The sequence below is a fragment of the Brenneria alni genome (genome assembly GCF_003666245.1).
In the GTDB taxonomy this organism is placed as follows: domain Bacteria; phylum Pseudomonadota; class Gammaproteobacteria; order Enterobacterales; family Enterobacteriaceae; genus Brenneria; species Brenneria alni.
This window is the reverse complement of record NZ_MJLZ01000005.1, coordinates 1-57671: the sequence shown is the minus strand read 5'-3', so window position 1 is coordinate 57671 and position 57671 is coordinate 1. Positions and strand designations below refer to the sequence as shown.

At 52.4% G+C, this 57671-nt stretch carries 49 protein-coding genes, 1 tRNA gene and 1 other RNA gene (1 of these 51 running past the window's edge); 39 read left to right on the top strand and 12 right to left on the bottom strand.

Annotated features, from left to right (window positions below; genetic code table 11):
* Positions 1 to 1178: the 5' portion of an alpha-glucoside-specific PTS transporter subunit IIBC gene (locus BIY29_RS04085; RefSeq protein WP_121573876.1), read on the bottom strand. The gene continues 406 nt to the left of window position 1, outside the view; the window shows 1178 of its 1584 coding nt (coding positions 1–1178); its start codon is at positions 1176 to 1178; its stop codon lies beyond the left edge, outside the window.
* Between the two features lie 306 nt (positions 1179 to 1484).
* Between BIY29_RS04085 and BIY29_RS04080 the strand changes: the two genes are divergently transcribed.
* Positions 1485 to 2198, top strand: a complete 714-nt coding sequence (locus tag BIY29_RS04080) for a GntR family transcriptional regulator (protein ID WP_121573875.1) — start codon at positions 1485 to 1487, stop codon at positions 2196 to 2198.
* Positions 2199 to 2312: 114 nt separating this feature from the next.
* Here the strand turns inward: BIY29_RS04080 and BIY29_RS04075 are convergent, their stop codons facing one another.
* Complete coding sequence (locus tag BIY29_RS04075; protein ID WP_121573874.1) at positions 2313 to 4124, bottom strand: glycoside hydrolase family 13 protein; 1812 nt, start codon at positions 4122 to 4124, stop codon at positions 2313 to 2315.
* A gap of 386 nt (positions 4125 to 4510) precedes the next feature.
* Positions 4511 to 5332 (bottom strand): posphoenolpyruvate synthetase regulatory kinase/phosphorylase PpsR, encoded by an 822-nt coding sequence (ppsR, locus tag BIY29_RS04070; RefSeq protein ID WP_121573873.1) that lies wholly within the window; start codon positions 5330 to 5332, stop codon positions 4511 to 4513.
* 287 nt (positions 5333 to 5619) lie between these two features.
* Here ppsR and ppsA point away from each other — a divergent pair, with 287 nt between their 5' ends.
* Positions 5620 to 7998, top strand: coding sequence for a phosphoenolpyruvate synthase (ppsA, locus tag BIY29_RS04065; RefSeq protein WP_121573872.1), 2379 nt, complete (start codon positions 5620 to 5622; stop codon positions 7996 to 7998).
* Positions 7999 to 8067: 69 nt separating this feature from the next.
* Here the strand turns inward: ppsA and apbE are convergent, their stop codons facing one another.
* The 3 genes from apbE to ydiK all read right to left on the bottom strand — a co-directional run bounded on the left by apbE (position 8068) and on the right by ydiK (position 10623).
* On the bottom strand, positions 8068 to 9108 hold the full coding sequence (apbE, locus tag BIY29_RS04060) for an FAD:protein FMN transferase ApbE (protein WP_121573871.1): 1041 nt from the start codon (positions 9106 to 9108) through the stop codon (positions 8068 to 8070).
* 59 nt (positions 9109 to 9167) lie between these two features.
* Positions 9168 to 9280, bottom strand: an RNA gene (rprA, locus tag BIY29_RS04055) — antisense sRNA RprA.
* Positions 9281 to 9513: 233 nt separating this feature from the next.
* Positions 9514 to 10623 (bottom strand): AI-2E family transporter YdiK, encoded by a 1110-nt coding sequence (gene ydiK, locus BIY29_RS04050; RefSeq protein ID WP_121573870.1) that lies wholly within the window; start codon positions 10621 to 10623, stop codon positions 9514 to 9516.
* Positions 10624 to 10955: 332 nt separating this feature from the next.
* Here ydiK and ydiJ point away from each other — a divergent pair, with 332 nt between their 5' ends.
* Together ydiJ and menI are read left to right on the top strand one after the other, a co-directional pair.
* Positions 10956 to 14009: a D-2-hydroxyglutarate dehydrogenase YdiJ gene (gene ydiJ, locus BIY29_RS04045; RefSeq protein WP_121573869.1), complete on the top strand. Its 3054-nt coding sequence runs from the start codon at positions 10956 to 10958 to the stop codon at positions 14007 to 14009.
* Entirely contained in the window at positions 14009 to 14425 is a 417-nt protein-coding gene (menI, locus tag BIY29_RS04040) for a 1,4-dihydroxy-2-naphthoyl-CoA hydrolase (protein WP_121573868.1), read from the top strand. Before ydiJ ends, menI begins: the two co-directional genes overlap by 1 nt.
* 136 nt (positions 14426 to 14561) lie before the next feature.
* Here menI and BIY29_RS04035 read toward each other — a convergent pair whose 3' ends face one another.
* On the bottom strand, positions 14562 to 14963 hold the full coding sequence (locus BIY29_RS04035) for a hypothetical protein (protein WP_121573867.1): 402 nt from the start codon (positions 14961 to 14963) through the stop codon (positions 14562 to 14564).
* Positions 14964 to 15394: 431 nt separating this feature from the next.
* Between BIY29_RS04035 and sufA the strand changes: the two genes are divergently transcribed.
* From sufA to BIY29_RS04000, 7 genes are all read left to right on the top strand, one after another.
* Positions 15395 to 15766: a Fe-S cluster assembly scaffold SufA gene (gene sufA, locus BIY29_RS04030; RefSeq protein ID WP_121573866.1), complete on the top strand. Its 372-nt coding sequence runs from the start codon at positions 15395 to 15397 to the stop codon at positions 15764 to 15766.
* A 13-nt stretch (positions 15767 to 15779) separates the two neighbouring features.
* Positions 15780 to 17276, top strand: a complete 1497-nt coding sequence (gene sufB, locus BIY29_RS04025) for a Fe-S cluster assembly protein SufB (protein ID WP_121573865.1) — start codon at positions 15780 to 15782, stop codon at positions 17274 to 17276.
* A gap of 90 nt (positions 17277 to 17366) precedes the next feature.
* A complete protein-coding gene (gene sufC / locus BIY29_RS04020) occupies positions 17367 to 18113 on the top strand; it encodes a Fe-S cluster assembly ATPase SufC (RefSeq protein WP_121573864.1) in 747 nt (248 codons plus the stop codon).
* The gene (sufD, locus tag BIY29_RS04015; RefSeq protein WP_121573863.1) at positions 18088 to 19416 is read left to right on the top strand and encodes a Fe-S cluster assembly protein SufD; all 1329 of its coding nucleotides are present in this window, start codon (positions 18088 to 18090) and stop codon (positions 19414 to 19416) included. Before sufC ends, sufD begins: the two co-directional genes overlap by 26 nt.
* Positions 19413 to 20633, top strand: a complete 1221-nt coding sequence (gene sufS, locus BIY29_RS04010; protein WP_121573862.1) for a cysteine desulfurase SufS — start codon at positions 19413 to 19415, stop codon at positions 20631 to 20633. The genes sufD and sufS overlap by 4 nt, the downstream gene beginning before the upstream one ends.
* Positions 20634 to 20670: 37 nt before the next feature.
* Entirely contained in the window at positions 20671 to 21087 is a 417-nt protein-coding gene (gene sufE, locus BIY29_RS04005) for a cysteine desulfuration protein SufE (protein ID WP_121573861.1), read from the top strand.
* A 262-nt stretch (positions 21088 to 21349) separates the two neighbouring features.
* Positions 21350 to 22408, top strand: a complete 1059-nt coding sequence (locus BIY29_RS04000) for a L,D-transpeptidase family protein (protein ID WP_121573860.1) — start codon at positions 21350 to 21352, stop codon at positions 22406 to 22408.
* 127 nt (positions 22409 to 22535) lie between these two features.
* On the opposite strand, the gene BIY29_RS03995 is transcribed toward BIY29_RS04000, so the two are convergent.
* Together BIY29_RS03995 and pykF are read right to left on the bottom strand one after the other, a co-directional pair.
* Entirely contained in the window at positions 22536 to 22772 is a 237-nt protein-coding gene (locus BIY29_RS03995) for a major outer membrane lipoprotein (RefSeq protein WP_005970385.1), read from the bottom strand.
* Between the two features lie 317 nt (positions 22773 to 23089).
* Positions 23090 to 24502 (bottom strand): pyruvate kinase PykF, encoded by a 1413-nt coding sequence (gene pykF, locus BIY29_RS03990; protein ID WP_121573859.1) that lies wholly within the window; start codon positions 24500 to 24502, stop codon positions 23090 to 23092.
* Between the two features lie 629 nt (positions 24503 to 25131).
* On the opposite strand from pykF, the gene licT reads away from it, so the two are divergent.
* From licT to BIY29_RS03965, 4 genes are all read left to right on the top strand, one after another.
* Positions 25132 to 25977 carry a BglG family transcription antiterminator LicT gene (gene licT / locus BIY29_RS03980; RefSeq protein WP_121573857.1) on the top strand — a complete coding sequence of 282 codons (846 nt, stop codon included), beginning with the start codon at positions 25132 to 25134 and terminating at the stop codon, positions 25975 to 25977.
* Positions 25978 to 26263: 286 nt separating this feature from the next.
* Positions 26264 to 28150 (top strand): PTS beta-glucoside transporter subunit IIABC, encoded by a 1887-nt coding sequence (gene bglF, locus BIY29_RS03975; protein WP_121573856.1) that lies wholly within the window; start codon positions 26264 to 26266, stop codon positions 28148 to 28150.
* A 43-nt stretch (positions 28151 to 28193) separates the two neighbouring features.
* Positions 28194 to 29597 (top strand): glycoside hydrolase family 1 protein, encoded by a 1404-nt coding sequence (locus BIY29_RS03970; protein ID WP_121573855.1) that lies wholly within the window; start codon positions 28194 to 28196, stop codon positions 29595 to 29597.
* 157 nt (positions 29598 to 29754) lie between these two features.
* A complete protein-coding gene (locus BIY29_RS03965) occupies positions 29755 to 31383 on the top strand; it encodes a carbohydrate porin (protein ID WP_121573854.1) in 1629 nt (542 codons plus the stop codon).
* A gap of 136 nt (positions 31384 to 31519) precedes the next feature.
* Here the strand turns inward: BIY29_RS03965 and BIY29_RS03960 are convergent.
* A tRNA-Val gene (locus BIY29_RS03960) sits at positions 31520 to 31596 on the bottom strand.
* Positions 31597 to 31643: 47 nt separating this feature from the next.
* Between BIY29_RS03960 and BIY29_RS03955 the strand changes: the two genes are divergently transcribed.
* The 15 genes from BIY29_RS03955 (at position 31644) to BIY29_RS03880 (ending at position 46781) form a co-directional block, all read left to right on the top strand.
* Positions 31644 to 31889: a hypothetical protein gene (locus tag BIY29_RS03955; RefSeq protein ID WP_147437135.1), complete on the top strand. Its 246-nt coding sequence runs from the start codon at positions 31644 to 31646 to the stop codon at positions 31887 to 31889.
* Positions 31890 to 32141: 252 nt separating this feature from the next.
* Positions 32142 to 33362 (top strand): Zn-dependent hydrolase, encoded by a 1221-nt coding sequence (locus tag BIY29_RS03950; RefSeq protein ID WP_121573852.1) that lies wholly within the window; start codon positions 32142 to 32144, stop codon positions 33360 to 33362.
* 188 nt (positions 33363 to 33550) lie between these two features.
* Entirely contained in the window at positions 33551 to 33694 is a 144-nt protein-coding gene (locus BIY29_RS20160) for a hypothetical protein (RefSeq protein WP_170158880.1), read from the top strand.
* 532 nt (positions 33695 to 34226) lie between these two features.
* Positions 34227 to 35201, top strand: coding sequence for a TRAP transporter substrate-binding protein (locus tag BIY29_RS03935; RefSeq protein WP_121573849.1), 975 nt, complete (start codon positions 34227 to 34229; stop codon positions 35199 to 35201).
* Complete coding sequence (locus tag BIY29_RS03930; protein ID WP_240629953.1) at positions 35173 to 35676, top strand: TRAP transporter small permease; 504 nt, start codon at positions 35173 to 35175, stop codon at positions 35674 to 35676. Before BIY29_RS03935 ends, BIY29_RS03930 begins: the two co-directional genes overlap by 29 nt.
* On the top strand, positions 35669 to 36952 hold the full coding sequence (locus BIY29_RS03925) for a TRAP transporter large permease (RefSeq protein ID WP_121573847.1): 1284 nt from the start codon (positions 35669 to 35671) through the stop codon (positions 36950 to 36952). The genes BIY29_RS03930 and BIY29_RS03925 overlap by 8 nt, the downstream gene beginning before the upstream one ends.
* 3 nt (positions 36953 to 36955) lie before the next feature.
* Positions 36956 to 37702, top strand: a complete 747-nt coding sequence (locus BIY29_RS03920; RefSeq protein ID WP_121573846.1) for an aldolase/citrate lyase family protein — start codon at positions 36956 to 36958, stop codon at positions 37700 to 37702.
* Entirely contained in the window at positions 37702 to 39411 is a 1710-nt protein-coding gene (locus tag BIY29_RS03915; RefSeq protein ID WP_121573845.1) for a thiamine pyrophosphate-binding protein, read from the top strand. The genes BIY29_RS03920 and BIY29_RS03915 overlap by 1 nt, the downstream gene beginning before the upstream one ends.
* The gene (locus BIY29_RS03910; RefSeq protein ID WP_121573844.1) at positions 39408 to 40895 is read left to right on the top strand and encodes an aldehyde dehydrogenase; all 1488 of its coding nucleotides are present in this window, start codon (positions 39408 to 39410) and stop codon (positions 40893 to 40895) included. The genes BIY29_RS03915 and BIY29_RS03910 overlap by 4 nt, the downstream gene beginning before the upstream one ends.
* 26 nt (positions 40896 to 40921) lie before the next feature.
* A complete protein-coding gene (locus tag BIY29_RS03905) occupies positions 40922 to 41554 on the top strand; it encodes an RraA family protein (protein WP_121573843.1) in 633 nt (210 codons plus the stop codon).
* A gap of 32 nt (positions 41555 to 41586) precedes the next feature.
* Complete coding sequence (locus tag BIY29_RS03900) at positions 41587 to 43110, top strand: ABC transporter substrate-binding protein (RefSeq protein ID WP_121573932.1); 1524 nt, start codon at positions 41587 to 41589, stop codon at positions 43108 to 43110.
* Between the two features lie 60 nt (positions 43111 to 43170).
* A complete protein-coding gene (locus BIY29_RS03895; protein ID WP_121573931.1) occupies positions 43171 to 44088 on the top strand; it encodes an ABC transporter permease in 918 nt (305 codons plus the stop codon).
* 1 nt (position 44089) lies between these two features.
* Positions 44090 to 44980 (top strand): ABC transporter permease, encoded by an 891-nt coding sequence (locus BIY29_RS03890; RefSeq protein ID WP_121573842.1) that lies wholly within the window; start codon positions 44090 to 44092, stop codon positions 44978 to 44980.
* The gene (locus BIY29_RS03885) at positions 44977 to 45960 is read left to right on the top strand and encodes an ABC transporter ATP-binding protein (protein ID WP_121573841.1); all 984 of its coding nucleotides are present in this window, start codon (positions 44977 to 44979) and stop codon (positions 45958 to 45960) included. Before BIY29_RS03890 ends, BIY29_RS03885 begins: the two co-directional genes overlap by 4 nt.
* On the top strand, positions 45957 to 46781 hold the full coding sequence (locus BIY29_RS03880) for an ATP-binding cassette domain-containing protein (RefSeq protein ID WP_121573840.1): 825 nt from the start codon (positions 45957 to 45959) through the stop codon (positions 46779 to 46781). Before BIY29_RS03885 ends, BIY29_RS03880 begins: the two co-directional genes overlap by 4 nt.
* On the opposite strand, the gene BIY29_RS03875 is transcribed toward BIY29_RS03880, so the two are convergent.
* A complete protein-coding gene (locus BIY29_RS03875) occupies positions 46775 to 47698 on the bottom strand; it encodes a LysR family transcriptional regulator (protein WP_121573839.1) in 924 nt (307 codons plus the stop codon). The genes BIY29_RS03880 and BIY29_RS03875 overlap by 7 nt on opposite strands.
* Before the next feature lie 370 nt (positions 47699 to 48068).
* Positions 48069 to 48491 (bottom strand): MarR family winged helix-turn-helix transcriptional regulator, encoded by a 423-nt coding sequence (locus tag BIY29_RS03870; RefSeq protein WP_121573930.1) that lies wholly within the window; start codon positions 48489 to 48491, stop codon positions 48069 to 48071.
* Between the two features lie 159 nt (positions 48492 to 48650).
* Between BIY29_RS03870 and BIY29_RS03865 the strand changes: the two genes are divergently transcribed.
* The 9 genes from BIY29_RS03865 to BIY29_RS03825 all read left to right on the top strand — a co-directional run bounded on the left by BIY29_RS03865 (position 48651) and on the right by BIY29_RS03825 (position 57389).
* Positions 48651 to 49844 carry a substrate-binding domain-containing protein gene (locus BIY29_RS03865; protein ID WP_121573838.1) on the top strand — a complete coding sequence of 398 codons (1194 nt, stop codon included), beginning with the start codon at positions 48651 to 48653 and terminating at the stop codon, positions 49842 to 49844.
* 110 nt (positions 49845 to 49954) lie between these two features.
* A complete protein-coding gene (locus BIY29_RS03860; protein WP_121573837.1) occupies positions 49955 to 51184 on the top strand; it encodes an urea ABC transporter substrate-binding protein in 1230 nt (409 codons plus the stop codon).
* A gap of 3 nt (positions 51185 to 51187) precedes the next feature.
* On the top strand, positions 51188 to 52249 hold the full coding sequence (locus tag BIY29_RS03855; protein WP_121573836.1) for an alcohol dehydrogenase: 1062 nt from the start codon (positions 51188 to 51190) through the stop codon (positions 52247 to 52249).
* Between the two features lie 13 nt (positions 52250 to 52262).
* Positions 52263 to 53129 carry a branched-chain amino acid ABC transporter permease gene (locus tag BIY29_RS03850; protein WP_121573835.1) on the top strand — a complete coding sequence of 289 codons (867 nt, stop codon included), beginning with the start codon at positions 52263 to 52265 and terminating at the stop codon, positions 53127 to 53129.
* Positions 53126 to 54142 carry an ABC transporter permease subunit gene (locus tag BIY29_RS03845; RefSeq protein WP_121573834.1) on the top strand — a complete coding sequence of 339 codons (1017 nt, stop codon included), beginning with the start codon at positions 53126 to 53128 and terminating at the stop codon, positions 54140 to 54142. The genes BIY29_RS03850 and BIY29_RS03845 overlap by 4 nt, the downstream gene beginning before the upstream one ends.
* Entirely contained in the window at positions 54135 to 54860 is a 726-nt protein-coding gene (locus BIY29_RS03840; protein ID WP_121573833.1) for an ATP-binding cassette domain-containing protein, read from the top strand. The genes BIY29_RS03845 and BIY29_RS03840 overlap by 8 nt, the downstream gene beginning before the upstream one ends.
* The gene (locus BIY29_RS03835) at positions 54838 to 55578 is read left to right on the top strand and encodes an ABC transporter ATP-binding protein (protein ID WP_121573832.1); all 741 of its coding nucleotides are present in this window, start codon (positions 54838 to 54840) and stop codon (positions 55576 to 55578) included. Before BIY29_RS03840 ends, BIY29_RS03835 begins: the two co-directional genes overlap by 23 nt.
* Positions 55579 to 55590: 12 nt before the next feature.
* Positions 55591 to 55887, top strand: coding sequence for a putative quinol monooxygenase (locus BIY29_RS03830; protein ID WP_121573831.1), 297 nt, complete (start codon positions 55591 to 55593; stop codon positions 55885 to 55887).
* Positions 55884 to 57389, top strand: a complete 1506-nt coding sequence (locus tag BIY29_RS03825) for an aldehyde dehydrogenase family protein (protein ID WP_121573830.1) — start codon at positions 55884 to 55886, stop codon at positions 57387 to 57389. Before BIY29_RS03830 ends, BIY29_RS03825 begins: the two co-directional genes overlap by 4 nt.
* Positions 57390 to 57671: the final 282 nt, after the last annotated feature.

The following is a 57671-nucleotide window of genomic DNA, read 5'->3' as shown; positions in this document are numbered from 1 at the left end:
GTTATGCCGACAGCAATCTGGATCACCATATTCATGGCATGATTATGAAACATCGGCAGCCAGTTTTGGGTAGCAACTTCGATTAATCCGCCGCCCATGTTGCCTACTACGCCCAGCATGTACATCACTGTCGCCATAGTCGCGGCCAGCAGGGCATGAATGGCAAACAGGAACGGCGCGATGAACAGGAAGGTGAACTCCAGCGGTTCGGTTATTCCCACCAGTACTGCGGTTAGTACCGCCGGGATCAACAGACCGGCGACTTTGGCTTTATTTTCCGCGCTTGCTGTCGCGTAGATCGCCGCCGCAATACCGACTGAACCGAACATTTTGGAATTACCGAACAGCGCGAAACCGCCCTGAGGAAACAACTCTTTTAACGGCAATGTTGATTGGCTGAAAGCCTGAATATTTTCTATCCAGTTAACCTGAATCCCACCTTCCACCGCGACCGGACCATAGATAAAAGGGCCATAAATAAAATGGTGTAAGCCTGTTGGGATCAGAATCCTTTCTAAAAAGGTATAGATCCATACACCGACGGCGCCCGACGCTAACATCAGATCCTGCAATGAGGAAATACCCATTTGAATTTTCGGCCAGATGAGCAGCGTTAACCAGGCAGCAGGCAGCATAATGAAAAAGCTGACAATAACCACATAAGCCGTTCCCTGAAATATGCCGAGATAAACCGGTAACGGTTTATCGTAAAAACGATTATGAATAGCGGTTATCAGGCCGGAAATGGCAATGGCGCCAATAATACTGGTGTCAAGCGTTTTTATTCCGGCAATCATGGTTAATCCGCTTACGCCGCCAATATCGGCAGTGAAATCGACGTTAAAATATCCTCCCCACTGCGTCGCCATAGCTTGAATAAGGTAATTAAACGTGAGGTAGGAAACTACCGAGGCCAGGCAGGCTCTGGCCGGAGCCTGATTGGCAAGGCCAATCGGCAGTCCCAGGGCAAATACCAACGGCATATTGCGAAATATGGTCCAGCCACCTTCTTCAATAACGTGGATGATCTGAAAAAATAAACTATCCGGGTTTGCAAGTTCGCCAACAAACATTGGATTGGTTAGCATAATTGCAAGGCCGACGATAATACCGGCGAACGGGAATAGCAGTACGGGAGTAAACATCGCTCCACCAAATCGCTGGATTTGACTTAGCATAGTTGTAGTCCTTCATTTTAAATTTTGTAGGGGTAAGTTATTTTTTCTGTACGTTTAAATACTTCTTAGTGACTTGAGAATATGAAGATTGAACGAGTCAGGTAGCATTTTAACCAGAGATTTGTGAACTTAATCATGATTTGGTGATAGCCTGAGAGGTACGCTTTTTGGTCTTCTTATAGATCTCTTGGCGCGACCAGTGGGGGTGGCTGCGTAGATTGTCTTTTAAGATATTAATAATTAAATAAATTTCATTGAAAAGGATGCCAAAATGAAACACCCTGATAGTGAGTTAGAGGTCTGAAAGTGATCTATAAATTTATCGCGGAACAGATCCGCTCACGTATAAATTCATCCGAGTTTCGCGTGAGCGAAGCGTTGCCGTCAGAAAAAAAACTGGCCGTTGAATTTTCTGTTTCGCGTATGACGATCCGCAAGGCCATCGAGCAACTGGCGGCGGAAGGTTTGCTACAGCGTCGTCACGGTAGTGGAACCTATGTATTGCAGAAAAATGTTCAACATGAGATCCATGCACTGAACAGTTTTGCTGAGAATATGCATCGTATCGGGCGTATGGGCAACAATGAGGTGATTGATTTTCGTATTATTCCCTCACCACCGGCTATTTCCCGGCAACTGCGCCTGCGGACTGACGAAAAAATCTACTTTGCCCGCCGTATACGCTTTGTGGATGGGAAACCCGTACAGCTAGAAGACAGCTATTTGCCGATTGCCCCTTTTCCCGATCTCTCTATCAAACACTTGCAGGGGTCTAAATTCGCCTACATTGAAGATGAAAAGCACATTGGGATTGCGGGCTGTTATGAGGCTTTTTCTCCGATTCTGGCGGATAGCGCCGTTGCCAGATTATTAAAGGTCAATGAAGGTTCACCGCTGTTACAGATGACGTCACTGGCGCAAACTGTTGACGGTGATTATATCGATTTCTCGATAATGATTTACAACGCTCATGACTATCAGGTGAGCTTTTATATACAACGCAATAAACTCACTTTATAAGTTAAACAGAAAGAGAGCCTCATCGGAATAGTCAACCATAAATGCAAACCGGACAGCCTATAAAGACTGTCCGGTGAGTTTTTTTCGGGCTTATTACGCCGGTCTGATGCCGGATTAATTTAGTTGATAAATACCCGACTGCCACGGTTGCAGTTCCAGCCTGGCGGCATTGGGCTGTACAGGCGCTTTCGCACCGCTTTCCAACAGGGTTTTCTTAATCGAGAAAGCGCCAGGCAGCGAATAGCGGATAGGCTGTTCTTTGAAATTCACCACGATCAGATATTTCTCGCCTTTAAGAGTACGGGTATAGGCATAAACATCGTTATTTTCAGGATCGAGATCTTGAAAAGCGCCGTAGGTGAATGCCGGTGTCGCATGTCTGATTGCAATCAACTGACGGTAGAAATTGTACACGGAATCTGGATCTTTGGTCTGATCCGCCGCGTTTATTTCCTTGTAGTTCGGGTTGATTAGAAACCACGGCTTACCTGTGGTGAAGCCGGCATTGTCGGTGTTGCTCCACTGGAATGGCGTGCGGCTGTTATCACGGCTGGTTTGTTTAACATTTTCCAGAAACTCATCCGGCTTCACTTTTCCCGTTTTAACAAAGTCCTGCCAGAAACCTTTCACTTCAATATCATCGAACTCATCGATCTTTTGGAAAGGATAGTTGGTCATTGCCAACTCCTCCCCCTGATAAATAAAAGGGGTGGCACGTTGGGTTAATGTCACGGTGGCCAGCGCTTTGGCTGAAAGGTCTCGCCACTGCGGGCTATCGTTTCCAAAATGCGAGACACTGCGCGGGTTGTCGTGGTTGTTGAGGAAAAAGGTGTTCCAACCGTACTGGCCAGCCATGTCGACAAGTCTATTGTTTATCTGACGGAATTGGGACAGCGCCCATTCATTCTGACGCCATCTTTCCTCAACAGAACGATCGAGACGAATAAGGTCAAAAGAGAACGCCATATCCAGCTCTTTACGACGCTGGTCAATAAATGGCGCGGCTTCTTCAAGCGGTACGCCAAATATTTCCCCTGCTGTCACTACATCATATTTAGAGAATACTTTCTGATTCATTTCCTGAATATAGCGGTGAAGATTCGGCCCCTGCGTGTAGAGGTAAGTAAAGTTTTTAAGCTGCTCGTCAGTGAGATCAGGGAAAGCCGGGTTTTTCGAGAGCGTAGCGACGGTATCCACCCGCAGACCGGATACGCCTTTATTAATCCAGAAGCGCAACATGTCGTAGACATCTTCACGCATTTTGGGATTATCCCAGTTCAGATCAGGCTGATGCACGCCGAAATAATGCAGGTAATACTGGTCTGTGGCGCTATCTTTCTGCCAGGCCGATCCACCAAATAAAGAGGGGTAGTTATTGGGTGGGTTATCCCCTTTTCCGTCACGCCAGATGTAGTAATCACGATAAGGATTATCTTTCGATTTTCTGCTTTCAACAAACCATTGATTCTGATCGCTGCTGTGATTCACTACCACATCAATCATCAGCCGCATGTCGCGTTTTTTCATTTCGGAAATAAGGCGATCGAAATCATCCATATTTCCATATTCTTTCATTATTTTCCGGTAATCACGGATATCGTAACCATTATCCGTATTCGGTGAATCGTAATGCGGATTAATCCAGATAGCATTAACACCGAGATTTTTTAAATAATCCAACTTCTCGGTAATTCCTTGCAGGTCGCCGATGCCATCTCCGTCGCTGTCTTTAAATGACCGTGGGTAAACCTGATAAAATACGGCTTCTTTCCACCATGCAGGATGAGCTGAAACGCCATCATTAATTGCCACAATAGATAAATTATCTGCTGCTTTTTCTTGCGGTAATGCACTACATAACCCTGAAAAAGTTAAACCTGCCAGTAATACCGCACTAAGTTCTAAACGTCCTTTGACTATAAACATATGATGATCCAGACCACTCATAAATAGTTTTTTTTGATGCTTGACTTATAAGCATCGCTCCATTTCTCGTAGGGTAATTGGTATGAATTTTTTATAAAATTAATATTTCACAAGCTAAATAAGTCATATATCTTGACCTTTAATTACGCACTTTACCGGGTAATTAATGATGGTCAACTTATAGTTCATCGGGTAACTTTATTGTTCTTGATTTATTTCGCTTTGAGAATGTTAATGTGGGGAAAAAAACAGATTGAATAATATTAAAATAAAAAATTAGCAGAGTTATTATATTAAATAAAGTTTTAACCAAAGGTGAAAAAGCGCGGCTGAAAGAGCAGCCAGACTTTTTCATGGCGATGCTATATGTTCAGTTGCACCCGGTATCAGTACATACGCCGGCTCATGCCGAGGATATCGATGATTTTGGCGGAAATTTCTTCAACCGAATAATTGGTGGTATTGATGTATTTAATCTGATGCTTGCGAAACAGCGCTTCAACTTCGCTCAGTTCCATGCGGCATTGGCGCAGGGAAGCATAGCGGCTGTTCCCTCTGCGTTCTTCGCGGATTGCCGCCAACCGCTCCGCGTCAATGGTCAGCCCGAACAGTTTATGCTGGAAAGGTTTTAGCGCGTCAGGTAACCGCAGGTTATCCATATCATCGGCAATGAAAGGGTAATTGGCGGCGCGAATGCCGAACTGCATCGCCAGATAGAGACTGGTAGGCGTTTTACCACAGCGTGATACCCCCAGCAGGATAACCTGGGCCTGATCGAGATTACGCAATGAAATACCATCGTCATGCGCCAGCGTATAGTCGATAGCGGCTATACGTGCGTCATATTTCCCCAGATTGTTGGCTGTCAACCCGTGGGTACGGTTGGCGATCGGGGTGGGCGGAATATTGAGTTCTTTCTGTAAAGGCGCAACCAGCGCCTGCACGATATCCTGACAGAATCCCTCGCTGCTGGTGATGATATTGCGCACAGTAGGGGTGACGATAGAGTAAAAAACCAGGGGGCGCACGCCGCTTTGGTGATACAGGGTATTGATCTGCTCACAAACGGCTTTGGCCCGCGCTTCACTTTCGACGAAGGGCAGAGTATAGCTGACGGTGCTTACCGGAAATTGTGACAGCACGGCATGGCCGAGTACTTCAGCCGTAATAGCCGTACCATCTGAGACATAAAATACGCTTCTTTCCATATGAACCCCTTATTATTTGTGCATCACAATTTCGGCAAACATAGCGTTTTATTAAAACTTTAATCAAAACGCCATTTCATTATCCATTTGATAAAAATAATGAACTTCCAGAATATTGGATTTTTACCGCGTTAATCAATCATGAGCGGTGAAATCAGTTTTTTTTCATAGGTTGATCGATTCACCTGTCAGTACTGAATAAAACGCTATGCTACGCTGATTAGGTTGAGACGGGTTCTCGACTGAGTGTTTCCATACCCTAATTGTATGCAGAAAGGATTTTTTCGATGTCCAATAACGGCTCTGATTTGCGTAATGTCCTCTGGTATAACCAGCTCGGTATGCACGACGTTGAGCGGGTAGGGGGCAAAAATGCCTCTCTGGGGGAGATGATCACCAATCTTTCAGAACTGGGCGTTGCCGTTCCCAATGGTTTTGCGACCACGGCACAAGCATTTAATGATTTTCTTAATCAAAGCGGTATCAACCAGCGTATTTATGAATTGCTGGATCATACCGACATTGATGATGTGAACCAATTGGCGAAAGCAGGTACACAGATCCGCCAGTGGATTATTGATACGCCGTTCCAGCCTGAGCTTGAGCAGGCGATCCATGATGCGTATCAACAACTTGCCGAGGGGGAAAAAGACGCCTCGTTTGCCGTGCGTTCTTCCGCCACCGCCGAAGATATGCCGGATGCGTCGTTTGCCGGACAGCAGGAAACCTTCCTGAATGTTCAGGGCATTGATGCGGTGATGATAGCCGTAAAGCACGTGTTTGCTTCCCTGTTTAACGATCGCGCCATTTCGTATCGCGTCCATCAGGGATATGACCACCGCGGCGTCGCACTGTCGGCGGGGGTGCAGCGTATGGTGCGCTCCGATCTGGCGGCTGCCGGCGTGATGTTTACCATTGATACGGAATCCGGTTTTGATCAGGTGGTCTTTATTACTTCTGCGTATGGTCTGGGTGAGATGGTGGTGCAGGGGGCGGTTAACCCTGATGAGTTTTATGTACACAAACCCACCTTGCGCAACAACAAACCGGCGATTGTGCGTCGCAATATGGGCTCGAAAAAAATTCGTATGGTGTACGCCGCCAGTCAGGAGCATGGCAAGCAGGTGCGGATTGAGGATGTCCCGGAGCAGCAGCGTGACCGCTTCAGTCTGACCGATGATGAAGTTCAGGCATTGGCGCGTCAGGCGCTGCTGATTGAGCAGCACTATGGCCGGCCAATGGATATCGAATGGGCGAAGGATGGTCACAGCGGCAAGCTGTATATTGTGCAGGCCAGACCGGAAACCGTTCGCTCCAACGGCCAGGTGATGGAGCGTTATCATTTGCCCTCCAGCGGCGAGGTACTGGTTGAAGGCCGTGCTATCGGCCATCGTATCGGAGCGGGCGAGGTAAAGGTGATTCAGGATATCAGCGAAATGCATCTGATTAATGCGGGTGATGTGCTGGTTACCGATATGACCGATCCTGACTGGGAACCGATCATGAAAAAAGCCGCCGCCATCGTGACTAACCGTGGCGGGCGTACCTGCCATGCGGCGATCATTGCCCGCGAATTGGGGATACCGGCAGTGGTGGGGTGCGGTGATGCCACCGAGCGCCTGCATAAAGGACAGAAAGTGACCGTTTCCTGTGCAGAAGGCGATACCGGCTACGTCTACCAGGATCTGCTGGATTTCACCGTGAAAAGCTCGCAAATTGATGAAATGCCCGACTTGCCGTTGAAAATCATGATGAATGTCGGTAACCCCGATCGCGCATTTGATTTCGCCTGCCTGCCGAATGAAGGGGTGGGACTGGCCCGGCTGGAGTTCATCATCAACCGTATGATCGGCGTACATCCACGCGCCCTGCTGGAGTTTGATCAGCAAACTCCGGCGTTGCAGCGTGAAATCAAAGCATTAATGAAGGGCTATGACGATCCGGTCGAGTTCTATGTCGCCCGCTTGACGGAAGGTATTGCCACGCTGGGGGCGGCATTTTCGCCGAGACGGGTGATCGTCCGTTTATCTGACTTTAAGTCGAATGAGTATGCCAACCTGCTGGGTGGCGAACGCTATGAACCGGAAGAGGAAAACCCGATGTTGGGCTTCCGCGGGGCGGGTCGCTATGTTTCCCCTGATTTCAAAGCCTGTTTTGCCCTGGAATGCGCGGCGGTGAAGCGTGTTCGCAATGATATGGGGCTGAAGAACGTGGAGATTATGATCCCGTTCGTGCGCACGGTTGCGCAGGCGGAAGCGGTGATCGACGAGCTGGCTCGTCAGGGACTGCGGCGCGGTGAGGACGGACTGAAAATCATCATGATGTGCGAGATCCCCTCCAACGCCTTGTTGGCTGAGGAATTTCTGGCGCACTTTGACGGCTTCTCCATCGGTTCAAACGATATGACGCAACTGACATTGGGGCTGGATCGGGATTCCGGCGTGGTTTCCGAGCTGTTTGATGAACGCAATGATGCGGTCAAGGCATTGCTGTCAATGGCGATCAAGGCGGCCAAGAAACAGGGTAAATACGTGGGTATTTGCGGCCAGGGGCCGTCGGATCATGAAGATTTCGCCATCTGGCTGATGGAACAAGGGATTGATAGCCTGTCCCTCAACCCGGATACGGTAGTGCAGACCTGGCTGAATCTGGCGGAACATCAATAACAGACTTGTCGTTACCTGACGCCCGATAGCAAAAAAATGTTATCGGGCGTTGTCGATTATTGGCAATATTCACTGGGTAATCAGGAAAGAGGCGAATTGAGGCGTCATCTCCGCATGAAAGTCTTTATCGGTTTTGGTTATCAGATAAACCGCCAGCCCTAGTTGCTCTGCCAGTTTCAAGGCTTTTTCACTTCCCAGCACCATCAACCCAGTGTCCCAGCCGTCAGCCTCCAGCGCGGTTGGCGCGATAACGGTAACTGAGACCAACTGGTGAGTGATGGGCTTCCCGGTTGAGGGGTCGATGATATGGGAATAACGTTTGCCGTGCTGCTCAAAGTAATTGCGGTAGCTGCCGGATGTGCTGATGGCGTATCCCTGTAAATCCACCGCCGCTTGCATACCGTTTTCCTGATCGGTAGGTTTCTGAATCGCCACGCGCCACGGTATCCCTTCGGCATTGACGCCCCGGCTGGATATTGCTCCCCCAACGGAAACCAGATAGTTGGTGATGCCTTTCCGAGCCATCAGTTGAGCAAGCAGGTCGGCGCCATAGCCTTCCCCCAGTGTCGACAGATCGACATACAGATCGGGTAAGTCTTTCTGAACCCATTCACCACGTTGGTCACTGAGCAGCCGAAGATGGCGGAGTCCGACTTTCTGCCGTGCCTGATCGATCTGCTGCCGGCTGGGGATCTGCGTCGGCTGTTTCTGCGGGCCGAATCCCCACAGATTGACCAGCGGCCCCACGGTAATATCCATAGCGCCGTCGGTTGCCCTGCCGATGCGCTGCGCCGCCAGAATAATGTCGGCCATGCCGTTGCTGATGGGCTGCGGATCGCTGCCGCGATATTGATTAAACCGCGACAGCGTTGAATCTTTACGGTAGGTCGAAATCTCGTTATTGGCCTGCTCCAGTAAGCTATCGATTTCCTGCTTAAGCTGTTCTTTGCTCTGCGTCAGTTCCCCACTGATTTTTACGCTGTAAAAAGTCCCCATCGTTTTCCCCTCAATGGTCAGCAGTGGGCGAGAATCGGCATGGGGCGTGTTATCACAGGCGGTAAGCAGGCAAAACAAGCCACTGAGTAGTAATCCCCTGGCGAGATTTGTCATGAAAAAACTCCTGGAAATGGAAGATAAACAGGAGATTAACAAAAACAGGACTGACCGCCATAAAAAAAAGCCCATCTCAGGGGATGGGCAAAGACTACACACAGCAATTCGTTACTAGCTCTGACGAGGAGGAAGCCTCATTGACGTACAGTAGGTTAAAAATCAGCTCCAAAATCTATGCTAGAGATTATGGCGGGTTGCGTCATTAAGAATCATCCTAATAGTTAATTTTTTTTAAGATTCGAGTATAAAAGCATAGACCTGTTTCAGTAAAACTGAACTGAAAATCAATTTTAAGTAAAATTATTAGGAGTAATCCCGAAAAATGAAATTAAAATCATTAGCATGATTTATTAATAGTCGCAAAAAATATCTTCCACGGCTATTAATATGACATAACCTCAATCACTCTTTGTCGGTTTCCAGCTTGGTCGGGACGCTGACAATGTTCTCCGGCTCAGGGATTTCCCTCATCCAGGCAAAAAGCAGGCGATAGGACACGGCAAGCACGACCGGCCCGATAAACAACCCAATCATGCCGAAAGCCAACAGCCCTCCAATAACGCCACACAGAATTAACAGCAGTGGAAGATCGGCTCCTAAGCGAATCAATATAGGACGGATAAAGTTATCAATGGTGCCGACTATGCAACTCAAGACCAACAGCACTGTCCCCCAGGTGGTATCTCCGCTCCAGTAAAGCCAGATAATGGCGGGGATCAGCACCGGAAGCGGGCCCAACTGCACCAGGCAGAACAGGAACATCAGTACGGTGAGCAGCGTGGTATACGGAATGCCGGCAATGAACAGACCAATGCCGCCTAATAGTGACTGAACAATGGCGGTCACCACCACACCCAGCGCCACGGCGCGGATGGACTGCGCCGCCAGGATGACTGCGGTATCACCACGTTCCTGTCCGAGACGGATAGCGAAGTGACGCACCGCTTTGGCGACCGCTTCCCCTTTGTAGTAAAGCAGTGCGCTGAATAACAGCATCAGGGCACAGTGCATCAGAAAGCGGCCAACGTGCGCCGCCTGCGCCACCAGCCAGGTTGCGGTTTTGCCCGCATAAGGCTGAACTTTGGCGAAAAGGCCGCTGCCGCCGCTTTGCAGCAGGGTTTGCCAGCTATTGAACAGCTTATCGCCGACCAATGGAATGGAGGTAAGCCATTCCAGTTTAGGCGGTGAGAAATTTTCCTGGCTGGCTCCCCAGTTCACTAATGCTGAACTGTTATCAATCGCGCTGCTGACCAATATGGCAATCGGCATCACGAACAGCAGAATCAGTATCAACGTCATGGCAATAACCGCCAGAGAACGCCGTCCCCACAGCAAATGCTGAAGTTTAATCAACAGCGGCCAGGTCGCAATAACCACCATGCAGGCCCAGGCGAATCCCAGAATAAACGGTTGCACCACCCAAAAGCAGGCAATGATCATGATGATGATAAACAGCAGGCTAAATAATATTCTGGCCGGGTCGAAACGTTGAGGCTGAGATTTTTTTATCAATGAAGAGTCCCTCTGTTGTAGACGTAATGTCTGAAAGTCACGCTACTTTGGCAAGGCGATGAAAGCAGCGGTGATTTATCATGAGATATTTCCGTGGTTTTTGACAGTCTGTTGAACATTTTGTTGGTCAAACAGTGTAAACCCAATACTCTGTGTGTTTTTTACCGATACGGCGGCGCACATCATCATGAAATATGATAAAACGTCAGAAGTCTGGCCGTTGGAGCAATGAACAATTGGAATACAGGGACAGTTAGCGCAAAATCGTTTCATTCACAGACACCTAACATCATATTGGCAAACTTTTCTTGTACGGACAGGGTCAAAAAATAATGATCCCACAGATCACTCAGTCACCCGGACTTGTTCAGCCGGTGCTTAACTTTTTGGAAGCATTAAAACAAAACGGCTTCACTGGCGATACAGCGACAAACTACGCCGATCGTCTGACGATGGCGACAGATAACAGCATTTATCAACTGTTGCCGGATGCCGTTGTCTTCCCCCGTTCCACCGCCGATGTTGCAATTTTGGCGCGTCTGGCCGGTGAGGAGCGTTTTCTCAGTCTGACATTCACTCCCCGTGGCGGTGGTACTGGGACTAACGGCCAGGCCCTGAATCGGGGCATTGTGGTTGACATGTCACGCTACATGAACCGCATCCTGGAGATTAACCCGGAGCAGGGTTGGGTCAGGGTGGAAGCAGGGGTGATTAAAGATCAGCTAAATCAGTATCTTAAACCGTTCGGTTATTTTTTCGCGCCTGAATTATCCACCAGTAATCGTGCGACGTTGGGCGGCATGATCAACACCGATGCGTCAGGGCAGGGATCGCTGGTGTACGGTAAAACTTCCGATCATGTGCTGGGTTTACGTGCGCTGTTGCTTGGTGGAGAAATGCTGGATACGCAGGCCATGCCAGTCGTGTTGGCGGAGCAACTGGCGCAGGAGTCGTCTGCGGTCGGGGAGATTTACCATATCGTGCTACACCGTTGCCGTGAGCAGCGTCAGCTTATTCTCGACAAGTTCCCCAAACTGAACCGTTTTCTGACCGGGTACGATTTGCGCCACGTTTTCAGCGATGACTTGCAAACCTTTGACCTGACGCGCATTTTGACCGGTTCTGAAGGAACGCTGGCATTTATTACCGAAGCAAAACTCGATATTACTCCGTTGCCGAAAGTCAGGCGGCTGGTCAATGTCAAATACGATTCTTTCAATTCCGCCTTGCGTAATGCGCCGTTCATGGTGGAAGCGCAGGCGCTGTCGGTTGAAACCGTGGATTCCAGCGTGTTAAATCTGGCCCGCGAAGATATTGTCTGGCACTCGGTCAGTGAGCTGATTACCGACGTGCCGAATCAGAACATGTTAGGGCTGAACATTGTTGAATTTGCCGGTGATGATGAAACGCTGATCAGCGGACAGGTGAACCGGCTATGCGAACGGTTGGATGCGTTGCTGACCGCAGGTGAGGCGGGGGTGATTGGTTATCAGACCTGCAACGATCCGGCGGGTATTGAACGTATTTACGCTATGCGTAAAAAAGCGGTCGGCCTGCTGGGAAACAGTAAAGGATTGGCGAAGCCTATCCCCTTTGCTGAAGATACCTGTGTGCCGCCTCAACATTTGGCGGATTATATTGTTGAGTTCCGTGAGTTGCTGGATAGCCACAACCTGGCCTATGGCATGTTCGGTCACGTGGATGCGGGGGTGCTGCATGTGCGCCCTGCGCTGGATATGTGCGATCCTCAACAGGAAATGCTGATGAAGCAGCTTTCCGATCAAATCGTCGCATTAACGGCGAAATATGGCGGCTTGTTATGGGGTGAGCATGGTAAAGGGTTTCGCGCCGAGTACAGTCCTGCGTTTTTCGGCCCAGACCTGTATGCTGAGTTGCGTCGTATCAAGGCCGCGTTCGATCCTGATAACCGTCTGAATCCGGGTAAAATCTGCGCCCCGCTGGAAGTTGACGCGCCGATGATCAAAGTCGATGCCGCCAAACGCGGAACCTACGATCGCACCATCCCGCTGGCGGTTCGCACCTCCTTTCGCGGCGCGCTGAACTGTAACGGCAATGGTCTGTGTTTCAATTTTGATGCCCGCAGCCCGATGTGTCCTTCCATGAAAATCACCGGCAACCGCATTCATTCGCCGAAAGGCCGGGCGACGTTAGTGCGCGAATGGCTGCGTTTGCTGGCGGAACAGGGTGTCGATCCGCTGGAGCTGGAGAGAAAATTACCGCAGCAGAAACTCAGCCTGCGTGGGTTAATCCAGAAAACCCGCAATACCTGGCACGCTCGTCAGGGAGAGTATGATTTTTCCCACGAAGTGAAGGACGCCATGTCAGGGTGCCTGGCCTGCAAAGCCTGCTCGACACAGTGTCCGATTAAGATCGACGTACCCGGTTTTCGCTCCCGTTTTTTACAGTTGTATCACACCCGTTATTTACGCCCGGTAAGGGATTATCTGGTGGCGAGCGTAGAGAGCTATGCGCCGCTGATGGCGCGCAGCCCCAAAACATTCAATTTCTTTTTGAAAATGCCGTGGGTGAACGCCCTGAGCCGTCGGCAGATTGGCATGGTCGATCTGCCGCTGCTTTCTTCTCCGTCGTTGCGCCAGCAATTTGCCGGTCATCGCGCCAGTAAAATGACGCTGGAACAGTTGGAACAAGTGCCTGGGCAGGAACGTCAGCAATACGTATTAATCGTGCAGGATCCTTTTACCAGCTATTACGATGCCCAGGTGGTGGCCGATTTTGTTCATCTGGTGGAAAAATTGAAGCTGAAACCCGTACTGTTGCCATTTTCTCCGAACGGTAAAGCGCAGCACATTAAAGGCTTCCTGCAAAGTTTTGCGAAAACTGCGGCGAAAACGGCTGATTTCCTTAACCGGGTGGCAAAACTGGGGATGCCGATGGTGGGTGTCGATCCTGCGCTGGTGCTGTGTTACCGCGATGAATACCGTGAAATTCTGGGTGATAAACGGGGCGACTTTACGGTGCAACTGGTGCATGAGTGGCTGATGACGTCGCTGGTGCGGAAAACACCGCAGGCCGCCACCGGCGAGTCCTGGTATCTGTTTGGTCATTGTACTGAAACCACCGCGTTGCCAGCCAGTACCCAGCAATGGGCGGATATTTTCTCCCGCTTTGGCGCCAGACTGGAAAATGTCAGCGTCGGCTGTTGTGGTATGGCGGGAACCTATGGTCATGAAAGCAAGAATCTGGTGAATTCGCAGGGTATTTATGCGCTGTCCTGGCAACAGGCATTACAAAAGTTACCGCAAAAGCGTTGTCTGACCACAGGTTACTCCTGCCGCAGCCAGGTGAAACGGATGGAAGGCAGCGGGTTGCGTCATCCATTACAGGCCTTGCTGGAGATTATCTGATGCTATGGAAACGACAGGTTACGCTTGAACAGCTCAATCAGCAAAGTCAGGGGTGCATGGTTGGCCTGCTTGGCATCCGCTACACCCGGATAGCGGACGATCATCTTGAAGCAATAATGCCGGTGGATCCTCGTACCCGCCAGCCATTTGGCTTGCTGCACGGAGGGGCTTCTGTGGTTCTGGCTGAGTCGCTCGGCTCGGTGGCCGGATACTTGTGTACCGAAGGGGAACAGCAGGTGGTGGGAATGGAAGTCAATGCCAATCACTTACGTGCGGTGGTTGACGGTGAAGTACGCGGTGTGTGTCGCGTATTACACGCCGGGAGACGCAATCAGGTCTGGCAGATTGATATTTTCGATAGCCACAATCGCCTATGTTGCACGTCACGCCTGACAACCGCGGTAATTATCCCGTAGCCCTATGCCAGCAACCTGGACAGTCGGCACTTTACTGTCTGGTCAGTGTTGCTGGCTGCTGACGCTGTTCACCCAATAATTCATTCACCTGTAACGGCGTTATTTAATTTACTCACGCTGGACTGATCATCGGGCGTCAGGGTAAAAAAGGCACCCGCTTGACGAAATCGGTCTGGAAAGCGGTGGCTTTATCCCATGATCCCTGCATACTCAATTGATGACAGATGGACTTCAGCGTATTGCGCGCAAAGTAGTAGCTCTGCACTCGGAAGAGATGGCAGCGCTCCTCATTATTTATTTCTTTAATCAATCTGTTATGTAATTTTATCAATGCATGTAAATAGCTGTCGTCGTCGCCATTTCGCAGACATAAATCGACCATGTCCATGCAGGCGTTGTGATAGCGGCGCAGATGATCGATATGGCTGCCTGGCCGGTTCAGGCGTGCCTCCGCCATATAGAAATCCACTGTGGCATCCCGGATTTGAAATTTATATTCGTCAATCTGATGTTGCAGCCAGGCATTCATGGAAAGCATGGTTAACGACCCTGGATATTAAATGATAATCATTATCATATTTATAAAAATAGCCGGGATCAATGGGGAAAATGGACTTTATCGTCGGCACGGGACAAAAATTTGCCAGCGATGAGATTAAATCTTCATTTACTTTGCCTGTTTTATAAATAGGCATCCTCAATGAATGTTATACTAATGATAATGAATTGATAATTTTTTTGCACAACAAGCCTGGGCTAAATGCATTTTAGCCCTTATTTATCAAATTGTTGGCTTTGAGTATCGTCCGCAGATGTAGCTAAATTATGCTGATGGGAAAAGCAATTACCATCAATAAAAATGAAATGTTACGAATAGCCCTGCGAAACAAGAGGTTGAAGCTGTATCCATTATCACTAACATTAGGGTAAACCAGTCTGAAACTGGTGCCACACGTAATGAGGTATGTTATGCAGACGGAAAATGTAGGGACTTTTTCTCTGGATGAAAATGTCTGGCAAGGACTGACACTAACAGACAGCGCAGTAAAACAGATAACGAATTTAATGCAGCAGGATGCGGCGGTAAAAGGTTTACGGCTAGGGGTTAAGCAATCTGGTTGCGCCGGGTTTGGCTATGTGCTGGATCTGGTGCGCCAGTCCGAAACGGATGACTTATTGTTCGAACGCGACGGCGCAAGACTTTATGTACCGCTAAAGGCGATGCCTTTTATTGATGGCACCGAGCTCGATTTTGTCCGTGAAGGGCTGAATCAGGTGTTCAAGTTTAATAATCCCAAAGCGCAACATGCCTGTGGATGTGGTGAGAGCTTTGGCATTTAAGTGATGAAAAATTATGGCTCGTAGTACAGTAGAAGTACCTGATGATGTTCAGATTTGGATGGGCGATGGGCGCTATAAAGAAGGCTTCTTCACCGAACTGGCGACAGATGAACTGGCGCGCGGGATCAACGAAGAGGTTGTCCGGGCGATCTCGGCCAAGCGCAATGAACCGGAGTGGATGCTGGAGTTCCGGCTCAACGCTTACCGGGCATGGCTGGAAATGGACGAACCGCACTGGCTGAAAGCCCATTACAAGAAACTCGATTATCAGGATTATAGTTATTACTCCGCGCCATCCTGCGGCAGTTGCGATGACACCTGCGGCTCTCAGCCGGGCGCCACACAGCAGTCAGGCATTACGGAAGTCAATAATTACCTGACCAGCGAAGTCGAAAACGCCTTTAATCAGCTAGGGGTGCCGGTGCGCGAAGGTCAATCGGTGGCGGTGGACGCTATTTTTGACTCGGTTTCCGTGGCCACCACGTACCGGCATGAGCTGGCCGAACAGGGGATTATTTTCTGTTCCTTCAGCGAGGCGATTCAGGAGCACCCTGAGTTGGTTCGTCAGTATCTCGGTACTGTGGTGCCGTCGAATGACAACTTTTTTGCGGCGCTGAATGCCGCGGTCGCTTCCGACGGCACTTTTGTCTATATCCCGAAAGGCGTGCGCTGTCCGATGGAACTGTCCACCTATTTCCGCATTAATGCGGCCAAAACCGGACAGTTTGAGCGTACTATCCTGATTGCCGATGATGACAGTTATGTCAGCTACATTGAGGGGTGTTCCGCCCCGGTACGTGACAGCTACCAGCTTCACGCGGCAGTGGTTGAAGTGATCATCAATAAAAATGCCGAAGTGAAATATTCTACGGTGCAAAACTGGTTTGCCGGTCAAGAAAGCGAAGGCGGGATCCTCAACTTCGTGACCAAGCGGGCGCTGTGTGCCGGTGAGTACGCGAAAATGTCATGGACGCAATCAGAAACCGGCTCGGCCATTACCTGGAAATATCCCAGCGTGATTTTGCGTGGCGATCATTCGGTCGGCGAATTTTTTTCCGTCGCGCTCACCAATGGCCGTCAACAGGCGGATACCGGCACCAAGATGATACATATCGGCAAAAACACCCGTTCGACCATCATCTCCAAAGGGATTTCCGCCGGACACAGTGAAAACACCTACCGCGGGCTGGTGAAAATCATGCCGAGCGCTACCAACGCCCGTAATTTTACCCAGTGCGACTCCATGCTGATTGGCAGCGATTGCGGCGCGCATACCTTCCCGTATGTTGAAGTGCGCAACAACACCGCACAATTGGAGCATGAAGCGACGACATCGAAGATTGGCGACGATCAGCTATTTTACTGCCTGCAACGCGGCATCAGTGAAGATGATGCGATCTCGATGATCGTCAATGGCTTCTGTAAGGATGTTTTCTCTGAGCTGCCGCTGGAATTTGCGGTAGAGGCGCAAAAGTTACTGGCGATTAGCCTGGAACATAGTGTGGGTTAACTCGCCTACCGGGGTTTTCATTAATAAAGAAAATCACCGGTTACGAAAATGATGAGCGTCACAAGGTGTAAGACGCCTGAAGGATAGAGCATGTTAAGTATTGAAAATTTGAAAGTCAGCGTAGAAGGCAACGAGATCATTAAAGGGCTTAACCTCAATATTAAGCCGGGTGAAGTCCATGCCATTATGGGGCCGAACGGCTCAGGGAAAAGTACGCTCTCCGCGACGCTGGCCGGGCGTGAAGAATATGAAGTGACCGACGGTACGGTGAGTTTTAAAGGCAAGGATTTGCTGGAGTTGGCGCCTGAAGATCGAGCCGGTGAAGGCATCTTTATGGCGTTTCAGTATCCGGTGGAAATTCCCGGCGTCAGCAACCAGTTTTTCCTGCAAACCGCGGTCAATGCCGTGCGTAAATACCGGCAGTTGGAACCACTGGACCGTTTCGATTTCGCTGACTTTATTGAAGACAAAATCAAGTTGCTGAATATGCCAGCGGACTTGTTGACCCGTTCAGTCAATGTCGGGTTCTCCGGCGGGGAAAAGAAGCGTAACGACATTCTGCAAATGGCGGCGTTGGAACCGGATTTATGCATCCTGGACGAGACCGATTCCGGTCTGGATATTGATGCGTTGAAGATTGTCGCCAACGGGGTGAACTCGCTGCGCAACCAGCAGCGTGCATTTATCATCGTAACGCACTACCAGCGTATTCTGGATTATATCAAACCAGATTATGTTCACGTTCTGTATCAAGGGCGTATCGTTAAATCCGGTGATTTCTCGCTGGTGAAACAGTTGGAGGAGCAAGGCTATGGCTGGCTTACCGACCAACAATAAAACGACCGTTGAACAGAAACAGGGAAAAGCCTTACGCCAGTGGCACCACCTGTTTGAAAGCTATAGTCCTCAGCGATCGGCGGCGGCTCACCAGCACTGGCAGGAAGTTCTGCGTCTGGGGTTGCCTCACCGCAAACATGAGCACTGGAAATATACGCCGCTGGACGGGCTGCTGGCGCACGAATTTGTGGCTCCCGCAGTACGGCAGGTCGACCAGGCAACGCTGGATGCGCTGGCATTGCCGGTTGATTGCTGGCGACTGGTGTTTATTGATGGCGTATTCAGCGCGGAACTCAGTGACACGCAGTGGGGGCCTTACCAGATTGATGTCAACGCATCACGTAGCCACGGTGAATTACCGGCTGCCATCCAGCCAGACGTTTTTCTGCACCTGACTGAAAGTCTGGCGGTTGAAAGTACGCTGATTCGCTTAAGCGCAGGCCAGCAGGCGGAAAAACCGTTGTATTTACTGCACATCAGCAGCGGTCAGGCTCCGGCATCCGCACTGAATACCGTACCTCACCGCCATCACCTGAATGTTGAACGCGGCGCCAGCGCGCAGATTATCGAACATTATGTCAGCCTTGATGAGCAGGCGCATTTTACCGGTGCGCGATTGACAATTAACGCCGCGCAAAACAGCCGTGTCAACCATGTGAAGCTGGCGTTTGAAGCGGCGGCTAGCTATCACTTTTCACATAATGATTTGGTGTTGGCGCGTGATGCGCAGGTTAGCAGCCACAGCTTTTTGCTTGGCGCCGGTCTGACCCGTCACAACACCAGCGCCCAGCTTAATGGCGAGGGCACCAATCTGGCGATGAACAGCCTCATCCTGCCCATCGGCAGCGAGGTCTGTGATACCCGCACTTATCTGGAACATAACGACGGGTACGGTGAAAGCCGCCAGTTACATAAAACTATCGTCAGCGATCGGGCTAAAGCGGTGTTTAACGGCATGATCAAAGTGGCGCCCCACGCCCTGAAAACCGATGGTCAGATGACGAACAACAATCTGTTATTGGGACGGCTGGCCGAAGTGGATACCAAACCGCAGTTGGAAATCTATGCTGATGATGTGAAATGCAGCCACGGCGCCACCATCGGGCGTATGGATGAGGAGCAACTGTTCTATCTGCGTTCGCGTGGTATTACCCAACAGGATGCGCAGCAGATGATCATTTTTGCTTTTGCCGCCGAGGTGACGGAAGCCATTGCCGATGAGTCATTAAGAGAGGTGATCTTAAAACGTATTGCGCAGCGCTTGCCGAATGCACAGGCCGACTTATTAAAGGCAGATCTATGAGTTATCCAATCGAACAGGTTCGGGCCGATTTTCCGCTGCTGGCAACCGAAGTGAACGGGCAGCCGCTGGCTTATCTGGACAGTGCCGCCAGCGCACAAAAACCGCAGGCGGTGATTGACCGGGAACGGGCATTTTATCAGCATGAATATGCCGCCGTGCATCGCGGCATTCATACCCTGAGCGCACAGGCTACCAGTGCGATGGAAGCGGTACGCGAACAGGTGGCTTCTTTCATCAATGCCGCGTCGGCAGAAGAAATTGTTTTTGTCCGTGGTACGACGGAAGCCATTAATCTGGTGGCGAACAGCTATGGGCGTACTTTCCTCCAGCCGGGTGACAATCTCATCATCACCGAGATGGAACATCACGCCAATATCGTTCCCTGGCAGATGTTGGCGCAAGCTCGGGGTGTTGAAGTCCGCGTATTACCGCTGGCATCCGATGGTACGTTGGATCTGGCCAGCCTCCCGGCGTTGCTGGATGAACGTACCCGCTTACTGGCGGTAACGCACATTTCCAACGTGCTTGGCACGTTGAACCCGGTTAAAGAGATCATTGCTCAGGCAAAAGCCGCGGGTGCGGTTGTTCTGGTGGATGGCGCCCAGTCGATTATGCATCAGTCGATCGACGTACAGGATCTGGATTGCGATTTCTTCGTTTTTTCGGGACACAAGATTTATGGTCCCTCGGGGATCGGTGTGCTGTATGGCAAAAGTGCGTTGTTACAGGCAATGCCGCCGTGGGAAGGCGGCGGGGCGATGATCCGTCAAGTGAGTTTGCGCACCGGAACCACCTATGCCGATGCCCCGTGGCGCTTTGAGGCCGGATCGCCGAATACCGCCGGTATCATGGGGTTGGGCGCGGCCTTGAATTATGTTCTGGCTCTGGGGCGTGAAGCGATTCAGCGCTATGAGTCCTCTCTCATGCGTTATGCGCTGGAGGCGCTGATGCAGGTTCCTGATTTAGCACTGTATGGACCCGCAGAACGACAGGGCGTTATTGCCTTTAATCTTGGGCAGCACCACGCCTATGATGTCGGAAGTTTCCTCGATCAGTATGGCATTGCGATTCGCACCGGCCACCACTGCGCGATGCCGCTGATGGAACACTATGGTGTTTCCAGTATGTGCCGCGCCTCGCTGGCCATTTATACTACACGCGAAGAAATTGACCGGCTGGTTGCCGGGTTGCAACGCATCCGTCGATTACTGGGGTAGGGGTGTAAACACCGCTTTTATTGCCTGGGGAGGAAAAATGGCAAGTCTGCCGGATCCGCAGAAATTAGTGCGTAATTTTTCGCGCTGTCATAATTGGGAAGAGAAGTATCTTTATATCATTGAGCTGGGCGCCCGGCTGGAACCCCTGCCTGATGCGTGGCGACAGGCTGAAAACCTGATTTCAGGGTGCCAGAGTCAGGTATGGATAATCATGCAGCGTGATGGTCAAGGTCTGATTACCCTGCATGGAGACAGTGATGCGGCTATTGTGAAGGGGCTGATTGCCGTGGTATTCAGTCTTTATCAGGGGCTGACTGCGCAGGAGATCGTGGAACTGGACGTGCGCTCTTTCTTTCAGGAGCTGGCATTGAGCCAGCATCTGACCCCATCCCGCTCACAGGGGCTGGAAGCCATGCTACGGTCTATCCGTGTCAAGGCGATGTCATTATCTTAGCATCCGCTTGTAGTTGTCATCATCCCCGTGAAAACGGGGAACCATTCCGATATTTCAGAATTAGTCCCGTAGATTTATTTCCAGCTAAATTTTACCCTGACCTTCTTTTTGTAAAAATATGAATATCAATATCTTGATTTATAAATAAAATATTCTTTTGTTACCCTAATGCTAATATAGCAGGAGCATGATACTGGTTTCTAAAACAGAACCAGACATCGTTTATAAACCGACACCAGATCCGTGATGTAGGGAATTTTGTATGAAATGCGCATTAACTTTACTTGGTATGGTCTTTGCGACATATCTGGCAGGCAGTGCCACCGCCAGGGCGACAGAATATCCGTTGCCGCCGCCAAACAGTCGTCTTATCGGTGAGAATATCGCCTATACCGTCCCCAATGATGGTCGCCCGCTGGAAGAGGTTGCCGCTGATTTCAAGATTGGTTTATTGGGGATGCTGGAAGCAAATCCCGGAACCGATCCCTACCTGCCAAAAGCGGGTTCGACATTAACGATCCCGACTCAGATGCTGCTGCCGGATACGCCGCGTGAGGGGATTGTGGTTAACCTAGCGGAACTGCGGCTTTATTACTATCCGAAAGGTAAGAATACCGTCATCGTGTATCCTATCGGTATCGGTCAGTTAGGGCGTAAAACACCGTTAATGACAACGTCAGTTTCAGAAAAACGAGCGAACCCAACCTGGACGCCAACAGCGAATATCCGCAAACGTTATCTGGAAGAGGAGGGCATCACCCTCCCGGCGGTGATCCCAGCTGGCCCTGATAACCCGATGGGACTCCACGCCCTACGCCTTGCAGCGCACGGCGGCGTGTACCTGATCCATGGCACGAATGCGAATTTTGGTATTGGTATGCGTGTCAGCTCCGGTTGCATCCGGCTGCGGCCTGATGATATCGAAGCCTTGTTTAACACCGTTCCTGTCGGTACGCGTGTACAAATCGTCAATGATGCGATTAAGACTTCGCTTGAACCAGATGGCAAACGCTATGTAGAGGTCCACCAGCCATTATCCAAAACGGATCAGGATGACCCGCAAACCATGCCGATCAGTATCAATAAAAAGACCAAAGAATTTATTGATAACGACGACACCGACGCCAAAGCCGTAGCGGATGCCATTGTGCGTCGCTCTGGTATGCCGATACTGGTTAATATCGGTCAGGATATAAATACCTATCAGGAATCGATGCAGTCAGCGTCTGATGGCTCAGAGGCGCTACAGGGCGCGCCAATAACGGCTGTTAGTGCATCGTCGGCGGAAACGGCGAATCACCCGGCAGCGGGTGTTCAGTAGCGGCAGAATTTGCAGCAGAGCAATGGGTGTGCAGTTGTGCGCCCTGATAAGCAAAATCAATAGAAGTGATTTGAAGACAAAAAAATGGCGCACATTGTGCGCCATTTTCACTACTTGACCAGTTCGATTACTTTTTGTAAGTACGAACTTGGTTGTCCAGACGCTGGTTAGCACGAGCTGCGTCGTCTTTAGCAGCCTGTACGTCAGAGCGGATTGCGTTCACGTCGTTGCTCAGTTGGTCAACTTTAGCGTTCAGAGTCTGAACGTCAGAAGACAGCTGATCAATTTTAGCATTGCTGGAACAACCTGCCAGCAGAGTAGAACCCAGGATTACCGCGCCCAGTACCAGTTTAGTACGATTCATTATTAATACCCTCTAGATTGAGTTAATCTCCATGTAGCATTACAAGTATTACACAAACTTTTTTCTAATGAGAATAAATTTTTGATAAGAACATGCTTAATTTCGATTGTTCGCTCAAAGAAGCAGCGAGTTTTACAGAGCAATGAAAAAAGTAAGGAAAACAGGGCCATTTCTATCGGAAAAGTCTGGGCTTTTGACTATTAGAATTATATGTTAAACAAACGCATTAATTTGGTTATGACGACGAGTGTGATAACGACAGAATATAAAAAAGCGCCATTCAAGGCGCTTTTTTAATATGTGTGACAACCGCTGATTTAGAGACGATGCACTGATGCCGTATTGGTGGTTCCGCTTGGAACCAACGCGCCGGAAACCATTACCACAACATCGCCAACCTGAGCATAGCCGCTGTTTAACGCGGCCTCTTTACCGATTCGGTAGAAATCATCGGTAGAGGCAATTTCTTTTACCAGCAGCGTATCGACGCCTTTACTTAGCAGAAGCTGGCGGGCAGTGACTTCATTGGTCGTCAGCGCCAGGATCCGTGCATTGGGGAAGTATTTACGGATGGATTTAGCTGATTTGCCGCCACTGGTCGCCACCACGATCAGCGGCGCATCCAGCTTCTCAGCCGTCTCAACCGCGCCTCGGCACACGGCTTCCGTAATACGCAGCCTGCCCAGGGACTTGATGGTATCCAGACGAGACTTCATCACGGTGTCGGTACGTCGGCAAATCGTTGCCATGATAGTGACGGACTCAAGCGGGTATTTCCCTTTGGCGCTTTCCCCCGACAGCATGACGGCATCAGTACCATCAATGATGGCGTTAGCCACGTCACCCGCTTCAGCGCGGGTAGGTCGTGGATTTTTGATCATGGAGTCCAGCATTTGCGTGGCAGTGATAACGACTTTACGGGCTACGTTACATTTTTCAATCATCATTTTCTGCGCGAAAATCACTTCTTCAACTGGAATCTCAACACCCAGATCGCCACGTGCAACCATAATGCCGTCAGAGGCTTCCAGAATTTCGTCGAAATTATTCAGACCTTCCTGGTTTTCGATTTTAGAAATGATCTGAATGTGTTCGCCACCGTGCTGTTTCAGGTGCGCACGAATTTCTTCAACATCAGAACGTTTACGGATAAAAGAGGCTGCAATAAAATCGACGCCTTGTTCGCAGCCAAAAATCAGATCACGTTTGTCTTTTTCTGCCAGTGCCGGCAGTTGGATGGAGACGCCCGGCAGGTTGACACCCTTGTTTTCGCCCAGATCGCCATTGTTTAATACTTTGCATACCACCTGATTGCCGTTGATTGCCGTCACTTCCATGCCGATCAGACCATCATCGACCAGCACGGTATTACCGACGCTCAAATCTTGAGGGAAGCCAGCATAGGTAACTGCAACCCGTTCATTATTGCCGATGACGCTCTGGTCAGTGATGAAAGTAAACGTCTGACCGGCCGTCAGGGAAACATCAGAACCATTTTCCAGCTTCATGGTACGGATTTCCGGTCCCTTGGTGTCAAGCAGAATGGCCGCCTGTTTACCGGTTTTTGCCAGCACGGCGCGCAGGTTTTTAATACGTTGACCATGTTCAACATAATCCCCGTGCGAGAAGTTCAGGCGCATAACATTCATGCCTGCGTCCAGCATGTTGCTCAACATGTCTTCTGATTCTGTTTTGGGCCCGATGGTGCAAACAATTTTTGTCTTTTTCATACGATAGCTTCTACAAGTTGTGATGGATAAAAAAACGAGTGAACCGGCGGTAACGCGAGATTAACCCCCGGAAAAAATGCTTTTGGAAACAGTCTGAAAGAGATAAATATAGATAATGAAGTACATAACCGATCACCGCGTCTGGCAACGGGATAAGGGTAAACGATGCCTTTGTTAACGATATTAATGATAGCGGCACGTTGGTTAGCTGAAACCATTCAATTGAAACAACGTTCCGTATTATAGTTATTAACCGATGAGAAACAAGATGTTCGACGGCACCAAAGCGAATATTTTAGCCAGTTTACGCAAAAAACCTAACGATTTGTCTTTTTTACCGAGTGATGTTGCGCAATTACTGAGGAAAATCGCTTTCTGTCAATGGCTGAAGCGTTAAGTATATTGTGTGATAATGTGCTGTTGATCACTTCTTTCTTTGAAAAAGAAAAGAATATGTAAATAAAATGTTTTCTGTCGATCCATATCACGTTTCTGTTCAGTCGGTGTTGAGAAGATCATGATAAGTGGTAGTTTGTCCACCATTAAGGATTGTTACTGCAAAAGCAGGCAAAACCAGATATCCGTTCTCTTGGCGGATGTCTGGTTTTTTTGTTTCCAAGGTATGAATAATGAAAATTGCCAAGATACTCAACAATAATGTCGTGACGATTATCGACGAAAACAATAACGAGTCAGTTGTGATGGGGCGGGGGCTTGGTTTCAAAAAGCATACTGGCGATCGGCTGGATGAATCGCTGATTGAACGTGTGTTTGTACTGAAAAGCGGCGAATTGACATCACGCCTGAGAGAGCTGCTTTCAGAGATCCCACTAGACGTGATCACCACCGCTGATAAAATCATTTTGCTGGCAAAAGAGCGTCTGCCGGGAAAGTTGCAAAACAGTATTTATATCTCTTTAACCGATCACTGCCACTTTGCGATTGAACGGCACAAACAAGGGGTCAATATTCGTAATGTGCTGCTGTGGGAGATAAAGCGTCTATACCAGAAAGAGTTTGCGATCGGCATGGAGGCGTTGGATATTATTGAGCAGCGCTTGTCTGTGCGATTGCCGGAAGATGAAGCGGGCTTTATTGCTTTGCATTTAGTTAATGCGCAACTTGATAGTGAAATGCCGGAAGTTATTCATATTACAAAGATCATGCAGGAAATCCTGAATATTGTTAAATACCAGTTAAACCTGGACTATAATGAGCAGGCATTAAGTTATCATCGCTTCGTCACTCATCTTAAGTTTTTTGCGCAACGGCTCATTGGGAAAAACACTGTATTCAGTGATGATGAATCATTACATGATGTAGTTAAAGAAAAATATCATCTTGCTTATATTTGTGCTGAAAAAATACAAGCCTATATCGATCAACAGTATAATTATAGTTTGACCAAAGAGGAGTTAATGTTTTTGACTATCCATATTGAGCGGGTAAGAACAGAATTGCTTGAAAAGGAGTAAATAAAATTTGCTGTTCGTCACATAATGGCAATAGAGTAGAGATAAATTACTTGCACAGATCCAGGTTTGGATAATAGAATTTGTGCAGTAGCAAAGACAGTAAAATCAGGATTGTCACTGTACTGCTGAATATCAGTTTTACAGGCAAAACCTAAACCATTTTTTTCATGAACCACTATTAGGTGGCGAGAAAAATGGTTTAGGTTTTTTTTCGTCTAAAAAATAATATTGGACGTTCGTAATGTCCTGCTTGATATATGTGGTTACTGAGCGTTAAGGAAAGACAATGAAATACAAGATATTAGCCAGTGAGATACTTGAAGGCGTTGGTGGCAGTGGTAATGTGAACAGCGTATTACATTGCGCAACGCGGCTTCGTTTTAAATTAAAAGATAGAAAGAAAGCGGATGTTGCCGCGCTGAAAGATAACCCTGGAATTATTATGGTAGTCGAAAGCGGCGGTCAGTTTCAGGTAGTTATCGGTAATCATGTAAACGAAGTTTATAATGATTTCCTTACTTTTTCGGGTATCACTGAGCACGCTAATGCTGATCTTGACAACGAGGGTAAGCAGCCAAAGGAAAATATTTTCTCACGCTTTATCGATATTATTGCCGGGATTTTTACCCCGCTGATGGGGATTATGGCCGCATCAGGAATATTAAAAGGTTTTTTAGCTTTGAGTCTGGCTTGCGGTTGGTTAATGGAAAGTAGTGGGACGTATAAATTATTATTTTCCGCCAGCGACTCACTATTTTATTTTTTACCCATCATCCTCGGTTATACCGCTGGTAAAAAATTTGGCGGGAATACTTTCGTTACTATGGCGATCGGCGGTGCGCTGGTGCATCCAACTATGATCGATTCGTTTAATGCCATGTCAGTGGCGGATTATCAACCGCTGCATTTTCTGGGAATACCGATTACGTTTATCAATTATGCATCATCGGTGATTCCAATTATTTTCGCCGCATGGATTTCTTGCCGCCTGGAAAAACCGCTGAATGTAATATTACATACCAATATCCGTAATTTCTTTACTCCGGCGCTATGCCTGTTAATTACCGTGCCACTAACGTTTTTATTGATCGGCCCGGTCGCCACCTGGTTGAGCCAGCAATTGGCACACGGTTATCAGTTTGTTTATGGCGCCAGTCCGACAGTTGCCGGGGCGTTTATGGGCGCCATGTGGCAGGTGTGTGTCATATTCGGTCTGCACTGGGGGTTTGTTCCATTAATGATGAATAATTTCAGCGCATTAGGCCAGGATACCCTGATACCTTTGCTGATCCCCGCTGTACTGGGGCAGGCAGGCGCTGCGCTGGGCGTATTTTTACGTACACGGGATATAAAGTTGAAAGGCATCTCCGGTTCGGCATTTTCAGCAGCGATTTTCGGTATCACAGAGCCTGCGGTCTACGGCGTCACGCTGCCATTGCGCCGTCCCTTTATCTTTGGTTGTATCGGCGGGGCTATGGGGGCATCGGTACTGGGATATTTCCATACGGTTCAATACTCATTCGGGCTGCCCAGTATTTTTTCCTTTACGCAAATCATTCCGGCTACCGGCTTTGATGACTCCGTGTGGGCGGCCATTGCCGGTACGGTAATCGCCTTTGTGTTCGCTGCGCTGGCCAGCTACCTGTTTGGGATAAAAAAAGATGTCGTATCGGAAACTCCTGCAATGGAAACGGCCCCGAAACGCACCGTTTCAGGGCGCCAGCACTCCATCAGCAGCCCCATCGCAGGTGAAACCCTTCCATTAGAGCAGGTTGCCGATCAGACGTTTGCCAGCGGGTTAATGGGGAAAGGTATTGCCATCAAGCCGCAGGTCGGGCGGGTGGTTTCACCGATAAATGGCGCTGTCGCATCACTGTTTAAAACCCATCACGCCATTGGTCTGGAGTCTGATGATGGCGCCGAAGTGTTAATTCATGTTGGGATTGATACCGTAAAACTAAATGGGCAGTATTTCACTGCTCACGTCAAAACCGGCGATACGGTGAAGCAAGGGGATTTGCTGGTGGAGTTTGATTATCAGGCTATTGAGGCGGCGGGGTATGACACCATCACCCCCGTCATTATTACCAACAGCGACGACTATATTGATGTGTTGCCCGTGGCGGAAAACGCCGTACAGGAACTGGCGCCATTATTAACGTTAATACGCTGATTAACAAGAATATTTATCACCATAATTGGGAAGGAGAGAAAAAATGAGCCACCGTTTTCCTGAAGGTTTTTTGTGGGGCGGCGCGATTGCGGCCAATCAGGTGGAAGGCGCGTATTTAACCGATGGTAAAGGGCTGTCAACATCGGACTTACAGCCGCATGGCGTTTTTGGCGAGATTGTAGAAAGAACGGCGGGAGACAGCGGAATCAAGGATGTGGCGATCGACTTTTATCATCGTTATCCAGAGGATATCGCGCTGTTTGCCGAGATGGGATTCAAGTGCCTGCGTACTTCCATTGCCTGGACGCGCATTTTTCCTCAGGGGGATGAGGACTTACCGAATGAGGCAGGGCTGGCGTTTTATGACCGCCTGTTTGATGAATTGGCAAAACATAATATTACGCCATTAGTGACATTGTCACATTATGAAATGCCCTATGGGTTGGTGAAAAACTATGGCGGCTGGGGCAATCGGCAAGTGATTGCCTTTTTTGAGCGTTATGCCCGCACGGTATTCCAGCGTTTTCAGCATAAGGTCAAACACTGGTTGACGTTTAACGAGATTAATATGTCGCTACATGCGCCGTTTACCGGCGTCGGTTTGCCGGAAAACAGTGATAAATCGGCTGTTTATCAAGCGATTCATCATCAACTGGTCGCCAGCGCTAAGGCGGTAAAAGCTTGTCACGACATTATTCCCGATGCAAAAATCGGCAATATGCTGCTGGGCGGGTTGCTCTATCCGCTAACGTGTAAACCGACTGATGTGCTGGAAACCTTGCATCAGAACCGGGAATGGTTGTTCTTCGGTGATGTTCAGGCGCGTGGTAGTTACCCTGCCTATATGAAACGTTTCTTTAAGCAGAACGCTATCGAATTACAGATAACCGATGATGACCGGGCGGCGCTCAAAGAAACCGTTGATTTTATTTCCTTCAGCTATTACATGAGCGGCTGTGTGACCGTTGATGAGGAACTCAACCAAAAGGCGCGCGCCAATATTCTGAATATGGTGCCGAACCCGCATCTGGCAAGTTCGGACTGGGGCTGGCAGATCGATCCTGAAGGGCTGCGCATATTGCTGAATGTGTTGCATGACCGTTATCAGAAACCACTGTTTATCGTAGAGAATGGATTAGGCGCCAAAGACCAGATTGAAAGCGACGGCAGCATCAATGACGACTATCGTATTCAGTATCTTAACGATCATCTGGTTCAGGTTGGTGAAGCGATTGAAGATGGTGTTGACGTTCTCGGCTATACCTCCTGGGGGCCGATCGATTTGGTGAGCGCCTCGAAAGCGGAAATGTCTAAACGTTACGGTTTTATTTATGTTGACCGCGACGATCAGGGAAATGGAACGCTTGAACGGAAAAAGAAGAAGAGTTTTTACTGGTATAAAGAGGTGATTAACAGTAATGGAGAAAGTTTAAACAGAAAAAAATAATAATATTTTCATAAAAAATAGCGACGATTATTGTTTTTTACTGCAATAATCGTTGCTGTAAGAAAAATCGTAAAATGGAGATGAATAATTTAATTATTAAAAATAGATATTTTAATTTTACATTTATTTCTTATCTTAATCTGACCACGGGAAAACTATGAAGCTAAAAAATAGTTTTATTATCATAACTGCGTTGTTGTATTCAATACCCTTTCATTTATCAGCGAATGAAATGTTGACGATTGAACAACGTCTGGCCGCTTTAGAACAGGATTTAAGAGAAACAAAGCAGGAGCTGAAAAGATATAAAGAAAGAGAAAGGAAAAATATTGTTATTTCAAATAAAAATAATAGACCTGTAAAAGATGAACAAACTAATACCTATGTTACTAATGATAATGCACAGTCGGTAATAAAATCACCGGAAGATAAAGCAAAAAATACCGTTACACTGGTATCGGGAAATTCGCCTGATGATAAAAAGGTAAATTCATCAATGACGCTGAATGAACTGAGTCAGTACATGAAAGAAGATATCGGCTTCACTTATAGTGGTTATTTCCGTTCCGGCTGGGCCACCGGTTCCCGAGGCGCGCCGAAGTCCTACGCTATCGGTTCTCTGGGACGCTATGGTAATGAACATGGCGCGTGGTTCGATCTGCAACTGTCGCAGAAAGTGTACGATCGTGACGGGAAAGTCGCCAAAGCCGTGGTCATGCTGGACGGGAATGTCGGGTTACAGTACAGCAATGGGTGGTTTGATAAAAACTCGGAAAATGCACTCCAGTTTTCAGATATCTATCTAACCACCAAAGGCTTTCTGCCCTTTGCGCCGGAAGCTGACTTCTGGGTGGGTAAACATTATATGCCGGTCTATGAGATACAGATGCTGGACTGGAAGAGCCAGCGTACCGACGCTGGCGCCGGTGTCGGTATTGAGAACTGGCAGGTTGGGCCAGGCCAGTTGAATGTGTCGCTGACTCGTCAGGATCTGAACGCCCATGCGGTGGATTATAATGCCTCGGGTAATTCGCAGCAGGTAAATAGTAATTCCATTGATATGAAATATAAACATATTCCGCTATGGGACAAGGCCGAACTGGAACTGTTTGGCCGATATGCAATGGCGAACGCTAATGACACTAATCGCAAAAATGAAAATGACGGCAGTTATTACAGCGTCAAGGATGCCTGGTATGCAGGGGTTATTTTGCGGCAGAGTTTCTCCAGCGGCGGTTTTAATGAATTTACCCTGCAAGGGGCGAATAACTCCATCGCCAGTGGCTTTGGCCTTATTTCTGATGCTAATCCATCTTATGGTTATGGTGACGACTATTATGGCGAGCACAGCAATGGTAAAGCTATTAGGTTAATATCTCAGGGAGAGATATATTTACGTCCTAACGTTATCATGGCAAATGCGCTGGTATATTCCACCGGTGACGATGTTTATAGTTACGATACCGGCGCACATACCGATTTTGAAACTATTCGTGCTGTTATTCGCCCAGCGTATATCTGGAAAAATAACCATCAAACGGGTGTCGAATTAGGCTGGTTTGATCAGAAAAATACAGCCGGAGGCGTGGAATATCATGAGTCGGGTTATAAAACCACACTGTTCCACAGCATTAAGGTGGATACCAGTATGCTCACCTCACGACCTGAAATTCGCTTTTACGGCACCTACCTGAAATCGTTGGATAATGAAATCAGCCAGTTCCGCTTTGCCGACAGTAAGAGCGATCAGTTTACCGTTGGCGTACAGGCCGAGGTCTGGTGGTAATCGGCGGTTTTTATAACGTGTCGGATCGACATCATGGCATGAAATCCAGCGATGGATTTCATGCTGTTTCGCTGTTTATTCGTATTTACTCTGAATAAAAAGATAAGAAATTTTTTATGGCTACTGATGAAACCATTGGTACGACCGAGTGGACTCGAACCACCGACCCCCACCATGTCAAGGTGGTGCTCTAACCAACTGAGCTACGGTCGTACAGAAGACGGCGCATTTTAAAGGGTTGTTATGTAGAAGCTAACCTTTTGATTAAAATGCTGTTTTTCATCCCAACATCTGGAATGGCCGTCATTATGGACTTATTCGGCATGGAAGACAAGACCTTTATCTGGCCTCTGTTGCCAAGTGTTGAATGTTTGGCCGGTTTCGCCGCCTTGAGGATTCAGGAAGAAAAAGGCGTTGAAGATTGCCAGCCGGATACGTATCGCTTATCAATAAATGAGATTTACGGTTGGTTAACTAATCGCCTTCCTGCAACTCGAATTATTTAGAGTATATATCTGAATAGTCTTGCAAGTATTTTATATAGGAAATATTAATGGCTAAAGCCATTAATATGATTAATACCCGTCATTAAAAATAATAGATTGACTCACTAGCAGGGGAAAGGGATAAAAAAGTAAATGATGAGTATCTTTTATTGAGAACTTTATCATTAAATAAAAGCATAGATGAATCAGTCCAGTCCACGCAGGGCTACTGAATTCAACAAATATAACGGGGTTGTGGTTGAGGAGCCGGGCATGTTGAAAGTAAATGGCGAACGTCTGTGGAATAGCCTGATGGAGATGGCGAAAATTGGCGCGACGGCTGCGGGGGGGAATACGCGTCTGGCATTGACGCAGGAAGATAAACAGGGGCGGGAATTATTTATTCAATGGTGTCGTGATGCTGGTATGAGTATTTATTTTGACGCCATTGGCAACCTTTTTGCTCGGCGCGAAGGGAAAAATGCGCAGGCGAATCCGATAGTGATGGGCAGCCATCTGGATACGCAACCGAAGGGTGGTCGCTTTGACGGGATCTACGGCGTATTGGCGGGGCTGGAAGTGGTTCGTACCCTGAATGATAAAAATATCACGACTAATCAACCTCTGGAGATTGCCGTCTGGACCAATGAGGAAGGGGCGAGATTTACGCCGGCGATGTTAGGCTCGGCGGTGTTTACCGGGGCATTGGCGCTGGAAAAGGCATTGGAGATTACCGACCGAGAAGGTATCAGCATGGGGCAGTCGCTTAACGATATCGGCCATGCCGGGGCGACACCGCTGGCCCGCCCGTTTGATGCCTACTATGAGGCCCACATTGAACAAGGCCCGGTGCTGGAGGATGAAGGCGTCACCATCGGCGTGGTGACAGGGGGGCAGGGGATCTGTTGGCTGGATATTGATGTTGTCGGCGTTTCCGCCCATGCCGGCACAACGCCGATGAAATCCCGGCTTGATCCGCTGTTTGGGGTGGCGGAAATGCTGATGTCGCTGGAGCCGTCTCTGCGCAAAGACTTTCCTGACGGGTTGTTTACCATCGGTCAGGTGGAGATCCCGGGTTCGTCACGTAATACCATTCCCAGCCGGGTAAAATTTACCGTGGATTTGCGCAATCCTGACGATCGGGTTCTGGCGGCGATGGAGAGCAGTGTACGTCGGCAATTAACCCGCATTGCCTCGGCGCGGGGATTAACGCTCGATATTGAACGGCATTGGTTAAGCCCTGCCACGCATTTTGATGTTGACTGTATTGCGACGGTACGAACTGCGGTGCAGGAATTGGGCTACGCCTGGCAGGAAATTATCAGCGGCGCCGGACACGATGCGATCAATATCGCCAAACATTGCCCGACCACCATGATTTTCATTCCCTGCGCCGGGGGCATCAGCCATAACGAGAGCGAAGCGATATCACCAGAGGACGCCGCCAAAGGGGGGGATGTCCTGCTCAATGCCGTATTGCTGCGTGCGCTATAGCCATTAATGACCCTATCCTGCCTCCCCCTTGCCAGGGGGAGAACCTAACCTATTAAAGATGCCGGACTTTTTCACTACCCTTCAAATACCTGCCTCTTATATAAAAAAGTTATATTTTTCAGACTCATTCTCGGGTCTCTGCCGTTACCCGGCGTAAAAATTATGCTGAGGAATGGGAGGTCTCCCGAATGAGCCGCACGGACGCGGCGAAAGCCAGTGCCGCGCCGGGAGCGCGTCAATGGCGGTTCGACAGGAGACCTCCGATTCCGAAGGCACCGCGTCAGCGGCATAATTTAGCCGGAAGCCTGGGTTCGCAGGGCGGCGGCGACTGAGCGCCCTGCGTCGGGCGCGTGCTATGACATGGCATAGAAATGGCGGCATTGTGGTGCACGAAACTGTCTGTGTATCTGCATATACCCAATAGATTTCGAGATGCAGGAAGGCGGCAACCGAGAGAATCCCCAGGAGCTTACTCAAGTAAGTGACTGGGGTGAGTGAGGGCTGAAAGATGAAGGGTATAAATAATTGTGACCAAGTGGCGGGGCAGGCGAAAACGGCGATATCTCCCCCTGAAGGAAACCTTTTTCCCGCATCCTAATTAGCACAGCTAATATCAGAATCAGCCTGTTCGCTGATGGTGCAATTAACTATTCGATTAATTTATCGTAAAGATATTTATTGGTGCAAGCATTGCACCCTATTAGGGTAATTGTTGAATTAATGCATTGTGGTGGGGAAAATAATCTTATTTTTATATAAATGGAAATTATACGCGCTATTAAATTGTTAAAATTGACTAAGTTACCTTGCGGGAAGACTCTGTGAATGAAATTAAAAATAAATTGATACGGGGATGGTGGTGATATGAAAAGTAATCGTAAAGTAGCCGCGCTAATTGCATCTGCATTATTATTTTCATGGCATGTCAGTGCCATTGAATTAAAACTGGCGAATGTATTACCGACCAGTCATAACTGGAATATTGCCGCCTCCGGTTTTGCTGACGATGTGCAAAAGCAAACGGATGGACGGGTAAGTATAAAACTTTTTCCTAACGGCCAATTAGGTAATGAAAAGAATTTAGTCGAAGGTTTGCAAATAGGCAGTTTACAGGCCGGATTAATTGGCTGTGGTTCGCTTCAGCCTATTGATGCCAAATTTGGTATTGTCGAACTGCCTTATTCATGGCCGAATCGTCAGGCAGCCTATGCGGCTTATGATGGCGAGTTAGGCAATAAACTGGAAACACTGGCTGAAAAACACCATTTAAAAATAGTGTCCTGGTGGGAAAACGGTTATCGCCATGTCACCAATAACCGTGCGCCGGTCAATCGTCCTGAAGATTTGGCGGGCCTGAAGATTCGCGTTACGCCGGATAAGATGCGCCTGGATAGTTTTACCGCGCTTGGCGCCAGTCCCGCTCCCTTAGCGTTTGGCGAGCTTTATTCGGCTCTGCAACAAAGGGTGTTTGATGCGCAGGAAAACCCGCTCTCCATTATCGATTCTTCGTCCCTGTATGAAGTTCAAAAATACCTCTCCCTGACAGGCCATGTCTGGGCGCCCGCTTGTCTGGTGATGTCTGAATCCAGTTGGAAGCGCATTTCTGCGCAGGATCAGGCCACGGTGCAGACGCTGGCCGATAAGTGGCGTGATGAGCAGCGGCGGCTGACCCAGCAGGATGACAAGGAGCTGATCGGCAAACTGCAAGAGAAAGGTATGCAGGTTAATGAGGTTGATCCCAAACTTTTCGCCGAACGTGTGCAAGGCGTCTGGGAAACCTATCAACAGGTGTTCGGGCCGGAATTGATCGATGAAGTCAAACGTTACAGCGCACAGTGATGCAGGAGGGATGATGATCAACCGTATCTCAGGCTTGTTTATCGTTATCGCATCCATTGGCGTCGCATTGCAGGCAATATTGATGGGCTGGGCAATCAGTATGCGCTGGCTCTGGGGCAATACGCCGCAATGGGCGGAGGAACTGCCGGAAATCGTGCTGGTGTGGGCGACCATGCTGGGGGCCGCGTATTGCAGCCAGCGTCGTAGCCATCTGAATGCCGGGTTATTGGGCCTGTGGATGCGTAACCGCAATCGGCAACACACTATTCATCAGATTATGCAGGTGGTGCTGATGGTATTCATGCTGCTGCTGGCGAAAGCCGGCTGGGATTTAACCGTGCTGACGATGGAGCAAAAATCCACGGCGCTGCAATGGCCGGTCGGGGTGGTGTATTTCAGCGTTCCGGTGAGTTGCGTTGCCATTGTACTGATTAATCTCGGTCAGCTTATCAAAACAAGGGGGCGTCATGAGTGATGGCGCCTGGGTATTGATTGGCATGTTTGCCCTGATGTTGCTGCTGGATATGCCGGTCGCCTTCGGGTTGTTGGTTGCGGCGCTGAGTTACCTGCTTATCTTTGACGGCGCGCCGCTGATGGTTGCCGCTCAACAGTATGTGGCGGGTATGCAGAGCTTTACGCTACTGGCTATCCCGATGTTTATTCTGGCCGCGCAGCTAATGAACCATGCCGGGTTAACGACCCGCATCGTTAAATTATGTATGGCCAGCGTCGGTGATATTCGCGGCGGTCTGGCGGTGGTCGCCGTGCTGGCCTGCATGTTGTTTGGTTCGCTGTCCGGATCGGGCGTTGCCGATGTGGTGGCCGTTGGCGGCATGTTGCTGCCCGCGATGCGCAAAGAAGGCTATTCGCCGGGTTTCAGCAGTGCGTTGATCGGCACATCAAGCTCCATTGCCACGGTGTTGCCGCCCAGTATTGTGATGATTGTCTACGGCACCACCTCCAATACCTCTATCGGCAAACTGTTTATGGGCGGGGTGATCCCCGGTTTGATGCTGGCCGTCGCGTTGGTTATCGCGGCGCTTTATCTGTCGCGCAAACACAACTGGGCTGGCGGACGCCGCTACTCCGGCAAGGAAAAAATCCGCGCCTGGCTCGATGCGCTGCCAGCCTTGATGGTGCCGGTGCTGATCATCGGCGGTATCCGTATGGGGGTGTTCACCGCGACGGAGGCGGCGGTATCCGCGATTGCTTATGCCTTGATTCTGGGCGTCTTTTTTTACCGCTGTATTTCATGGCGGGAACTGTGGCTTTCGCTGCGGGAAACTGCGGAAATCAGCGCGGCGATTTTAACCATTATCGCCGCGGCGGGGTTATTTGGCTGGGGACTGAGTTATGAACAGGTTCCTCAGGCGATCGCTTCGCTTATCAGCAATATCACCGATAGCAAATACACCGTACTGCTGATGCTGATGACGCTGCTGTTGGTTTTGGGAACCTTTATGGAAACCATAGCCATCATCATTATCATCACGCCTATCGTCATGCCGCTGCTACAGCAATACGGCATCGATCCGATTCACTTCGGGATTCTGCTCACCGTCAATATGGCGATTGGCGCGAATACCCCGCCGCTGGGGATCGACCTGATGGCGGCCTGCCGCGTATCCGGCATCACGGTTACTGAAACCTTTAAGCCTCTGTCGGTGATGCTCCTGGCCATGCTGGTGGTATTGCTGCTGCTGGTGTTCATTCCCGATCTGGTGCTGTATTTACCTTCGCGGATGACATAACCGATGAACCAACAAGCGAAAAGCAAAGCGGTAAGCTGGTTATTCGTCGCCGGACACGATAGACCCAGGCTGGCGCAGGCCATTGATGCGCAGCCGGGCGTGCTGGTGGTGGATTTGGAAGAGTTTACCCCGGTCACCGGGAAAGACACCGCCTGCCGGCTATTTACCGGGATAGCGGAACTCTGCCGCCGCCGGGCCATACGCTGCGCGATCCGGCTGGATCGCCTGGCGCTGGGCGGAGAAACACAACTGGCGGAGATTGCCGCCGCCGCACCGGATGCCGTTTTCTTGCCGCAAATTGAGGAAGCCGGGCAGATGGTTGAACTGGATGAATTAATGACGCGTCATGGCGTAATCAATACCGCCATCGTACCGACCATCGAAAGCCGCCAGGGATTGGCGCGGCTTGAATCGATTCTGACGGCGACCAACCGGGTCAGGGCCGCGTTGTTGGGGAGCGGCGACTTATCGCGGGATATGGGTATTGCCGACGATCCGCAGCGCATGGCGCGATTATTGCCGCTACGCCGCCAGTTTATCGATTGCTGTCAGCGCCACGACGTGGAGGCGATCGATGGCCCCTGGCCGAACAATATCGGCGAAGACGGCTTTGTCGATGATTGTGAGACGTCCCTGCGTGCCGGTTATCGCTCGCGCTGCGCCATCACGCCTGAACAGGTACGGTATTGGCAGTCGCTGAATGTCTGTACAGACCATAACAAAGATTATTTAACACCCTGGAGCAAATAATGCAGAACCCCTCTCAAGTTTCCCGTAATGGCGGGCAGATCCTGTTGGAACAACTGCGCGAGCAGGGCGCCAGACGGATATTTCTGGTGCCGGGCGAGAGTTTTCTTCCGTGCATTGATGCGTTCAATGAACATACCGACAGCATCCAGTCGGTGGTTTGCCGCCAGGAAAGCGGCGCAGCCTACATGGCGGAAGCCTATGGAAAAATGACCGGCGAGCCGGGTATCTGCATGGTGACGCGTGGGCCGGGCGCCACTAACGCGTCCATTGGCGTGCATACCGCTTTTCAGGATTCAACGCCCATGATCCTGTTCGTGGGACAGGTCGGCAACGATTTTATTGAGCGCGAAGCGTTTCAGGAGATTGACTATCGCCGCATGTTCGGCCAAATGGCGAAATGGGTGGCGCAGATCGACCGTACCGATCGCATTCCTGAATATGTGGCGCGAGCCTGGTCGGTGGCGACCAGCGGACGTCCGGGGCCGGTGGTGCTGGCGCTGCCGGAGGACGTGCTGTGGGGGGAATCGGCGGTGTCCGTGGTGGCGGCCCGTCCCCGGCTGGAGATCTATCCCGGCGCGGATCAGATGGCAGAGCTGGCAGCACGGTTAAAACAGGCACAACGCCCTTTCCTGTTGGTGGGCGGCAGCGGCTGGAGCGCTCAGGGGCAACAACAGTTACAGCAGTTTGCCCGCCGCTTTGATTTACCGGTCGGGGTGGCCTGGCGTCGTCTGGAGTGTTATGACCAGCGCGACGAACAGTTTGTCGGTCATGTGGGTTTCTCAATGCATGACGCCCTGCGCCAGCAACTGTGCGACAGCGACTTGATTATTGCCGTCGGTACGCGTATCGGCGAGGCCACCAGCGAAGGCTATAGCTGGATCAGCGCGCCAACGCCGCGGCAGACGCTGATTCATATCTATCCTGATCCTGAAGAGTTGGGACATGTTTACCGACCTGCGCTGGCGATTAATGCCAGCGTCAACGCCTTTGCCGCCGCGCTGGACGGCCTTACGGCCAGCGATAAGCCGGTCTGGCGACAGTGGCGCACCCAGTCCCGCGACGCCTATCTGGCAACCCTTAATCCGCTGCCGTCGCCGGGGGCGCTGAGTCTCGATCGGGTGGCGAATGTCGTCGGTACGGTGCTGGACGGTCAGGGCTGTATTACCGTCGGCGCCGGTAACTATGCCCTATACCCGCATCGTTATGTTCCCTTTGCCGGGCGGGGCAGTTCGCTGGCGCCGACGGTCGGGTCGATGGGCTACGGGCTGCCGGCGGCCCTCTCTTATAAGCTGGAGCACCCGGACAGCCCGGCGGTCTGTTTTGCCGGTGACGGCTGTTTCCAGATGAACATGCAGGAGTTGGGCGTGGCGTTGCAATACCAGCTTGGCGTGGTGGTGCTGGTGTTCAACAACGGCATGTGGGGCACCATCCGCGCCCATCAGGAGCACCACTTTCCCGGACGTGAAGTCGCCCTGCGTTTCAGTAACCCGGCGTTTGCCCGTCTGGCGCAGGCCTACGATGGATGGGGGGTGGTGGTCGATGATACCAGCGAGTTTGAGGCGACATTCCGCCAGGCGCTGCGTTTTGCCGAAGAGAAACGGCGTCCGGTCATCATTGAGCTGCGTTATGACGGTAATGGCATCGCGCCCGGCGTGCTGCTCAGTGAAATTCAACAACAGGCAACGATAAAACGAGGGGAAGAGGCATGAGTCACTATTCACTTGCATACTGGCGGCAGGCGGCAACAGCGCTGACATACGAAGGGCGCGCCTGGATCGGCAACGGCTATAGCGAGGCGGAAAACGGCGCGGTATTACCCAGTATTAACCCGGCGACCGGCGACAAGCTGGCTGATATTGCCGATTGCAGCGAGGCCGACGTTGAGCGGGCGGTGCGCCATGCCCGTCAGGCGTTCAATAGCGGCGTCTGGTCGCGCAGTGCGCCCGCACAGCGGCGCAAAACGCTGGAACGGCTGGCGCAACTGATGGAGGAAAACAGTGAAACGCTGGCTCTGCTGGAGACGCTGGACATGGGCAAGCCCATTGGCGACAGCATGGCGTTTGATATCCCTGAGTCGATCCGTTGCCTGCGTTTTTATGCCGGCGCCATTGAAACCGCGACCGATGAAGTGCTGCCTACACAGGAAGATGTGTTGGCAACGGTGGTGCGGGAACCGGTGGGCGTGGTGGCTGCGGTGGTGCCGTGGAATTTTCCGCTGATGATCGCCTGCTGGAAACTGGCGCCCGCGCTGGCGGTGGGCAACAGCGTCATCGTGAAACCGGCGGAACAGTCCAGCCTCAGCGTGTTGAAACTGGCCGAACTGGCGCAGCAGGCCGGGATCCCCGACGGGGTTTTTCAGGTGGTGACCGGACGCGGCACCGTGACGGGACGGGCGCTGGGATTGCATAGGGACGTGGACTGTCTGGCCTTTACCGGTTCCACCGCCACGGGCAAACATTTTATGCGCTACGCGGCGGATTCCAATCTGAAACGCGTCTGGCTGGAGTGCGGGGGCAAGTCGCCGCATCTGGTGTTCGCCAATTGTCGGCAACTGGAGCAGGCGGCGGCGGTAGCGGCGGCGGCTATCTTTATCAACCAGGGCGAAGTGTGCATTGCCGGTTCACGGCTGTATGTGGAAGACACCATTTATGACCGCTTTATGGAACTGCTATTGCGGGAAGCGCGAAATTATCTGCCGGGCGACCCGCTGGACCCGCAAACGCGGGTGGGGGCGATGGTGGATCGCACACAGTTTCAGCGGGTGATTGACGGCATCGACGATGCGCTGGCCGCAGGCGCAAACTGCCTGACGCCGCAGCCGACGCAGGCGGGCGGGCTGTTCCTTAATCCTACCATTCTGGCCTGCGACAACAGCAATGTCGCCATGCGCCGCGAAATCTTCGGCCCGGTGCTGGGCGTATGCCGGTTCAGCGGTGAAGAGCAAGCGCTGGCGTTAGCCAACGACACCGACTATGGCCTGGGCGCAGGCGTCTGGACGGACGATCTCAGCCAGGCGCACCGCGTTGCCCGCCGCCTGAACAGCGGCATGGTCTGGGTTAACTGTTATGCCGATGGCGCAATCACCATGCCGTTCGGCGGGCGCAAACAATCAGGATTCGGGCGAGACAAGTCAGTTCACGCGCTGGATAAATATACTGACCCGAAATCAACCTGGATCCAGCTCGCCCGTTGAGCAGGTACTGACAGAGGAGAGCGGCAATGTCTTTACAGCCTAAAGTGACGGCGTCACTGATTGAGCAGCTATTACAGGTGGAAACGGCCACGCTGGGCCATCTGCTGGATCAGGGCTTTATGCATCCTCAACTACAGTGCGTGCTGCCGATCAGTGTGCGCCGTTGCGGCCCGGCGCTGACGGTGTCGCTGCCGGAGGACGACGGCTACAGCCTGCCGCTGGCGCTGGCAGCCGCTCACCCAGGGGACGTCTTGGTGATTGAACGCGTCAACGACGATCGCCATGCCTGCTGGGGGGCGGTAATGACCGCCGCCGCGCAGCAGGCGGGGATTGTCGCGGTGATCCTTGATGGTTACATCACCGATCTCTCCGCCATCTGTGCCGATAACTTTCCCGTCTGGTGCAAAGGGCGATCGCCGCTGACCACCAAACGGGGGAAAACCGGCGGCACGGTTAACCAGCCGGTGAGCTGCGGCGGCGTTCGGGTCTGCCCCGGCGACATAGTACTGGCGGATGAGAATGGCGTTATCGCGCTGCCGGCATCACAGATGGCGCACTATGTGGAGGACGCGATCCGCATTCAGCAGCAGGAACCGCTGATTGTGGAGAAACTGAGGCAGGGAATAAGTCTGGCCGAGATTTACCGTCAGCAAAACTGATGTTCTTACTAACGCTTTATGGGGATCGTGACATGACACTGAAAAAAACACTGCTGGCTTCACTGCTGGGTACTACGCTGGCCTTCTCCGCGCTGCACAGCGTACCCGCGCTGGCCGGAAAAGCGGATGATACGTTGAACGTGGCCTTTTCCGACGAACCAGAACCGTTGGATTCTTACAAAATCGCCGGACGCCAGGGGTTGATCATTGCCCGTCATATCTATGACGGCCTGTTGTATAAGGATCTGAGCAGCGGCGAAATCAAACCGGCGCTGGCTGAATCCTGGAAATTCACTGACGACAAAACCATTGAATTTGTGCTGCGCAAAGGAGTGAAATTCCACAATGGGACTGATTTCACCGCCGATGATGTGCTCACCACGCTAAACACCGTAGTCAAACCGGCCTACGGCACCCGCTTTCAAATCTCGGTGGATTGGATCGCCAGTGTGGAAAAAGTGGATGACTACCGCGTGCGTATTCATATGGCCAAGCCGTTTGCCGGTGCGATAGAGATGCTGGCCGACGCGCTGCCAATCTACCCGCACGCTTATTTCAGCGAGAAAGGATCGGCGGGCATGGCGGAGCATCCGGTCGGCACCGGGCCGTATAAGTTGATTGAGCAGACGCCGGGCGTGCGCTATGTGCTGGAGCGTTTCGACAATCACTACGCCGGCAGTCCGAAAGGCAAACCGGCGATTAAACGTATTGTGATCCGCACCATACCGGAAATGAACACGCAATATGCCGAACTGATGTCCGGCAAGCTGGACTGGATCTGGCGTGTGCCGCCCGATCAGGCCAAGCGGCTGGCGGGCCGGGTGAATATCATTAATGCGCCGATCATGCGTATTGCCTATATCAGTCTGGCCACCGGCGGCACCGCGGATACGCCGATTACCCATCCGCTGGTGCGCCAGGCCATGCTTTATGCGGTGAACCGCCAGCAGATCGCCACAGTGTTTGGCGGGGAAACGTCACAGGTGCTGAATTCCGCCTGTAATCCGTTGCAGTTTGGCTGTGAGCAGGATGTGGCCGCTTATGGCTATGATCCGCAAAAAGCCAAAGATTTGCTGAAAGAAGCGGGTTATCCGAACGGTTTCGATCTGGAAATGGTGTTTGCCGCCATGCCGCGCCCGGTGGCTGAAGCGGTTTCCTCCGATCTGGCCAAAGTGGGGATTCGCGTCAGATTGAATGAAAACCAGTTTGCCGCTGCGGTGCAGAAGTGGCGCGCCGGGACGTTACCCGCGCTGATGTCCAACTGGGGCAGCTACGGTATCGGAGACGTGGCCTTTATTCTGTCCAACTATTTCGGCGGCGGCGATGACGATATGGTCAAAGATGCGCAACTGGCGGCATGGCTGAAAGTGGCGGATGCCTCGCCGGATAGTGAGGTACGCAAGCAGAACTATAGCCTGGCGCTGAAAAAAATCGCTGACCAGGCCTACTGGATACCGTTGTATAACTACAATATCAACTACGGCCTGTCGAAAGATTTGAATTTTACCCCTCAGCCTGATGAGTTTGCCCGCTGGTGGCTATCGAGCTGGAAGTAATCGTTGTTGCCCGCGTCAGCGGGCATGTATCCATGTTTACAATGCAATGAGCGTATCGACATGCTGAGATTCGCATTAAAAAGATTGCTGGTCGCCGTGTTGGTCGCGTTGGCGGTATCGGCAATCAGTTTTGCGCTGGCTTACCTGGCCGGCGACCCGGCCATTGCCATTGCCGGTTCGGGGGCCAGCGCCAGGGATGCCGAGCTGGTGCGCCAGCTTTATGGTTTCGATCGCCCGTTGCCGGAGCAGTATCTGCGCTGGATTGGCGGCGTACTGCAAGGCAATCTGGGCAACAGTTACTACTTCAATATGCCGGTCAGCCAGATCATCGGCGAACGTATTCCCGTTACGCTGTTGCTTGGCGTCAGCGCGTTCCTGCTGGCGCTGGTCATTTCCATTCCGCTGGGCGTGCTGGGCGCGCTGAAACCCGGTGGCATTATCGACAGGCTGGCGCTGCTGATTGCGGTGACCGGGCAGGCGATCCCCAGCTTCTGGCTCGGCCTGATCCTGATCGTGATATTCGGCGTCTGGTTGGGGGTGGTGCCTATCTCCGGCGCCGAAAGCTGGCAGGGATATCTGCTGCCGGTGATTGTGCTGAGTTACTACGCCACGCCCGCGCTGATGCGGCTGATGCGGGCCAGCATGATCGACGTGATGCAGGCCGATTACATTCGCACGGCGCGCTCCAAGGGGATCGGTATGACGGCTGTCGTCATGCATCACGCCATGCGCAATGCGGTTCTGGCGCTGGTTTCCGTTGCCGCCGTCCAGCTTGGCATTCTGCTATCCGGTTCCATTGTTATTGAAAGCGTGTTTGCCCTCAACGGGTTGGGACGTCTGGCCTGGGAATCGCTGCTGCGCAGTGATTTACCGGTGGTGCAAGGGATCATCCTGATCCTGTCGCTTATTTATGTGGTGCTGACCACGCTGGCCGACCTGATTAATGCCTGGCTTGACCCGCGGATTAGGGAGTCTTGATATGTCACTGTTAGATTCTTCGCCGGTACAGCCGGAAAATAAGCCTGTGCGCCGTAGTCTGAAGCGTTTTCGCAAAGCGGGTATTGTGGTCGGCGGCGGCATCCTGCTGCTGATGATCGCCATTGCACTGCTGGCGCCGTGGCTGGCTCCTTACGATCCCATTGCCCAGGATCTTGATAACCGGCTGCTGGTGCCGTTCTGGCAGGCGGCGGAGAGCAGCGGTCACTGGCTTGGCACCGACCAGTTGGGGCGCGATTATTTGTCACGCCTGATTTACGGCGCCCGTATTTCGCTGGGTATCGGCATTGGCGTGGTGATTTTCGCCGGGGTTATCGGCACCGCGCTGGGCGTGCTGGCGGGCTATTTTGGCGGACGTGTCGATATGCTGATCAGCTTTCTGATCACTACGCGCCTGTCGCTGCCGATCGTCCTGGTGGCGCTGGCGGCGGTGGCGCTGAAAGGGGCGTCGATCATGACGCTGGTGACTATTCTGGGCCTGCTGGTGTGGGATCAGTTTGCCATCGTCACCCGCGCCAGAACCCAGTCGCTGCGTAACGAGGCATTTGTGCGGGCGGCGCGGGCGGTGGGCGCTTCGCATCTGTTTATCATGCTGCGGGAGATTCTGCCGAATCTGCGCAATACCATTATTGTTATCGCCACGCTGGAAGTGGCTAATGTGATCCTGCTGGAGTCCGCGCTTTCCTTTCTGGGGCTGGGCGTCAGGCCGCCAACCCCATCCTGGGGATTAATGATCGCCGAAGGGCGCGATAACATTTTGTTCGAGTCGTGGCTGATTGCATTGCCGGGCGGCGCACTCTGTCTGCTGGTGTTGGCGGTCAACCTGTTCGGTGATGGTTTGCGCGATGTGATGGGGGCGGAGATTAAACGATGAGTAATGAACCGATACTGACGGTACGCGATTTGCAGATCGCCATTCCCACTGAACAGGGCGAATTTCACGTAGTGCGCGGGGTGGATTTCGATCTGCGGGCCGGGGAAACGCTCTGTCTGGTGGGGGAGTCCGGCTGCGGTAAATCGATTACCGCGCTGTCGTTGCTTGGTTTGCAAACCAGCAAGGCGAAAATCAGCGCCCGGCGGATGACGTTCCAGGGAAAGGCGCTGGATAAGTTGTCGCAGCGGGAGCTGAATAGGCTGCGCGGACGGGATATCGCGATCATTTTTCAGGATCCGATGACAACCCTGAATCCGACGCTGTCCATCGAACGACAGATGATCGAAGGGGTGATGCGGCATGAATCGCTTGGCCGCGACCTGGCGCGCCAGCGGGCGGTACAATTGCTGGAGCAGGTGGGCATTCCCCAGTCCGCCGAACGTATTCGCCAGTATCCGCATCAGTTTTCCGGCGGGCAGCGCCAGCGCATCATTATTGCCATGGCGCTGATGGGGAAACCGTCGCTGCTGATTGCCGACGAACCTACCACCGCGCTGGACGTGACGATCCAGGCGCAGATTCTGGCGCTGATCCGCGAGCTGGCGCAGCAGCTTAATTTCGCGCTGTTGCTGATTACCCACGACTTTGGCGTGGTGGCGGCAATGGCGGACAAGGTCAGCGTGATGTACGCGGGACGCATTGTCGAGTCCGCCCCGGTCAGGGAATTACTGCAACGACCGATGCATCCTTATACTCGCGGGCTGATCGCCAGTATTCCGATCCCAGGGAAAACCCCGCCCGGTTCCGACCTGCCGGTGATTGAAGGCCGGGTGCCGGAACTGCTGGGGGAGATGGCCGGATGCGCGTTTCGCTGGCGCTGCGCCTGGCGACAGTCGGTGTGCCAGCAGGCGTTGCCGGTGCAGCAAACCGGCGTGGAACATCGCTATGAATGCGTGCTGGCCGCGGAGGAGCAGTTATGAATCGTGAAGCAGAAACCGGGCCACTGTTACAGGTGAAGGGTATCAGTCAGTCGTTCAGTATTGGCGGCGGGTTGATGAAACCCGCCCGGCGCATACAGGCGCTGGATAACGTCTCACTGACGTTACAAGCGGGTGAAACGCTGGGGCTGGTGGGGGAATCCGGCTGCGGTAAAAGCACGCTGGCCAACATTATGCTGGGGCTGAACATGCCGGAAAGCGGCGAGGTGCTGCTGCGCGGCGAACCTATCCGCGGCATGGAGCGGTTGGCGCGGGCCAGTCTGTTGCAACCGGTATTTCAGGACCCTTATTCGTCGTTGAATCCGTCCTATACCATTTATGAAACGGTATTACAGCCGCTGCGCATTCACTGGCGCGGCGGCGAGTGGCAGCGCGAGGTGCTGGACATGCTGGATCGCGTCGGTTTCCCCCGTCGGTTGGCCAATGCTTATCCGGGGGAACTGTCCGGCGGGCAGCGTCAGCGGGTGGCGATTGCCAGGGCGTTGATACTCAACCCGGCGGCGCTGATCTGTGACGAACCGACCAGCGCGCTGGATGTCTCGGTGCAGGCGCAGATCATCAATCTGCTGCTGTCGTTAAAGCGCGAGTTCAATCTGGCGATGGTGTTTATCAGCCATAATCTGGCGGTGGTGGAGCATCTGTCGGATCGGGTGTGCGTCATGTATCAGGGTAAGGTGGTGGAGCAGGGCGATTGTGCGGCAACCTTTGCCAACCCGCGTCATGAGTACACCCGCAAGCTGCTGGCGGCCACGCTGTTGCCGCAAAGCGATACCCGTTTGCGGATATCGCACGCGGGTCAATAACCCGCCAGATGCAGCGCTTCGCGTAAGCGGTGGTAGAACGCCTCTTCCGCCTGGTTATATTTCGGTTCCTGATTCCACATCAGGTACAGGGTGATACGCGCGATACCGTCGTAGGGGGGCAGCTTCCACAGATGCCCCGCCTCCGCCTCCCTGTTCACCACATGTTCGGGCAGCGCGCCGATCCCCAGACCGGAACGCACCATCCGCCTGACCTCGTCGAGACTGGCGCTGGTGCCGATAATCTGTCCTTCCAGCGCCTGTTGCGCCCGAAACAGGGCCAGCGGCGCCAGTACGCCGTCTAATTGCTCACTGGCAAAAGAGACGAAATCTTCATTATGCAAATCGCTGATGCTCAGATGTTGTTGCCCGAACAGCGGATGCTGTTTGCCGCAATAAAGGAAGTATCTCTGGTGGAGCAACGGCGTATCCGCGAGTCCCGACACGCTTTTGTGTTTTAAGCAGATACCCAGCCCGGCCTGATAATGCAGCAGGGCGTGCTGCACATCAGCGCTTGAACCGGTGGTGATCTCAAAATTGACGCGCGGGTGGCTTTGATGGAAATCGCCTATCACGTTATCCAGAATGTCGCTGTTAACCCCGGAAACCAGCGCCAGCCGTATCACGCCGCTCAGGTCGTGTGGGGTGTTCTGTACCGCCATCGATAGCCGGGCGATGCTGCCGTATATCGCCAGCGCTTCGCGATAAACCAGTTCGCCCGCCGACGTCAGGTTGAAGTTGGCGCCGTTACGGGTGATAAGACTCTCGCCGAGCCGCTCCTCCAGACGTTTGAGCGCCAGACTGACTGCCGGTTGTGTCAGATGCAGCCGGGTTGCCGCACGGCTGATGCTGCCTTCCTGCACAATAGCCAGAAAAGTGCGCAGCAAATTCCAGTCAAGCCGGTCGTGAATATGGGACATGCAATTTTTCCTCTGATACTTTGCCTCCGCGCCGGATACAGGGAATAAGCCGGGGCGTGATAGGACAAAGCATAAAAACCTACGGGCATGACATCATACGCCGTCATCCCATGATAGCGGGATACCGGGCTTTAAGCATGAATCAGGCCACGACGGGCTGAGGGCTGCCCAGAAATTGGAATATTTAACGGCGGAGAATATTTTGTGCGCCGCAATGCCGCCATTTTTGTGCTACATCGTAGTACGCGCTCGACGCAGGGCGTTCAGCGCGGCAAAGATAACCCAACACCGTATTGGTGCATAGGTTTCACCAGTACGGTGCAAATGGGCCGGGACGGTAAAGCGAACGGATCGGCTGCGTGGGGTGGGGTCAATCGTGCGGCACGGATTTTAAAAACTGTTCCAGCATTTCTTTTAGCATCTGCGCTTCGGCGCTGCCATAGGCATCTTCCAGCTTGCCCTGATGGTCGTTAACCCGGCTGTTTTGCTTATCCAATACCGCCTTGCCGTTATCGGAGATAAATAAACGCACTTTACGGCGATCCTGCTCATCAGGCAGGCGATACACCAACGCCTCGCTGACCATTTTGTCGATAATTTTCGTCAGGGTGGGGAAATTCTGCGTCAGGTTGCTGGAGAGTTCCCGCATGGTCAGGCCATTATTTTCCGAGATGGATTTTAGCGCGCGCCAGTGCTCCAGAGTGATCCCCTCCAGAGATAACTGACGGTTAACCTGACGGTTAGCCTGTACCAGCAGATGAGCGAGGTATTCGTTTATGGGTTTTTCCGACATAATGCGCGGCATGATAGGGAGTTATGCTGGCAATGTTAGCATTTTATTTCACCACAATCACGGGCAAGCCCGGTGATTTTTCTTCCGTTGTTTTCCCTTCGTCAAGAGTTGCATAGATCTTGCATAGTTGTGTTACCTGACTAGTCCTGAGATACCGCCATGATGATTCCGAACGCGTCTACCGCCATCTCTCCCGTCCCGGTGTTTCGCCACCTGATCTCGCAGACAGGAAAATACGACTATCTGCACAGAGACAGCGGGCAAGTTTTCTCACAGCCGGAACGCAAACAGGCGCCGCTGCGCCTGGGGTTGCTGGTGCCTTTTCACGGATCGGACGCCATCTGGGGGCCATCATGCCAGTACAGCGCGGTACTGGCGGCAACAGAACTGAATCGGGACAATCACACGCTGGGGCGGCCAATCGAACTGTTTGCCGCCGATGCCGGCGGCGAACCTGAAGGCGTGGTGGCGCGCAGTTGGCAGTTGGTTAATGAGCATAAAGTGGATGCGCTGATTGGCGTGCATCTTTCCAGTGTGCGTATTGCCCTGCGTGACGCCTTTGCCGGTCGGGTGCCCTATGTTTTTGCTCCTTTGTATGAGGGCGGAGAGACGACACCCGGCGTGTTTGCCTTTGGCGAAACCCCGGAGCAACAGTTTCCCGCCGCGATCCACTGGATGATGCAACACCGGCGGGCAAAGCGCTGGTTTATTGTCGGCAATGATTACATCTGGCCGCGCGCCAGCCATGCCACCGTCAGGCGGCTGATTAACGCCAGCGACGGTGAGGTGGTTGGCGAAGACTATATCAGCCTGGGACAAACGGACATTGCCACCGTCATCGAAAAAATCGCCCGTGAAAAGCCGGACATGGTGTTTGAATCTCTGGTGGGATCGGACTGCGTGATGTTTAACCGTGCGTTTTCACAGGCGGGGCTGTCGCAACATATCCTGCGGCTATCCGGTTCGATTGAGGAAAATACCCTTTTTGGCATCGGCGCGGCGCATACCCACAATCTCTATTGCGCCGCCAGTTATTTCAGTTCGTTGCAGACCCGCGATAATCAAAAATTCATGACGCAATATCGTGCGGCATTTGGCGCGACTGCCCCGGTTCAGGGGGTGTTGAGTCAATCCTGCTATGATGCGATTCATTTTTTCTCGGCGCTGGCGAAACGGGCGGGTGACCTGGATATGGCATCATTGAATCGCGCTTTTGAGGGACTGGTTTTCCACAGCGTCAGGGGGCGTCAGGTTATTCGCCAGGGAGGGATAGCGCCTTCAATCTATCTGGCAAAAGCGGACGGGATGCAGTTTAACGTTATCGCGGAGTTCGGTTCGTCACGGCTAAAGTAATAACATAAATTATATTTGAAAAGTGAAATATTAGCTGATAAGTTTTCTCTGAGCGACGGGTAGTGGTGCCCGTTAATTGCCTACCAGGGCTTGGGGGAAACAGAAAAAAAATGGCTATTTCACGACGTAAGTTACTGCAAGGCAGCATCATGACGCTGGCTGCCTCCGCGTTTATCGGACGGGTACAGGCTGCCGATCCCATCAAGGTGGCGGCTATTTTCGACCAGTCCGGCGGACTGGATATCTACGGTCAGCCGGTGATGGATTGCGTGGAGCTGGCCATTTCCGAACTGAACAGTCAGGGGGGATTGCTGGGGCGCCCGATAGAACTTATCAAGTACGATCCGCAGTCCAATATTCAGTATTACACCCAGTTCGCCACTCAGGCCGCGACCCGTGATCGGGTTGTGGCGGTCTTCGGCGGCGTAACCAGCGCCTCGCGTGAGGCTATCCGTCCATTGCTGCGCCGTTATCGCACCCTTTACTTTTATCCCTCGCTGTATGAAGGCGGCGTATGCGATCGCAACAGCTTTTCCATCGGCACCACCCCGGCGCAAACGGTTACCCGCATCGTGCCTTATGCCGTGAACCTGTGGGGGAAAAAGATTTATGTCATTGCCGCTGACTACAACTTTGGACATATTTCTACCGACTGGGTAAAGAAATATGCCACGCAGGCCGGTGGATCGGTGATCGCCAGCGATTTTTTCCCGCTGGATGTCACCGAGTTCGGCACCACCATCAAGAAAATACAGGATGCCAAGCCCGATATGGTGTTTTCACTGTTGGTCGGGGGGAATCACATCTCCTTCTTCCGGCAGTGGGCCGCCGCCGGCATGGTGGGCAAAATCCCTATCGCCTCCAGCGACTTTGGCGTCGGCAATGAACACCGTATTCTGACGCCGCAGGAAAGCGAAGGGATCCTGGCTGCCTACGCCTATTTTCAGGAACTGGATACCCCGCGCAATCACCAGTTTCTGCAAAACCTCAAAAATAAATTCGGTGCGCGTACTCCCTATATCAACGAAACGGCCATTGATGGCTGGTATGCCGTGATGCACTGGGCCAACGGCGTCAGAATGGCGAATTCCACCGAACGCATGGCGGTGATCGAGGCGCTGGAAAAGGGTTCGGAGGTCAACGGCCCAGGGGGCGTGTCGAAGCTGGATGCGGCGACCCATCACTTTACCGTGGACATCCATCTGGGGCAGGTGCGCGACGGCGCGTGGAAGGTGCTGGAATCCTATCCACAGCAGCCGCCTGCGGATACCGCCGCGGTGTGCGACCTCATCACCCATCCTGACGACAACCAGCAGTATGTGATTAAGGCGGGAGGCTAAACGATGGCGGTGACGCACAGTTATCGGCTGCCGCATTATGGCGCAGAACCACAGCCGGTGGAGCATGAGCTGCCTGAACTGGCGGCGCAGGACGTCCTGCTGCGGGTGACACACGCCGGAGTGTGTCATTCGGACGTCTACATCCAGGATGGTTATCAGGATCTGGGGGACGGCGAACGCATTGATTTTGCACAGAGCGCCATGCCAATCCCGCTGGTGATGGGGCACGAGATCGTCGGTGAGGTGGTGGCGGTCGGGGAGAGCGCCGACCGTGCGTTGATCGGCCAGCGCCGTCTGGTTTATCCGTGGATAGGTTGCGGGGGCTGTCCGGCCTGTCATGCCGGGCAGGAAAACCACTGCGAGCAACCGCGCACGCTCGGCATCTTCCGGCATGGCGGTTATGCCGAACATGTGGTGATACCCGATGCGCGTTATTTGCTGGACATTGGCGCTCTTGACCCGGCATGGGCCGCGACGCTGGCCTGCTCCGGCTTGACGGTGTACAGCGCGTTGCAACAGATGTTGCCGCTTAAGCCTGGTGGGGCGCTGGCGATCATCGGTGCGGGCGGGCTGGGGCTGAGTGCGGTTTCTCTCGCCAACGCGCTGGGCGTCGAGTCCGTCATTGCCTGCGATATTACCGACGATCGATTGCAGGTGGCCCGGCAACTGGGGGCGAACGAGGTACTCAATATTGGACATGGGCCAGTGGGCAGTGCGCTGTCTGATCTGGCGCAGGGCAGGCTGTACGGCGTGATTGATACCGTCGGGCTGCCCTCGACCATGCAACTGGCAATGAACAGCGTCGCCAAAGGGGCGCGTATCATCCTGGTTGGACTACAGGGCGGGCGTATCGATCTGCGTCTGCCGCTGTTGCCGTTCAAGGCGCTGTCGTTAATCGGCACCTACACCGGTAGCCTGCAAGAATTGAAAGCCCTGATTGATCTTGCCCGACAGGGGGGACTCACTCCGTTGCCAATCGCTCAACGCCCTTTGTGCTGCCTGAATGATGCGCTGACCGATCTGCGCAATGGCAACGCGCTGGGCCGCATTGTGCTCAATCCGTAAGGGGAAGCCGCATATGGAGTTTTTCGTGTTAACCACCATCCAGGTGGTCAATTCCATTGCCGAACTGGTGCTGGTGTCAATCGGGTTGGCGGTGATTTTCGGCATGATGCGCGTCATCAATCTGGCGCACGGCGAGTTCATTATGCTGGGCGGTTTTGCCGCTATTTATGCCTGTAACCTGGGGATTAATATCTGGATCTCCATCCTTATTGTGGCGCCGTGCATGGTAGGGCTGCTGGGGTTGGTGGTGGAGCGCTTGATTATCCGCCACCTGTATGGCCGGATGATCGATACCATGCTGGCAAGCTGGGGACTGAGCCTGCTGTTGACCGGACTGGCGACGACGCTGTTTGGCAACCGCGTTCAGGGAATTTCCGCGCCGCTCGGCAGCGTGCAGTTTGCCGGTTACAGCATCAGTTTATATAACCAGTTTATGGTCGCGGTGTGTCTGCTGCTGATTGTCGGCGGGTTTGCCATACTGCGCTTTACCCGTGTTGGACTGATCGCCCGCGCCACCATGCAGAATCCGGAAATGGCTGCGTCGCTTGGCATCAACCGCTCACAGGTTTTTGCACTGACGTTTGCGCTGGGCGCGGCGCTGAGTGGTCTGGCCGGTGCGTTGCTGGCGCCGCTGTCCGGCGTGGTGCCGACTATGGGTGCGGCTTATGTCGCCAAAGCCTTTATCACCGTCATCACCGGCGGGGCCAGCGTCATCACTGGCACGGCGCTGGGGTCGACGCTGCTGGGCGGCATCGGCACCATCACCACTTTCCTGAGTAATCCGATTTTTGGCGACGTTGCGCTACTGGCGGCGGCGATTATCCTGCTGCGTCTGTTGCCGACAGGCATAACCGGTAAAGTTTTCCGGGGGGCTCCATGAACTTTTCCACCACGCTGCGCTGTAATCTGGCGGCGATTATCGCCGGCGGACTGGCGATACTGGTACTGCCGGTAACGCTGGATCTCTATTCGCTGATCAATTCGACCATCTATGTCAGCCTGGCGCTGTTCGCGCTGAGTATGGCCCTGATTTGGGGGCATGGCGGTATTCTGTGTTTCGGCCAGTCGATGTTCTTTGGTCTGGGCGCTTATGCCTACGCCGTCGCCGGCATCAACCTCGGTGATTCCACCTGGGCAATTGTCGCCGCCATTGCGGTGCCGATGATCTTTGCCGTCATTCTGGGGTATTTCGTCTTTTATGGCCGCCTGAGCGATATCTACTTTGGCGTTATCACACTCACGGTCACCCTGATCCTGTTCAAACTGGCGAACAGTACCTCCGGCGATGCGTGGCGCATCGGCAAGGCTCGGCTGGGGGGCTTTAACGGTATGCCGGATACCCCGCCGCTGAATATGCCCTTTGATCCTACTACGCCCTTATCGCCGGAGGCGGTGTTTATGTTGGCGGTGTGCGCGCTGGTGGCGGGCTACGTACTGTGCAAGTGCCTGATGGGATCGCGCTTTGGCCGCATCGTCGCTGGCGTGCGGGAGAATGAGGCACGGGCGGAACTGTTGGGGTATGACGCACGTCTGTTAAAACTGGCCGTCTTTGCTATCGGCGCCGGGATTGCGGGCGTGGCCGGTCTGCTGTTTGCCACCTCGGTATTCGTCAGCCCGTCGGTATTCAGCCTGTCCAACAGCGCGCAGGTGCTTATCTGGGTGGTGGTGGGCGGCGTGGGGACGCTGATGGGGCCGATTATCGCCTGTCTGTTGCTGCAACTGCTCAGTGCCTATCTGGGTACGCTCGGCTGGATCGATCCCAATATCGTACTGGGCGGCGTACTGATCCTCTTTGTTCTGCTGATGCCACGTGGCCTGCTGCCAACGGTGATCGCCCGTTTTCCCAAACGGTCAGTCAGCAAGCTTAACAATACGGCGGTGATCCATGAATGACGAGGTTTTACTGCGGGCCAGCGGCGTCAGCGTCCATTTTGGCGGAGTAAAGGCGCTGGATAATATCGATTTCACCTTACAGCAAGGGGAATTACGCTGCCTTATCGGCTCGAACGGCGCCGGGAAAACCACTTTTTTCCGCTGTCTGACCGGTAGTCAGCGGCCCACGACCGGGAGCATTGCTTTCAAAGGTCAGATCATGAACGGTGCGCAACGGTTTCGTATCGCCCGATCGGGCATCGGCATCAAGACCCAGATCCCGCATCTGTTTGAAGGACTGACGGCGCTGGAAAATGTCTGGCTCGGGCTGCGTGACGTGTCACGGCCAAAACAGCGGGACGAGATGGCGCACGCCGCGCTGGAGCGGGTCGGCGTCGATAGGTTGGCGGGGCGCCTGGTCGGGCAACTGGCGCACGGCCAGCGGCAACTGGTGGAACTCGCTATGGTGATCGCCAGCGAGCCGCCGCTGGTGCTGTTGGATGAACCCGCAGCAGGCATGACCGGTAAAGAGGTCGGCAGACTGGCGGAAATCATTCTGGAGATTAATCGTCGCCATGCGCTGGTGGTGGTTGAGCACGATATGAATTTTATCCGGCTGATTGGCAAACGGGTGACGGTTTTTCATCAGGGGAAAATCCTGGCGGAAGATCATGTCGAGGGCATTCTGAGTAATCCACGCGTTCGTGAGGTCTATCTTGGCAAATCACACACGGCCTGAACTGTTGACGGTGCGCCAACTGTGCGCCGGATACGGCAATATCCCGATTTTGTTTGATATCGACATGACGCTGTTCAATGGCGAGATGATTGGCATCCTGGGGCACAACGGCATGGGGAAAACCACGTTGCTCAGAACGCTGATGGGGCATTTGCCGGTACAGGGCGGTTCCCTTCATCTGGCCGGACGTGAAATTACCCACCTTATGCCGGAGCAGCGGGCGCGGCTCGGCATGGGAATTGTACCGCAGGGCAGGCAGATTTTTTCCGCACTGAGCGTGATGGATAACCTGCGTATGGGGGCGGTTCATCTTCCCGTGCGTGAGGCGCAGCGGAAGATCGCGGCGGTGGTGGATGACCTGCCGCGCCTGAAGCCGATACTTGGCCGCACCGGCGGGGTACTGAGCGGCGGCGAACAGCAGATTCTGGCATTGGGGCGCTGCCTGTGCGCCGAACCGCAACTGATTTTGCTTGATGAACCTACCGAGGGCATTCAGCCGTCCATTTGTGACGATATCGTCGATACCCTGCAACGGCTGGCGAAACGTGACGGGTTGTCAATCATTCTGGTCGAACAGGATCTGACGTTCATCAGTCAGCTTGCCAGCCGGGTCTTTCCGCTGCGTAAAGGTGAACTGGGGGCGGTTGTCGATCCCGCCAAACTTTCCGATAGCAACTGGGTTGCTGAATTCAATGGGCTGTCGCCTGAGAAGGCATAAAAGGAGTCTTATATGCTGTGTATTACCGCCATCATTAAAGTTAAGCAGGGTTATGCCCATGTTCTGGCTGATGCCTTACTGGAAGTGGCCGCACACGTTCGACAAAACGAGCCGCAAACCCAGGGGTTTTTCATTACGCAGGACAGCCAGGACCCGTGCGTTTTCACCACCTATGAACGCTTCAGCGACCAGACGGCAATGGATAACCACAACGGGTCCGCTGTGGTGGCGCGCTTTTTCGCTATTGCCAAACCTATTCTGGATGGTGAGGTTACTCTGATAACCGCCAATGAGATTTCAGCCAAATGACGATGACAAAGACGCAGGAACCCCAAGCGGAGTGGTTATGTCCGGCAACGCAGGCCTTCATTAATAAAAAGCAGCGGATGTTTATTGACGGCGAGTGGGTCGACGCGGTCAGCGGCGAAACGTTTGCTGTGGTCAATCCTGCCACGGAGCAGGCGTTTACCCGCGTACCGCTGGGCGATAAGGCCGATATCGACCGGGCGGTGCAAGCGGCGCGCCGGGCCTTTGACAGCGGCCCCTGGGCCAGTATGACGCCGTCCGAGCGTGGTAAACTGGTCTGGCGGCTTGGCGATCTGCTGGAGCATCATGCCGATGAGATGGCGCAAATCGAGGCGCTCGACAACGGTAAACCCTTTGGCGACGCCCGCTGGGGCGATGTGGCGTTCTCTTATGAACTGCTGCGCTATATGGCGGGGTGGAGCACTAAAATTTGTGGTCAAACCATCCCGCTCTCCAATGATGTGCCTTTTCACGCTTATACATTAAGAACGCCGGTGGGCGTCTGCGGTCAGATTGTGCCGTGGAATTTTTCACTGATGATGGCGGTATGGAAAGTGGCCCCGGCGCTGGCGACGGGCTGCACCGTGGTGCTGAAACCTGCGGAACAGACGCCGCTGACGGCGCTGCGTCTGGCTGAACTGGTGGAGGAAGCGGGCTTTCCCGCCGGGGTATTCAACGTGGTCACCGGGTTGGGTGAAACCGCCGGCGCGGCGCTGGCGGCGCACCCGGAGGTGGACAAAGTCGCGTTTACCGGCTCGACCGAGGTAGGTAAAAAGATCCTTGCCGCCGCCGGGGGCAATCTGAAAAAAGTGTCGTTGGAGCTGGGCGGGAAATCACCGATGATAGTGTTTGCCGATGCCGATCTGGATAAGGCCATCCCGGCTATCGCCTCCGGTATTTTTTACAACATGGGGCAAACCTGCACGGCAGGCACCCGGCTTTATCTGCATGATGATATCGCCGAGCATGTGCTGGCGGGCCTGGTCGACCATGCGCAATCGCTGAAGATAGGCCCCGGACTGGCGGAAGGCACGCAAATCGGCCCGTTGGTGTCTGAAGAGCAGCGGCAGCGGGTGTGCGACTATATTGCTTCCGGTATCCGTGAGGGGGCGACGCTGCTGACCGGCGGAAAAGCGTGGGGAGAATCCGGCTATTTTGTCGAACCGACCATCCTTGACCATACCCACGGCAATATGCAGGTGGTACGGGAAGAGATCTTCGGCCCGGTATTATGCGTGAGCCGTTTCTCTGACGACGATGAAGCGGTGACTCAGGCCAATGCCTCCATCTATGGCCTGGCGGCCAGCCTGTTTACCCGCGATCTGAGCCGGGCGCACCGGGTGGCCCAGCGGCTCAAGGCTGGCACCATTGGCGTCAACACCCATCATGTAGTCGATCCCGCACTGCCGTTCGGGGGATTCAAACAGTCCGGCTGGGGACGGGAAATGGGGTGGGAAGCCATTGAACTTTATACTGAGTTGCGTTCCATCGGTGTCGCGCTGTAACTGGGGCAGGCGTTGTCGCTGCATGAGTGGCATGGATGCCACGACAGGGTACGCCGCGAATTTTTGCCGCTTTCGTTCGATGATCCTGTCTTTCAAACAGCATTGAAAAATGTCTTGCCGTATTTTGGTGCAAATAAATCACTCTTTTTGTGCAGAGGACCAAAAAGGTGAATTAACCTCTTTTGCACACCCGCCGATATTGCTGATTATTTGTTCCGATAAATAAAAATGCCCTTTTTCCCGACTTTGAATAAAATTTTTTATTACCTGATGATTTTATAA

Bases quoted from the DNA above. Each gene is read 5' to 3' on its own strand.
- BIY29_RS04075 (WP_121573874.1), bottom strand. From the start codon at position 4,124: ATGTTTATAGTCAAAGGACGTTTAGAACTTAGTGCGGTATTACTGGCA.
- ppsR (WP_121573873.1), bottom strand. From the start codon at position 5,332: ATGGAAAGAAGCGTATTTTATGTCTCAGATGGTACGGCTATTACGGCT.
- ppsA (WP_121573872.1), top strand. From the start codon at position 5,620: ATGTCCAATAACGGCTCTGATTTGCGTAATGTCCTCTGGTATAACCAG.
- apbE (WP_121573871.1), bottom strand. From the start codon at position 9,108: ATGACAAATCTCGCCAGGGGATTACTACTCAGTGGCTTGTTTTGCCTG.
- ydiJ (WP_121573869.1), top strand. From the start codon at position 10,956: ATGATCCCACAGATCACTCAGTCACCCGGACTTGTTCAGCCGGTGCTT.
- menI (WP_121573868.1), top strand. From the start codon at position 14,009: ATGCTATGGAAACGACAGGTTACGCTTGAACAGCTCAATCAGCAAAGT.
- BIY29_RS04035 (WP_121573867.1), bottom strand. From the start codon at position 14,963: ATGCTTTCCATGAATGCCTGGCTGCAACATCAGATTGACGAATATAAA.
- sufA (WP_121573866.1), top strand. From the start codon at position 15,395: ATGCAGACGGAAAATGTAGGGACTTTTTCTCTGGATGAAAATGTCTGG.
- sufB (WP_121573865.1), top strand. From the start codon at position 15,780: ATGGCTCGTAGTACAGTAGAAGTACCTGATGATGTTCAGATTTGGATG.
- sufC (WP_121573864.1), top strand. From the start codon at position 17,367: ATGTTAAGTATTGAAAATTTGAAAGTCAGCGTAGAAGGCAACGAGATC.
- sufD (WP_121573863.1), top strand. From the start codon at position 18,088: ATGGCTGGCTTACCGACCAACAATAAAACGACCGTTGAACAGAAACAG.
- sufS (WP_121573862.1), top strand. From the start codon at position 19,413: ATGAGTTATCCAATCGAACAGGTTCGGGCCGATTTTCCGCTGCTGGCA.
- sufE (WP_121573861.1), top strand. From the start codon at position 20,671: ATGGCAAGTCTGCCGGATCCGCAGAAATTAGTGCGTAATTTTTCGCGC.
- BIY29_RS04000 (WP_121573860.1), top strand. From the start codon at position 21,350: ATGAAATGCGCATTAACTTTACTTGGTATGGTCTTTGCGACATATCTG.
- BIY29_RS03995 (WP_005970385.1), bottom strand. From the start codon at position 22,772: ATGAATCGTACTAAACTGGTACTGGGCGCGGTAATCCTGGGTTCTACT.
- pykF (WP_121573859.1), bottom strand. From the start codon at position 24,502: ATGAAAAAGACAAAAATTGTTTGCACCATCGGGCCCAAAACAGAATCA.
- licT (WP_121573857.1), top strand. From the start codon at position 25,132: ATGAAAATTGCCAAGATACTCAACAATAATGTCGTGACGATTATCGAC.
- bglF (WP_121573856.1), top strand. From the start codon at position 26,264: ATGAAATACAAGATATTAGCCAGTGAGATACTTGAAGGCGTTGGTGGC.
- BIY29_RS03970 (WP_121573855.1), top strand. From the start codon at position 28,194: ATGAGCCACCGTTTTCCTGAAGGTTTTTTGTGGGGCGGCGCGATTGCG.
- BIY29_RS03965 (WP_121573854.1), top strand. From the start codon at position 29,755: ATGAAGCTAAAAAATAGTTTTATTATCATAACTGCGTTGTTGTATTCA.
- BIY29_RS03950 (WP_121573852.1), top strand. From the start codon at position 32,142: ATGTTGAAAGTAAATGGCGAACGTCTGTGGAATAGCCTGATGGAGATG.
- BIY29_RS20160 (WP_170158880.1), top strand. From the start codon at position 33,551: ATGAGCCGCACGGACGCGGCGAAAGCCAGTGCCGCGCCGGGAGCGCGT.
- BIY29_RS03935 (WP_121573849.1), top strand. From the start codon at position 34,227: ATGAAAAGTAATCGTAAAGTAGCCGCGCTAATTGCATCTGCATTATTA.
- BIY29_RS03930 (WP_240629953.1), top strand. From the start codon at position 35,173: ATGAAGTCAAACGTTACAGCGCACAGTGATGCAGGAGGGATGATGATC.
- BIY29_RS03925 (WP_121573847.1), top strand. From the start codon at position 35,669: ATGAGTGATGGCGCCTGGGTATTGATTGGCATGTTTGCCCTGATGTTG.
- BIY29_RS03920 (WP_121573846.1), top strand. From the start codon at position 36,956: ATGAACCAACAAGCGAAAAGCAAAGCGGTAAGCTGGTTATTCGTCGCC.
- BIY29_RS03915 (WP_121573845.1), top strand. From the start codon at position 37,702: ATGCAGAACCCCTCTCAAGTTTCCCGTAATGGCGGGCAGATCCTGTTG.
- BIY29_RS03910 (WP_121573844.1), top strand. From the start codon at position 39,408: ATGAGTCACTATTCACTTGCATACTGGCGGCAGGCGGCAACAGCGCTG.
- BIY29_RS03905 (WP_121573843.1), top strand. From the start codon at position 40,922: ATGTCTTTACAGCCTAAAGTGACGGCGTCACTGATTGAGCAGCTATTA.
- BIY29_RS03900 (WP_121573932.1), top strand. From the start codon at position 41,587: ATGACACTGAAAAAAACACTGCTGGCTTCACTGCTGGGTACTACGCTG.
- BIY29_RS03895 (WP_121573931.1), top strand. From the start codon at position 43,171: ATGCTGAGATTCGCATTAAAAAGATTGCTGGTCGCCGTGTTGGTCGCG.
- BIY29_RS03890 (WP_121573842.1), top strand. From the start codon at position 44,090: ATGTCACTGTTAGATTCTTCGCCGGTACAGCCGGAAAATAAGCCTGTG.
- BIY29_RS03885 (WP_121573841.1), top strand. From the start codon at position 44,977: ATGAGTAATGAACCGATACTGACGGTACGCGATTTGCAGATCGCCATT.
- BIY29_RS03880 (WP_121573840.1), top strand. From the start codon at position 45,957: ATGAATCGTGAAGCAGAAACCGGGCCACTGTTACAGGTGAAGGGTATC.
- BIY29_RS03875 (WP_121573839.1), bottom strand. From the start codon at position 47,698: ATGTCCCATATTCACGACCGGCTTGACTGGAATTTGCTGCGCACTTTT.
- BIY29_RS03870 (WP_121573930.1), bottom strand. From the start codon at position 48,491: ATGTCGGAAAAACCCATAAACGAATACCTCGCTCATCTGCTGGTACAG.
- BIY29_RS03865 (WP_121573838.1), top strand. From the start codon at position 48,651: ATGATGATTCCGAACGCGTCTACCGCCATCTCTCCCGTCCCGGTGTTT.
- BIY29_RS03860 (WP_121573837.1), top strand. From the start codon at position 49,955: ATGGCTATTTCACGACGTAAGTTACTGCAAGGCAGCATCATGACGCTG.
- BIY29_RS03855 (WP_121573836.1), top strand. From the start codon at position 51,188: ATGGCGGTGACGCACAGTTATCGGCTGCCGCATTATGGCGCAGAACCA.
- BIY29_RS03850 (WP_121573835.1), top strand. From the start codon at position 52,263: ATGGAGTTTTTCGTGTTAACCACCATCCAGGTGGTCAATTCCATTGCC.
- BIY29_RS03845 (WP_121573834.1), top strand. From the start codon at position 53,126: ATGAACTTTTCCACCACGCTGCGCTGTAATCTGGCGGCGATTATCGCC.
- BIY29_RS03840 (WP_121573833.1), top strand. From the start codon at position 54,135: ATGAATGACGAGGTTTTACTGCGGGCCAGCGGCGTCAGCGTCCATTTT.
- BIY29_RS03830 (WP_121573831.1), top strand. From the start codon at position 55,591: ATGCTGTGTATTACCGCCATCATTAAAGTTAAGCAGGGTTATGCCCAT.
- BIY29_RS03825 (WP_121573830.1), top strand. From the start codon at position 55,884: ATGACGATGACAAAGACGCAGGAACCCCAAGCGGAGTGGTTATGTCCG.